We start from the raw sequence: 55,656 nt of genomic DNA, 5'->3' as shown, positions 1-55,656 counted from the left end.
GGGGGGGGGGGCTCGGCCGGGGCGGGTGGGGGGGTCACCAGTTGGTCGAGCCGGGGACCACCGGCCAGGGGCGGTCGGTCGGCTTGATCAGGTAGGCGATGCCGCCCGAGCCGCCGGCCACCGTGCCGTCGGCCCGGTGCCGCTTGGTCCGTAGCCAGATCTGCTCGAACTGGTCGCGTCGGTAGACGTTGCGTACCTCGGCGTTGGACGCGGACGCCGGGTCGTTGACGATCACGTCGCCGTCGGCGGTGAAACCGACGATCACGAACAGGTGCCCGGAGGTGCCGTAGTTCGACCCGTCCAGTTCGGTGTCGAGGAAGGACTGTGAGGTGACCACGGGGATGCCGGCGCGGATGAAGCGTTCCACCTCGTCGAGCGAGTGCAGCCGGGTCACCCGGGCCTCGATGCCGGGGAAGCTGGCGGCGTACGCGGTGTTGAACGGCCAGTTGCCCGCGCCCTCGTACTCGTTGTCCCAGGTCATCCGGGCGGCCTGGACGACCTGCGGGTCGGGGTGGCCGGGGTCGATCCAGGACAGGTCGGCCGCCGACGGGAGCCTGCCGTAGTACTCCAGCACCATCGTGGTGGACGTCGGGCTGCACCAGACCTGGCCGCCGCCGCCCCATTCGGGGTAGCTGCCCCGGTGGATCATCTGGGAGCGGGCCGGCACCGGCAGTTCGGTGCCCCAGGCGATGCCGCCCCGGCTCGGCGTGACCGTGAACCGGTCCGGCACGTGGGAACTCATCGCGCCGAGCATCCGGACCCGGGGTGCGGCGGCCTGGCCGGGCGCGCGGTAGAGGGTCAACCGGAGCTGGTACGACCGCAGCAGCACCCCGGCGTCGGCGTCGTCGATGGCGAACGTGTCGGTCCACACGCTGGACCAGGGGTCGCCCTGACCGTCCAGGGTGGCCCGGGCGATGTCCCCGTCGCCGGAGGCCCAGCGGGCCATGACGTACCACGGGGTGTTCTCGCCGGTGGAGTAGGTGCCCTGGAGTTCGACCTGGAGCCAGGTGCCGGCGGGGGTGTCGGCGTTCCAGGAGGCGACCAGTTCGGTGGCGTCGAAGCCGATCGGGGTGGGCGGCGAGGTCCAGGTGGCGTATTCCCAGGTGCGGGTGGTGCCGGTGTGTTCGTCGGTGAACTCGGTGGTGCCGGCGGGGCGGCCGATGGTGAGACCGGCGTCGTGGCCGGGTACGGCGTGGGTGCCCCGGTGGTTGCCGGCCCGCCAGTCGGGGTACCGGGACCACTCCTGGAAGGTGATCTGCTCGTCGTGCCCACCGGCGGGCGGGCGGTCCCCGGCGGGTGGACGGTCCCCGGCGGGCGGGCGGTCCCCGGCGGGTGGGTGTGTCCGGGTGGGTGACGGGCCGCCGGCCCGGACGGGTGCGGTGCTGGCGAGCAGGGTGAGGGTGGCGACGCCGACCAGGGCGACCGTGCGCAGGACTCTGCTGGACATGGCAACTCCGCAGGGTGGGGAATCGTTGCCGTTCACTGTCCCGCCTGGCAGGAAGTTTCGCCAGAGGTAGTCGCCAGGAAAACCATTGCCGGTATGACGATCCGGTCGGGATGGTGGGAGATAGTCACAGATATTGATATGACCATGTGACTGCTGGTGGAGTGGGCGCACAGCGGGATACCCCGTACCCCGAGGAGGACGTCCATGGCCTTCCGCACCTCCCCCTTCCGGCGTCGCCTGGCGCTGGCCGTCGTCGCCGGTCTCGGCCTCACCGCCGTCGCCACCGGGCCGGTCTCCGCCCGCCCGGCCCCGGAGCCCGAGCCCACCGCCGTCAGCTACCGCGTGCTCGGTCCGCGTACCCTCGCCGACCGCAACGCGGTCGCCCGCACCGGCGCGGCCATCGACTCCGCCGAGCACGGCGTGCTGTACGTCTCGGCCAACCGGTCCGAGGCCGCCGCCATCACCCGGCTCGGCTTCCGGTTGGAACGGGAGGTCGAGCCGGCCCCCGCCGAGGGCGCCCGCGCCAACGCCTTCCCGCCGGCCGACTCGAACTACCACGACTACGCCGAGCTGACCACCGTGGTCAACCAGGTGGTCGCCGACCACCCGGCGATCGCCCGCAAGATCAGCATCGGTCGGTCGTACGAGGGCCGCGACCTGATGGCGGTGAAGATCTCGGACAACGTCGGCACCGACGAGGCCGAACCGGAGATCCTGTTCAACTCCCAGCAGCACGCCCGCGAGCACCTGACCGTCGAGATGGCGATCTACCTGCTGAACCTGTTCACCGACAACTACGGCAGCGACTCGCGGATCACCAGCATCGTCAACTCCCGGGAGATCTGGATCGTCCCCACGGTCAACCCGGACGGCAGCGAGTACGACATCGCCACCGGCTCCTACCGGTCCTGGCGCAAGAACCGGCAGCCCAACAGTGGTGCGGCGGCGGTCGGCACCGACCTGAACCGCAACTGGGGCTACAACTGGGGCTGCTGCGGCGGCTCGTCCGGCGCGCCGTCGTCGAGCACCTACCGTGGGCCGTCCGCGTTCTCCGCGCCGGAGACCAAGGCGCTGCGGGACTTCGTCAACAGCCGGGTCGTCGGCGGGGTGCAGCAGATCAAGGCCAACATCGACTGGCACACCTACTCGCAGCTGGTGCTCTGGCCGTTCGGCTACACCACGGCGAACACCCCCAGCGGGATGACCGCCGACCAGTACAACACCTTCGCCACCCTCGGGCAGCGGATGGCGGCCACCAACGGCTACACCCCCGAGCAGTCCAGCGACCTCTACATCACCGACGGCGACAGCCTCGACTGGATGTGGGCGACCCACAAGATCTGGGCGTACACCTTCGAGATGTACCCCGGGGAGTCCGGGGCCGGCGGCGGCTTCTACCCGCCCGACGAGGTGATCCCCGCCCAGACCTCCCGCAACAAGGAGGCGGCGCTGCTCCTGGCCGAGTACGCCGACTGCCCCTACCGGGTCATCAACAAGCAGAGCACCTACTGCTGACCCCGCTGACCTGACTCCGGGTGGGGTCCCGTAAGCCCCCGACGGGGCCCCACCCACCCCTCCCGTCCGGACGATCTTCGCTGGTCGTGCGCTACCGTGGCACCCGATCGACCGCAGCGAAGCCGGTGCGAAACCGGCGCTGTCCCGCAACTGTGATGACCCACCGAGGCTCCCCGCCCTGCGCCGGAGCCGCCGCGACGCCCGGCCCGACGTGGCCGGCGTCGCCGTGTGTGGGGACGAGCCAGGTCGCCTGCGGTCGGTCGCGACACGCGCTCTCGAGGAAGGGCGCCTCGCGGACGGGCACGCACCGCGCTCCCTGTCGGCGAAGCACCACGCTCCTCGACCGACAGGAGGCCAGATGTCCCGACGTACCCCCCGGTTGTTCGCCGCGACCCTCGCGGTGGCCGCCCTCGCCCTCGGCGCGTGCGCCGAGAAGACCTCCTCCGACACCCCTGCCGCCGGCAGTAGCAGCTCCGGTGCGGCGGCCTTCCCGGCCACGGTGGGCAACCTCACCCTGGACAAGCGGCCCGAGAAGATCGTCTCGTTGTCGCCCACGGCGACCGAGATGCTCTTCGCCATCGGCGCAGGCAAGCAGGTCACCGCCGTCGACGACCAGTCGAACTACCCGGCCGACGCGCCCAGGAGCGAGCTGTCCGGCTTCCAGCCCAACGCCGAGGCGATCGCCGGCAAGAACCCCGACCTGGTGGTCCTCGCCAACGACACCAACAAGATCATCGCGCAGCTCACCGCGCTGAAGGTCCCGGTGCTGCTCACCCCGGCGGCGACCACCCTCGACGACACTTACCGGCAGCTCACCGACCTGGGCACGCTCACCGGCCACCCGACCGAGGCGGCCGACGTCACCGCCCGGATGAAGGACGAGATCGGCAAGCTCACCAAGGACCTGCCGCAGCGGTCGACGAAGCTGACCTACTACCACGAGCTGGGGCCGGAGCTGTACAGCGCGACCAGCAAGACCTTCATCGGCTCGATCTACGCGCTGGCCGGCCTGGAGAACATCGCCGACGCCTCCGACGCCGACGGCAAGAACGGCGGATACCCGCAGCTCTCCCAGGAGGTCATCGTCAAGGCGAACCCCGACTTCGTCTTCCTCGCCGACGTCAAGTGCTGCCAGCAGAGCGCCGACACGGTCAAGGCCCGCAGCGGCTGGGCCGGCGTCACCGCCGTCAAGAACAACCAGGTCGTCGCCCTCGACGACGACGTCGCCTCGCGCTGGGGGCCGCGCGTGGTCGACCTGCTCCGGTCGATCGTCGACGCCACCGCCAAGGTGCCGGCGTGACGGTCAGGTGACCGTGCGGTCCACACCCGCACCGGCCGGGACGCGCGACGCGTCCCGGCCGGCCCGCGTCACCGGTACGCCCCGACCGGCCGGCCTGCGCAAGCGCTGGCTCGCCGCCGGGGTGCTCGCCGTGCTGGTGGCACTGGTCGCCGGGGTGTCCCTCGGGCCGGTCAGCCTGCCGCCCGGCAGTGTCGCCGCCGAACTGCTCAACCTGCTGCCCGGGGTACGCCTGGACAGCGGGCTCACCGAACGCGAGATCGCCATCGTCACCGAGCTGCGGCTGCCCCGGGTCGTGCTCGGCCTGCTCGTCGGCGGCATGCTCGCCCTGGCCGGTGGCTGCTACCAGGGGGTGTTCCGCAACCCGTTGGCCGACCCGTACCTGCTGGGGGTGGCGGCCGGCGCGGGATTCGCGGTGACCGCGGTGATCACGCTGGGCGGCGTCGGGGCGGGCGGCGCGCTGACCGGGATGCCGGTCACCATCCCGCTCGCCGCGTTCGTCGGCTCGCTCGGTGCGGTCGCCCTGACGTACCTGCTCGGGGCGGCCGGCGGGCGGGACCGTTCCCCGGCCACCCTGATCCTGGCCGGGGTCGCGGTGTCCGCGTTCCTCGCCGCCGGGCAGACGTACCTGCTGCAACGGCACTCCGACAGCATCCAGCAGGTCTACTCCTGGCTGCTCGGCCGGCTGGGCACCGCCGGCTGGGGTGACGTGCGGCTGATCCTGCCGTACTTCGTGCTGACCACCGTGGTGGTGCTGCTGCACCGGCGGGAACTCGACGTGCTCTCCGTCGGCGACGACGAGGCGAGCGGTCTCGGGCTGCACCCGCAACGCTCCCGCTACCTGCTGATCGCCGCCGCCTCGCTGGGCACCGCCGCCGCCGTCTCCGCCTCGGGGCTGATCGGCTTCGTCGGGATCATCGTGCCGCACACCGTACGGCTGCTGGCCGGGTCGAGCCACCGGGTGATCCTGCCGCTGTCGCTGCTCTTCGGGGCGGCGTTCCTGGCGCTGACCGACGTGGTCGCCCGGACCGCCGCCGCCCCCGCCGAGATCCCGATCGGCGTGGTCACCGCCCTGCTCGGCGGCCCGTTCTTCGTCCTGGTCCTGCGCACCGCCCGCCGGGTGTTCCCGTGAGCAGTCCCGTGAGGGTGCCGGCGGTGCAGGTGCGAGGGCTGCACGTACGGCTCGGTGGGGCGGTGATCCTGGCCGGCGTCGACCTGACGGTCGCCCCGGGCGAGTGGGTCACCGTGATCGGGCCGAACGGCGCCGGCAAGTCGACCCTGCTGCGCGCCGTCGGCGGCCTGCTGCCCGCCCCGGGCGCGGTCTCCCTCTTCGGTACGCCGTCCGGCGCGCTGCGTCGCCGGGAGCGGGCCCGGGTGGTGGCGACGGTGGCGCAGTCCCCGGTGGTGCCGGCGGGCATGTCGGTGTTCGACTACGTCCTGCTGGGACGCACCCCGTACATCGCGCCGCTGGGCCGGGAGTCGGCGGCCGACCTGGCCGTCGTGCACGACGTCCTCGACCGGCTGGACCTGACCGGGTTCCACGGGCGGGAGCTGGCCACCCTCTCCGGCGGGGAACGGCAGCGGGTGTTCCTGGCCCGCGCCCTCGCCCAGGGTGCCACCCTGCTGCTGCTGGACGAGCCGACCAGTGCGCTGGACATCGGCCACCAGCAGGAGGTGCTGGAGCTGGTCGACCAGCTCCGCCGGACGCACGGCCTCACCGTGCTCGCCACCATGCACGACCTCTCCGTCGCCGGCGAGTACGCCGACCGGATGGTGCTGCTCGCCGACGGCCGGGTCGTCGCGGCGGGCCCGCCCGACCAGGTGCTCACCGAGGAGTTGCTGTCCCGCCACTACCGGGCCCGGGTCCGGGTCGTCCCCGGCGACCACGGTCCGCTGGTGGTGCCCAGCCGACCCGGCCCGCCGCGCCACTGACCTGCGGCGTCACCGTAGTCAGGCGGGGTCGGCGACGGGGCGCAGCAGGGAGAACCGGGCGCCCCCGGGGTCGCGCAGGGTGCTCCGGCGGCCGAGCAGGGTGTCCCGGGGCGGGGTGAGGATGGTGCCGCCGAGGGTGGTGGCGCGGGCGGCGGTCGCGTCGACGTCGGCGACCGCGAAGAACACCGACCAGTACGCCGGCCGCGCGGGGTCGGGGGTGGGCAGCATCCCGGCCACGATCCGGGCCCCGCACCGCCAGCCGGTGTAGCCGGGCCCTCCGGCGGGCTGCTCCTCCGGGTGCCAGCCGAAGACCAGCTCGTAGAAGACCTTCGCGCCCTCCGGGTCGGGGCTGACCAGCTCGTTCCAGCACATCGCCCCGGGGGCGTCGAGCAGTTCCGCGCCGGGCATCCGCATCTGCTGCCAGACGCTGAACACCGCGCCGGCCGGGTCGGCGAAGACCGCCATCCGGCCGGCGTCGAGAACGTCGAACGGGGCGACCAGCACCTGCCCGCCGGCCGCCTCGACCCGGGTGGTGACCAGGTCGGCGTCGTCGGTCGCCACGTACGTCGACCAGACCGGCTCCCGGCCCGGGTCGGCCGGTGGGCCGACGCCCGCCACCGCCCGGCCGTCCCTGCGGAAGGTGGTGTAGCCGGCCACTTCGGGTTCGGGCGCGATCCGGCCGGTCCAGCCGAACAGCTCCGGGTAGAACCGCCGGGCGGCGTCCAGGTCGGGGGTCGCCAGGTCGGTCCAGCAGGGCGTTCCCGCGGCGACGGTGCGCACCTCGGCCCCTCTCGGCTGGGGGCGTACGGGTCGACGCCCTGCCGGCATCGTGGCACCGGGCGGCGGCCGCCGGGCCGAACCGGCGTACAGGTCAACTGAACCGGCGACCCTCGTCCCGCCGGTACGCCCAGCCGGAGACCGTGGCGAGCAGCACGATCCAGACCCCGAGCATGGCCAGGGCGAGCGGGTCGGGCCGCCAGTCGCCGACCGCCGCCCACATCAGTTCGACCGCGCCCCGGGTGGGCAGGAAGGGGGCGATTACCTGGATGAAGCCGGGCGCGTCACCCGGCGCGGAGAGCAGGCCGCCGCCGAAGGCCAGCGGGAAGAAGATGACCTGCGCGACGACGATCGCCGCCTTGCTCGGCAGCGAGTAGCCGATGGCGAGCCCCAGCAGGGTGAACGGCACCGACACCACGGCCACGGTGGCCGCGCCGAGCAGCAGCCCGACCGGGGTGACCCGGGCGGCCGTGGCGACCGCCGCGATGACCACGACGGGCAGCATCGACAGGTACGTCAGCACCAGCCCGGCGAGGATCCGCCCGGCCAGTCGGGGGCCGGGCCCGGCCGGCAGGGTCCGGGTGTACGGGTTCCACGGCTGGTCGCGGTCCTCGGCGACGCCGACGCCGTACTGGAAGATGTTGGCGCTCATCACCGCGAAGGTGACCATCGCGGCGGTGGCGTAGGTCGCGCCGGTCGGGTCGTCCCCGGCGAACGGGACGACGAAGAAGAGCATCGCGGCGGCGGGGAAGAACGCGCTGCCGACCACGGCGACGGGGATGCGGATGGTCTCCAGGAGCTGGTAGCGGGCGTGGACCAGGGTGAGCGGCACGGCGTCGACTCCTCAGGCGGTGGGTCGGGCGGCGACGGCGGCGCCGGTGGCGGTGGTCGGGTCGGCGGTGATGGCGAGGAACGCCTCCTCCAGCGAGGTGGGGCGTACCTCCAGCTCGCGGAACGTCACCCCGGCGGTGACCAGGTCGCGGACCAGCTGGTCGGCGTCGGTGGTGAGCAGGTGGGTACGCCCCTCGGTGTGTTCGGTGGCGACCACCCCGGGCAGCGTGGGCAGGTCGTCGGCGACGAGGCTGACCCGGCGGACGCCGACGATGCCCCTGATCGCGTCGGTGCTGTCGTCGGCGAGCACCCGGCCCTGCCCGAGCACCACGACCCGCTGCGCCAGCGCCTCCACCTCCTCGAGGTAGTGGCTGCTGAGCAGCACCGTCCCGCCGTCGGCGTGGAACGACCGGATGGCCTCCCACAGGGTGTGCCGGGCCTCGACGTCCAGCCCGGTGGTCGGCTCGTCGAGGACGACGAGCCGGGGCCGGCCGACGAAGGCCAGCGCGACGGCGAGCCGCCGCCGCTGCCCGCCGGAGAGCCCGCCGGTCTGCCGTCGTGCCTGGTCGGTGAGGCCGAACCGGTCGAGCAGTTCGCCCCGGGGCACCGGGTCGGGGTAGTGCGCGGAGACGAAGTCGACCACCTCGCCGACCCGGAGGGTGCCGGGCAGGCCGGTCTCCTGCGGGGTGACCCCGAGTTGCCGCCGGGACGCCGGCCGGCGGGGGTCGCCGCCGAGGAGTTCGACCCGGCCGGCGGTGGGGCGGCGCAGCCCGACCAGCAGGTTGATCAGGGTGCTCTTGCCGGCGCCGTTCGGCCCGAGCAGGCCGACGAGTTCGCCGGTGGAGACGGTCAGGTCGGCCCGGTCGAGGGCGAGGACGTCGCCGTACCGGCGGGTGGCCTGGTCGGCGTGGGCGAGGATCATCGGGGCTCCCGGGGGTCGGCGGGGTCGAGCAGGGCGCGGATGTTCTCGGTGTACTCCTCGAACGCCCGCCGCCCGCGCCGGCTGAGCCGGACCAGGGTGGTCGGGGTGCGTCCGCGGTGGGTCTTGTCGATCTCGACGTAGCCGGCGTCCTCCAGCTTGCGCAGGTGGACGGAGAGGTTGCCGGCGGTCATCGCGAGCAGTTCCTGCAGGCGGGGGAAGGTGATCCGGTCGCCGTCGGCGAGGGTGGCCAGGGTGACCACCACCCGCAGCCTGGCCTGGGCGTGGATGACCGGGTCGAGTTCGCTCATCCGTGCCGCCGCCGGGCGAGCGCGCCGGCCACCAGCAGTCCGCCGCCGCCGGCCACCGACACCACCAGGGCGTGCCAGCCGGGGCCGGCGATGACGCCGACGATGTTGACGGCGGTGAGCCAGACGCCGAGGCGGTACAGGGTGCGGTCGAGCCAGATCGCGCCGCCGGCCATGTGCAGGGCACCGGTGAGCCCGACCGACAGCGCCGACCAGAGCAGCCCGGCGAGCTCGGGCGGCAGGCTGTCGGTGACCCGGCCGATGACCACGGACAGGCCGAAGAACCCGAGGCCCCACGCCGTGCCGTACCACCTGCCGCGCCGGGCCGACTCGCCGGCGACGTGCCGGTAGGCGCGGGCGCTGCCCACCCCGAAGACCACTGCGGCGGCGACGAGCAGCACGAAGAGCACGGTCAGCGGCAGCCAGGCGGGCATCGCGACGATGGTGCGGCCGTCGGGGGAGAACCGCAGGAAGTAGACCCCGAAGCCGATCAGCCAGGCGAATCCCCATGGCCAGTAGTGCACCCGGGGGTCGGGTTCCAGCCCGCGCACGGTGCTGGCCTGTTGCTCGTGGATCAGCCGCATCGCGGCGGCGGCGTCGATCGGGGCGTCGTCTTCGGGGGTCATGCAAACTACTTTAAAACACAAAGTCGAGCCGTCGGCCGTCCGGGTCGGCCACCGGACAGCGGGGCTCGGGCCAGCGGCGTGCGGTGGGGCGGCCGGCGGCGTGCGGTGGGCCGGCCGGCGGTCAGGTGCGGTCAGGCCGTCGGGCCGTCCGCCGGATCGGCCAGCGGGGCGGGCAGCGGGGCGGTGTGCAGCACCGACAACCGGGACACCGCCCGGGTCAACGCCACGTAGAGGCGGTGCAGGCCACGCGGCTCGGCGGCCACGATCGCGGCCGGCTCGACCACCACCACCTGGTCGTACTCCAGCCCCTTGACCAGGGTCGCGGGGACCACGGTGACCCGCGCCGAGGCCGCCACGTCGTCGGCGGTCGCGGTCGGCACCCCGGCGTCGGCCAGCGCCGCCCGCAGCCCCTCCACCGCGTCGTCGGCGGCGATCACCCCGACCGAACCGTCGTGCCCGAGCGCCGCGCGCACCTCGGCCACCGTCGCCGCCGTCAGGTCGGTCACGGTACGCACGTCGAGCGCGCCGTCGCGGCGCAGCGACACCGCCGGCGGTACGTCGACCGCCAGCGCCGGCAGCAGCCGGTTGGCGAACGCGACCACCGCGGCGGGCACCCGGAACCCGACGCTCAACGGCACCACCACCGCCTCCGGCTTGCCCAGGTGGGCCAGGGACTCGCGCCAGTCACTCGCCGCCCACGGCGCGGTGCCCTGGGCCAGGTCGCCGAGCAGGGTGATCGAACCGTGCTCGCTGCGCCTGGCGATGGCCCGGCACTGCATCGGCGACAGATCCTGCGCCTCGTCCACGACGACGTGCCCGAAGCCGGCGGGCCGTTCGATCAGCCCGGCCGCCTCGTCGATCAGCACCGTGTCGGCGGCCGTCCACCGGGTCGCCTTCGGCGTCCGGCCGAGCTTCGTGCCCGCCGCGCCCGACCGGCTCCTCACCGGCCCGGTGCCGGTCGGGCCGGCGGGGGTCGCCTCGCCGCGCAGCAGGGCCTGCTCGTCGGCGGTGAGCAGGCCGTCGGCGGCGGCGGCCAGGACGGCCGGGTCGCCCAGCACCGCGTGCACCAGGCCCTCCGGGGTGAGCGCCGGCCAGGCCGCGTCGAGGAAGGCGATCACCGGGCGGGCCCTGCCCATCCGGCGCAGCCAGGCGTCGCCCGGCGACTCGGCCCGGCGGGCCTCGGCCTGCCGTTGCAGCAACCCGACCACCCGGGCCCGGACCCGCTCCCGCCCGGTGTCGTACGGCAGGCCCTCCCGCCGGGTCTCCTCGATCACCCGGTGCAGCGGGTCCAGCCCGATCCGCCAGCGGAACGACCCGTCCGACACCATGATCGGCTCGGTCGGCGCGGTGATCAGCTGGTCCGCCGCCCGCCGCAGCACCCCGGCCATCCGGGGATCGTGCTTGAGGGCGGCGACCGCCGGATCGTCGACCGCGCGGACGGGCACCCGGGCGACCAGGTCCTCCACGGTGGCCTGGGCCACCTCGACCTCGCCGAGGGCGGGCAGCACCGCCGCGATGTACGACAGGAACGCCCGGTTCGGGCCGACGATCAGCACCCCGGCCCGGCGCAGCCGTTCCCGGTGCAGATAGAGCAGGTACGCGGCGCGGTGCAGCCCGACCGCCGTCTTGCCGGTGCCCGGCGCGCCCTGGACGCAGATCGAGTCGGCCAGGTCCGCCCGGACCAGCTCGTCCTGCTCGGGCTGGATGGTGGCGACGATGTCCCGCATCGGCCCGACCCGGGGGCGTTCGATCTCGGCGGTGAGGATGCGGCTGGCCGTGCCCAGTTCCTCACCCCGGTCCAGGTGCTCGTCCTCGAAGCTGGTCAGCGCCCCGGCGTTGAACCCGAACCGCCGTCGTACCGCGATGCCCTGCGGGTCCCGGGCGCTGGCCCGGTAGAACGAGCGGGAGACCGGGGCCCGCCAGTCCAGCACCAGCGGCTCGCCCCGGTCGTCGGTGACGTGCCGCCGGCCGACGTGGTAGCCCCGGCCGGCGTGCTCCGGGTCGGTGGGGCCGAAGTCCAGGCGGCCGAAGAAGAGCGCGGTGGTGGGGTCGTCGGCCAGCTCGGCGACCCGCCGGGCCAGGTGCCGGCCGAGCTGCTCGGCGGTGTACGCGTCCCCGGCGACCTTGTCACCGGTGGCGAAGAGCGACTCGGCGCGGTCGCGCATCCGTCGTAGCGCCTGCCGGGAGGTTGCCAGGTCGGCCCGCTCGGCGGCGAGCTCGTCGTCCAGGGACTGTTCGGGGGCGTGCAGGGTCATCCTCGTACTCCTCGACACGGGAAGAACACTGCCGCTCGCGTTTCCGACCCGTGGTCGGCGCGGGGACGTCCGCTACGGTGCTACACACCTCGGCCGTCGGGCGGGACAAAGTAGCCTACTACCGCCGGCCGGCCCGGCAACCGAATTACCGCTGGGTCCGGCTGCCCTGCCGGGCCGGAGTGCGGCGGTGCGGGGTTGGCCACTGTCCGGGCCTCCCGGTGAGCCGGTACGGGCCGGCGGGGATACGGTCGGGGCATGGTTGAGCGCGTGGCACGTCCCCGGGTCGGGCACATCCAGTTCCTGAACTGCCTGCCGATCTACTGGGGCCTGATGCGTTCCGGCGCGCTGCTCGACGTCGACCTGCACAAGGACTCGCCGGACCGGCTCAGCGCGGCGTTGGTCGCCGGTGACCTGGACATCGGCCCGATCTCCCAGGTGGAGTACCTGCGGCACGCCGACGAGCTGCTGCTCCTGCCGGACCTGGCGGTGGGCAGCGACGGCCCGGTGCTCTCGGTCAACGTGGTCTCCACCCGGCCGCTGGCCGAGCTGGACGGCCGCCGGGTCGCGCTCGGCTCGACGTCGCGGACCGGGGTGCTGCTGGCGCAGCTCCTACTCGCCGACCGGTACGGCGTCCACCCGGAGTACTTCCGCTGCCCGCCGGATCTGACCCAGATGCTGCTGGAGGCCGACGCCGGGGTGCTGATCGGGGACGTGGCGCTGCGCGCCCTCTACGAGGCGCCGGGTCGGGGGCTGGCGGTGACCGACCTGGGCCAGGCGTGGCGGGAGTGGACCGGGCTGCCGATGGTGTTCGCCGTCTGGGCGGTCCGCCGGGACTTCGCCGCCGCGCACCCGGGCCTGGTCAAAGAGGTGCACGAGGCGTTCCTGCGCTCCCGTGACCTGTGCCTGGCCGAGCTGGACCAGGTGGCTGCGGCGGCGGCCCGCTGGGAGCCGTTCGACGCGGCGACCCTGGCCACGTACTTCCGCGCCCTCGACTTCTCGCTGGGCGGGCGGCAGGTCGCCGGCCTGCGCGAGTTCGCCAGGCGGGCGGCGGCGACCGGCGAGGCCCCCGCCCTGCCCGAGGGCGGCCCGGAGTTCTTCGCCGGCTGACCCGCCGGCCCGGCTCCGGACCGGCCCGGTCAGGTGGTGGGGCCGATGAGGGCTTCGGTGATCTTCTGGCAGTTCTTCATGCCGTACTCGTAGCCCAGGTTGATCGGGTAGCGGACCATCACGCCCATCGTCCAGGTGTCGCCGATGGCCAGGCAGTTGATGTGCATCTCCTGCTCGCGGGTCCGGTCGATCCAGCCGTTCTTGATGGCGATCTTCTTCTGCTGGGCCGCCGGGAACGCCTTGCGGATGCCGAAGTCACCCGATCCCCGGACCAGCCTCATCTCGTTGAGCAGCCACTTGGTCCACTTGGGGCCGGCGGCGCGACCGTCGGCGATGCAGTTGCCGAGCCGGGCGGCGTCGCGGGGGGAGAGGTTGGTCCGGCTCCAGCCACCGTCGGCGGCCACGCTGCTGTCGGTGAGCTTGCACAGCGAGATCAGCCGCTTGATCGAGGCGGACCGGCCGACCCCGTTGTAGAACTGCTCGGCCCGGGTGTTGTCGCTGTCCCGGATGATCCGGGTGGCGTCGGCGAGCTTGGCGTCGCTCGGGGTCTGCCCGTCCTCGGCCGCCCGGCGCAGGTAGTCGGCGACGATCCACGACTTGATCAGCGAGGCGGTGGTGCTGGTCTCGGCCATGTTGTCCGAGCCGATGATCGCGCCGGTGCGGCGGTCCAGGACGCTCCAGGCGTACCAGCCCTTGATGTCGAGGTCGAGGTCCCGGTCCGCGAAGGGCAGCGGGGTGAGCGAGGGGGTCGGCGACGGTGCCGGGGTCGGCCGGCTGCGGCGGTCGACCGCCGACCCGGTGGACCGGGACTCGGTGGACGCGTCACCCCAGCGTGAGGCGGCGGTGGACTCCATCGGTGAGCCGGGGAGCAGCCGCAGCGAGACGAGCACGAGACCGGTGAGCACCGCGGCGACCGCGACGATCTGCAACGGGCGGTGGTCCCGTCGGGCGGAGCGGCCGGGCCGCCGGCTGCCCGGCATCAGAGCTTCCCGAGCGGCTGCGGCACCTTGAGCGCGGCGCCGGGCTGCGGGGAGACCAGTTGGGTGGCGACGCTGGCGCACACCTTGGCACCGTAGGTCAACTGCTGGCGGACCGGGTAGCGCATCATCACGGCGAGGCTCCACTTGTCGGTGACGGCGAGGCAGCTGACGTGCCAGTTGCCGTCGTAGCTGAGGGGGGTCCAGCCGTTCTTCATCGAGACCGGGCCCTGCTTGATGATCTCGTCGGGCAGCCCGTCGATGATGCCCCACCGGCCGCCGCCGGCGCGGGCGAGCTGCTTGCTCACGCTGCCCCGGACCTGGGCCATCTCGTTGAGCACCCACTTGGTCCAGTGGGGGCCGGCGGCCTTGCCGTCGGCGATGCAGTCACCGAGCCGGACGGCGTCGCGGGGGGACATCCGGGTGAAGCTCCACCAGCCCTCGTAGCCGGGGACGTTGCCGGGCTTGGTGTCCTTGAGGCCGCAGATTTCGATCGCCCGCTTGAGCACCGGGCCGGGCTGGCCGTTGTCCAGCGCCCGGTACGAGCCGCCCGACTTCGCGTAGATCCGGTTGGTGGCGTCGTCGTTGCTGTCCCGGATGGCCAGGCTCGCGTTCTTCAACATCGCTGCCGGCGGTTTCTGGTCGCCGAGCTCGCGCAGGTAGTCGGAGACGATCCAGACCTTGAGCATCGATTCGGTGGAGCTGGTCGAGGTCATGTTCTTCGAGCCGGAGAGCTGACCGGTCTTGCGGTCCTGCAGGGCCCAGGCGAAGAACTCGCCCTTGAAGTTGACCGTGACCGTGCCGGCGGCCAGGGTGGGCGCCGGTGGCGCGGTGGGCGCGGGTGTCGGCACCTTCTCCGCCGTGCCGCCGCCGGAGCCGCCGGTCGGGTCGTCGCCGGCGAGCTTGGCGTAGGCGGTCGGCACCAGCAGGCCGGTGCCGAGCAGCACCGCCATGACGGCGAGCACCATGATCACGCGAGATCGCATGCGTGGGTGAGCTCCAGATGTCAGGGCCGGGGGGACCGGCCGCTTCCGCGGGTGTCGGCTCGACCGCCGAGGCCGGGGGAGTGGCCTGTGTCTCGGTGGCGATCGTCGGTAGCCGATCGGTGGTGACCGGGGAAGTCTACGTCCGGACAGCCGACTCGCCAGAATCCGACGCACGGCAAACTGCCGGTAAGTCGAGATAAAGGCACGGTTTGCGCCTCTTGTAGGTATTCATCTTTGATCAGTGACCCAAGTCATAGCCGACCAGGTCTCCTGGTGTCGACCGAGCGCATCCGCCTGGTAACGGAAGCCGCTACTCAAATCCTGTTACACCCTCTGGTGTCCTTGGAGGCGAGCTGTAACACTTGACGAATGTATGGCAACGACTTCGCCCCGGAGCAGGACGCGCCCGGTGGTGGCCTGCTCGGTCAGGTCGAGGCCGCCGAGGCGGCGCTGCGCGAGGCGGCGGCCCGCGCCCGGGAGGGTTCCCCCACGCCCGGCGCCGACCCGGCGGCGTACTTCGCCGACGTGATCGACGCCGACCAGAAGATCGAACCCCGCGACTGGATGCCCGACGCCTACCGTCGGACGCTGGTCCGGCAGATCGCCCAGCACGCCCACTCGGAGATCATCGGCATGCAGCCCGAGGGGAACTGGATCAGCCGGGCCCCCTCGCTCAAGCGCAAGGCCATCCTGCTGGCCAAGGTGCAGGACGAGGCCGGCCACGGCCTCTACCTCTACGCCGCCGCCGAGACCCTCGGCGTCAGCCGCGACGAACTTGTCGAACTGCTGCTCGACGGTCGGCAGAAGTACAGCTCGATCTTCAACTACCCCACCCTCACCTGGGCCGACGTGGGCGCGATCGGTTGGCTGGTGGACGGCGCGGCGATCGTCAACCAGGTCCCGCTGTGCCGCTGCTCCTACGGGCCGTACGCGCGGGCGATGATCCGGGTCTGCAAGGAGGAGTCGTTCCACCAGCGGCAGGGCTACGAGATCCTGCACACCCTGGCGCACGGCACCCCGGCCCAGCAGGCGATGGCGCAGGACGCGCTCGACCGCTGGTGGTACCCGTCACTGGCGATGTTCGGGCCGCCGGACGGTGACTCCACCCACTCCGCGCAGTCGATGGCCTGGAAGATCAAGCGGTTCTCCAACGACGAGCTGCGGCAGCGCTTCGTCGACATGTGCGTGCAACAGGCGGAGGTCCTCGGGCTCCGCATCCCCGACCCCGACCTGCGCTGGAACGACGAGCGGCAGGCGTACGACTTCACCCAGCCCGACTACGACGAGCTGATGCGGGTGATCTCCGGTGAGGGCCCCTGCAACCGGCAACGGATGGAACACCGGCGACGGGCCCACGCCGACGGTGCCTGGGTCCGCGAGGCCGCCACGGCGTACGCCGCGAAGCGGGCCGGGCGGACCCGGGCCGCCGACCAGCGGGAGAAGGTGGCCGCGTGAGCGAGCAGAACGAACCGCCCCGGACGCCGGCGACCTCGCCGCTGTGGGAGGTCTTCGTCCGGGCCCGACGGGGGCTGTCGCACACCCACGTCGGCAGCCTGCACGCCCCCGACGCCGAGCTGGCCCTGCGCAACGCCCGGGACCTCTACACCCGCCGGCAGGAGGGCGTCTCCATCTGGGTGGTGCCGGCCGGTGCGATCACCGCGTCCAGCCCCGACGAGAAGGACGCCTTCTTCGACCCGGCCGCCGACAAGGTCTACCGCCACCCCACCTTCTACGAGGTGCCGGACGGGGTGGCCCACCTGTGAACGGCCCCTTCGACTTCACCCTCGCCCTCGGCGACGACGCGCTGGTGGCCGCCCAGCGGCTCGGCGAGTGGGCCACCCGCGCGCCCGAGATGGAAGAGGACATCGCGCTGGCCAACATCGCCCTCGACCAGCTCGGCGCGGCCCGCCTGCTGCTGTCGTACGCGGGGGAGCTGGAGGGCGCCGGCCGGGACGAGGACGCGCTGGCGTACCTGCGCGACGACCGGGAGTTCCGCAACTGTCTGCTGGTCGAGCTGCCCAACGGCGACTTCGCGGTGACCATGGTGAAGCTGCTGCTGCTCTCGGCCTACCAGGTGCCGCTCTACACCGCGCTGGCCGGCTGCCCCGACGAGCGGCTCGCCGCGATCGGCGCGAAGGCGCGCAAGGAGTCCGCCTACCACCTGGACCACTCCGCGCTGTGGGTGAAGCGGCTCGGCGACGGCACCGACGAGTCGCACCGCCGGGCCCAGGCCGCGCTGGACCAGCTCTGGCCGTACCACCACGAGCTGTTCGCGGCGGACCCGGCGGCACCTGTCGACCCGGCCACCCTGCGCGCCGGCTTCGACGCCGTGGTGCAGCCGGTGCTGGCCGAGGCCACCCTGACCCGGCCGGAGACCGGCTGGACGCCGGGCGGCGGCCGTGACGGCGTACACACCGAGCACCTGTCCTTCCTGCTGGCCGAGATGCAGGTGCTGCACCGCGCCCACCCCGGGGCCCGGTGGTGAGCGGGTCGGGCCGGGGACGGCGGCGGTGACCGACCCCAGGACGGCCGTCGCGGCGGTGGTGGACCCGGAGATCCGGGTGATCACCATCGACGAGCTGGGCATCCTGCGGGCGGTCGACGAGGACCCGGCCACCGGTCGGGTGGTCGTCACGATCACTCCCACCTACACCGGCTGCCCGGCGATGGACGTGATCCGGACGGACATCCGGCGGGCCCTGACGGTCGCCGGGCATCCCGACGCCGAGGTGCGCACCGTCTACACCCCGGCCTGGAGCACCGACTGGATCTCCGCCGCCGGGCGGGCCAAGCTCGCCGCCGCCGGGATCGCCCCGCCCGGCCCGCGCGGCGACGGCACGGCGGTGCCGGTGACCCTGGCCGTGCGCTGCCCACGTTGCGGTTCGCCGGAGACCGAGCAGGTCAGCCGGTTCGGCTCCACCGCATGCAAGGCGCTCTGGCGCTGCCGTTCCTGCTCCGAACCCTTCGACCACCTGAAGGCGCTGTGACTGTCACGATCTCCCGCCCGGTCCGTCGTCGGCCGGCCTTCCACCCGCTTCCGGTCGCCGCCGTCGACCGGCTCACCGACGACGCCGTGGCGATCACCTTCGCGGTGCCCGAGGAGCTGCGGGAGACCTTCGCGTTCTCCGCCGGCCAGCACCTGACCGTACGGCTGCCGGCGGCGTCGTCGGACGCGGCCGGCACCGGCGGCGGGCCCGGGGCCGGGGCGGACGTGCGGCGGTCGTACTCGATCTGCTCGACGCCTGACGACCTGGCCCGGCACGGCCGGCTGCGGATCGGGGTGCGGGAGATCCCCGGCGGCGCGTTCTCCAGCTACGCCTGCGGCGCGCTGCGGCACGGCGACACCGTCGAGGTGCTGCCCCCGCTGGGGCACTTCACCACGGCGTTCGCGCCGGACCGGGTGCGGCACTACGGCGCGGTGGTCGCCGGTTCCGGGATCACCCCGGTGCTCGCGCTGGTCGCGACCGCCCTGACCGTCGAGCCGGCCAGCACCTTCACCCTGGTGTACGGCAACCGCACGGCGAACACGGTGATGTTCGCCGAGGAGCTGGCCGACCTGAAGGACCGTCACCCGACCCGGCTGCACCTGGTGCACGTGCTCTCCCGGGAGCCGGGCGAGTCGCCGTTGCTCTCCGGCCGGATCGACGCCGACCGGCTGGGCCGGCTGCTGGACACCATCGTGCCCGGCGACGCCATCGCCGAGTGGTTCCTCTGCGGCCCGTACCAGCTCGTGCTGGACGCGAAGGCGGTGCTGACCGGCCGGGGCCTGCCCGAGTCGGCGGTGCACACCGAGCTGTTCCACGTCGACGCCCCACCGGAGCCGGTACGCCGCAGCGGGGAGCCGACAGGCGGCGCGGAGGTGACGATCGTGCTGGACGGCCGGTCGTCGCGGTTCACCATGGGCCGGGACGAGCGGGTGCTGGACGCGGCGCTGAAGGTGCGCGGCGAACTGCCGTACGCGTGCAAGGGCGGGGTCTGCTCGACCTGCCGGGCGAAGGTCGTCTCGGGCGAGGTGACGATGGCCCGCAACTATGCGCTGGAGCCGGACGAGGTGGCCGCCGGGTACGTGCTGACCTGCCAGTCCAGCCCTCTCACCGACACCCTCACGGTCGACTACGACGGATAGCGTCGTCGGCCGCGTCCCGCCCCGGCCGGCGGGTCTGGGCGGGTGAGGGGTGGGGATGCGTGATCACATTGCTGTCTCGCGCATCTTCGTCGGCGTGTCTTCTCCCTTTTCGCAATTGGATCTTGAGTTGTGTCGGTGCGGGACGCGTCACGGTCGACGCACCACCGGAGGGTGGGACGGCGGTCCGGCGTACGCTCGGTGGTGTGACGAGTAGCCGGGAGATCGACGACATCCTGCAGCGCGGCGCGGACGGCGGGCGGATCACGCCCGAGGAGGCGCTGCTGCTCTACACCGAGGCGCCCTTCCACGCGTTGGGCGAGGCGGCGGACGCGGTACGCCGGCGGCGCTACCCGGACAACATCGTCACCTACCTGATCGACCGCAACATCAACTACACGAACGTCTGCGTGACGGCGTGCAAGTTCTGCGCCTTCTACCGGGCCCCCCGGCACGCCGAGGGCTGGACCCACCCGACCGAGGAGATCCTGCGCCGCTGCGGCGAGGCGGTCGAGCTGGGCGCGACCCAGGTCATGCTCCAGGGCGGCCACCACCCGGACTACGGGGTGGAGTACTACGAGGAGCTGTTCTCCTCGGTCAAGACGGCGTACCCGCAGCTCGCGATCCACTCGATCGGGCCGAGCGAGATCCTGCACATGGCGAAGGTCTCCGGCGTCAGCCTGGACGAGGCCATCGCCCGGATCAAGGCCGCCGGGCTGGACTCGATCGCCGGCGCCGGGGCGGAGATGCTGCCGGACCGGCCGCGCAGGGCGATCGCCCCGCTGAAGGAGTCCGGCGCGCGCTGGCTGGAGGTCATGGAACTGGCCCACCGGCAGGGCCTGGAGTCGACCGCCACGATGATGATGGGCACCGGCGAGACCAACGCCGAACGGATCGAGCACCTGCGGATGATCCGCGACGTGCAGGACCGCACCCGGGGGTTCCGGGCGTTCATCCCGTGGACGTACCAGCCGGAGAACAACCACCTCAAGGGTCGCACCCAGGCCACCACGCTGGAGTACCTGCGCCTGGTGGCGGTGGCCCGGCTGTTCTTCGAGACCGTGCCGCACCTGCAGGCGTCCTGGCTGACCACCGGCAAGGACGTCGGCCAGCTCGCGCTGCACATGGGTGTCGACGACCTCGGTTCGATCATGCTGGAGGAGAACGTCATCTCCTCGGCCGGCGCGCGGCACCGCTCCAACCTGCACGAGCTGATCGGCATGATCCGGTCGGCCGACCGGATCCCCGCCCAGCGGGACACCCTCTACCGCCGGCTGGCGGTGCACCACACCCCCGCCGACGACCCGACCGACGACCGGGTGGTGTCGCACTTCTCCTCGATCGCCATGCCCGGCGGTGGCGCCGGCCGTACGCTGCCGCTCGTCGAGGCCCGCTGAGCCACCCCGGCCGTCACGGTGGGTGACTGATCAGGCCGGTGTGGTGACTGGCTGAACGGGTCCGGGTGTCGGCCCGGGGGATATTCGTGGTCGCCGTTCGGCCGAGGCGGCGCGGGACCAGCCCCCACAAGACGCGGCAATTGGGGCGGCCTGCGGCACGCTGGGCGGATATCCCGCTCCCGGCGCTTCGGCGCGGGGGTTGGCGTGGCGCGGCGGTGCCCGCTAACGTGCGCCCGACGTACCTCCGCCCACCGCCCGCGGCGAGCGGATGACGAGTGTCGTACGTCCTCCATCGGCCCGGGAGGGCCGTTCATATAAAACGGGGGCGGGACGGGTGACCGTCCCGCCCCCGCTCCTCCTCCGTTCGGCCCCGTCTCGGACGAAATCGCACGTCACGGCTGGCGTACCGACGTCGATCTCGGATAACGTCCGCTCGGTTCGCCACATCAGTCACACCTTTCCCAGCAGTCCCTAGCCCCCCGGGGGATCGATGACTCTGTTCCACCGCTCGGCCCTGGCCCGCGTCGGCGCCGTGGCCCTGCTCGCCGTCGGTGGCCTGGCCACCGTGGCCGCCCCGGCCAGCGCCGCCGACCAGGCGCAGCTCGACCTCGTCCCGCTCAGCTCCCAGCTGGCCCTGGGCGTCAAGGAGGCCAAGGCCAAGCCGTTCAAGTTCTCCGTGCAGAACGTCCGCGGCACGGTCGACGCCAAGGACGTGAAGGTCACCGTCGAGACCGCGGGCCTGAAGCCCAACAAGGTCGGGGTGCTCGTGCCGGACGGCTGCGCCATCAGCGGCACCGCCTTCACCTGCTCCCTGTCCGACCTGGGCGGCACCACCGACGGCATCGCCGCCGGCACCACCGAGGAGTTCGGCATCCCGCTGTTCGGCACCGACACGCGCGGCAAGGGTGGCGTGCTGAAGGTGACCGTGAGCGGGTCCAACACCACCTCGGACTCGGTCGACCACGACATCATGGTCGTCAAGCCCGGCTACGACCTGACCACCTGGGTGCAGGACGTCTACGCCGACGTGGTGGTCGACGGCGACGAGGCCGGCGAGAGCGGACTGACCGGTGTCAAGCCCGGCGGGACCGCCCCGCTGGACTGGGCGGTCTACAACGGCGGCAGCCGCCGGGCCACCGGCGTCTTCTACGGCATCGCCCTGCCGGACGGGGCCAGCTTCGTCGACCTGCCGGAGAGCTGCGTCACGCAGGACCTGGGTGGCGTGGTGGCGTACTGCGAGGACGCCGGCGCGGTGCTGCGGCCGGGCGAGTTCTACACCGCCGACGTACGGGTGAAGGTCGGCGCGGGCGTCACCGAGAAGGTGCTCACCCCGGGCGTCCTGTTCGCCGCCGGGCTGACCGAGGCCGAGGGCACGCCGGAGGAGGAGCCGCAGGTCGCCAGCAAGGCGCAGCGCAAGGTCTTCACCGAGACCGACGACGGCGACAACACGTCGCTGTTCGACGTGTTCGTGGACCTGAGCACCGGCCCGAGCCCCAGCCCGAGCCCGACCGGGGAGCCGAGCCCGAGCACCAGCGGTCAGCCGAGCCCGAGCACCAGCGTCAGCCCGACCACCGGTGGTGGCACCGGTGGCGGCGACGGCGGTCTGCCGGTGACCGGCGCGCAGGCCACGCTGATCGGTGGCATCGGTGCCGTCGTGCTGCTCGCGGGCGGCGCGCTGCTGATGCTCGCCCGTCGGCGTCGGCTCGTGCTGGTGACCCCGGGTGACGAGAAGCCGCGGAGCTGACCTTCGACAGGTCCGCGCACCACGGCAGGACAACCGGCGGGCGGGGTGGTCATCCACCCCGCCCGCCGCGTGTCCGTGGGGAGCGCCACCCCACGCCGGGCGGGCGGGGGGTGGCTGGCAGAGTGGAGGGGTGAGTCGTACCCCGCAGGGCCAGCGCGCCGGCCTGGACAAGTCGCCACCCGAGGTCGCCGCGATGTTCGACGGGGTGGCCGCCCGTTACGACCTGACCAACACGGTCCTGTCCTTCGGGCAGGACCGGTCGTGGCGACGGGCCACCCGGGCGGCGCTCGGGCTGCTCCCCGGTGAGCGGGTGCTGGACGTGGGCGCCGGCACCGGGGTGTCGACGCAGGAGTTGGCCCGCTCCGGGGCGTACGCGGTGGGCGTGGACCTGTCGCAGGGCATGCTGCGGGCCGGCCGGCGGGTCCGGCCGGAGGTGCCGCTGCTGGCCGGGGACGCGCTGCGGCTGCCCTTCGCCGACGCCTCCTTCGACGCGGTGACGATCTCCTTCGCCCTGCGCAACGTCAACGACCCCGATGCGGCGCTGCGGGAGCTGGCCCGGGTGACCCGGCCGGGGGGCCGGCTGGTGGTCTGCGAGTTCAGCACGCCGGTGAACCAGGCATTCCGGACGGTCTACCTGTCGTACCTGATGCGGTCGTTGCCCACGGTGGCCCGGACGGTGTCCAGCAACCCCGACGCGTACGTCTACCTGGCCGAGTCGATCCGGGCCTGGCCGGACCAGGCGGCCCTGGCGGCGCGGGTCGGCGCGGCCGGTTGGGGCCGGGTGGCGTGGCGCAACCTGACCGGCGGGGTGGTGGCCCTGCACCGGGCCGTCCGGGCGTGACCGAGGGTGAACGCCCTCTTTCCCTGATGTCCGCCTTTGGTGGTTTTTGCGGGGTAAGCTCCCCGGCATGACCGGAGTAGTGCCCACCGACCCGACGGCCCCCACCGACGACGACGCCGCCGAGCTGGTCGCCCAGCTCAGGGAGCTGGCCGGCGCGGACCCGGCCGAGGTCCGTCAGGTGGTCGCCGAGGTGCTGGGTGCCCTCGACCGGGCGGCCGGTGGAGCGCTGCGTGACCACCTGCCGGCGGCGGTCCGGGCCGACGACGGGCTCGACATCGCCCGGAACTGAGGGACGAACCCACCCCGACCGGCATGTTTCCAGGAAGTTAGGTACCCCTCACCCGGCAGCTGTGTAACCACGGTCATAGACTCCAACCCGATCGGCTTGTGAAGCATTTCACGAGCGTGCGGGAGGAGGCGCAGATGACATCGGTGGAGAACGACGCCGACGTGATCGTGGTGGGCGCCGGTCCCGGTGGATCGGCGACGGCGTACCACCTGGCGCGGCACGGCGTACGCGTGCTGCTGCTGGAGAAGACCGAGTTCCCCCGCGAGAAGGTGTGCGGAGACGGGCTCACCCCCCGGGCGACCCGGCAGCTCATCCGGATGGGCGTGGACACCTCGCCCGAGGCCGGCTGGCTGCACAACAAGGGCCTGCGGGTGATCGGCGGCGGGGTACGCCTCGAACTGGACTGGCCCGACCTGGCCAGCTTCCCCAACTACGGCCTGGTCCGCACCCGGCTGGACTTCGACGACCTGCTCGCCCAGCGGGCCGTCGCCGCCGGTGCCGAGCTGCGCACCAACGTCAACGTCATCGGCCCGGTGCTCGACGGCGACGACCGGGTGGTCGGGGTGACCGCCGAGGTCGGCCCCGGCCGGGAGCCGGCCACCTTCCACGCCCCGCTGGTGGTCGCCGCGGACGGCGTCTCCGGCCGGTTCCCGCTCGCCCTAGGCCTGGCCAAGCGGGAGGACCGGCCGATCGGGGTGGCCGTCCGGCGCTACTACCACTCGCCGGCCAAGCACGACGACGACTACCTGGAGTCCTGGCTGGAGCTGCGCAGCAAGGACAGCGACGCGCTGCTGCCCGGCTACGGCTGGATCTTCGGCCTCGGCGACGGCCGGGTCAACGTCGGCCTCGGCGTGCTCAACTCCTCCTCCGCGTTCGGCAAGACGAACTACCGGCGGCTGCTCACCGACTGGCTGGCCAACACCCCGACGGACTGGGGGATGACCGACGAGGCGAACGCCGACGGCCCGATCCTCGGCGCGGCACTGCCGATGGGCTTCAACCGGGTGCCGCACTACACCCGGGGGGTCCTGCTGGTCGGCGACTCCGGCGGCATGGTCAACCCGTTCAACGGCGAGGGCATCGCGTACGCCATGGAGTCCGGCGAGCTGGCCGCCGAGGTCATCGTGCAGGCGCTGGCCCGACCGGCCGGCCCCGAGCGGGAGCGGGCGCTGACCGCGTACCCGCAGGAGTTGAAGGCCCGGTTCGGTGGCTATTACCGGCTCGGCGGGATCTTCGTCAAGCTGATCGGCCGGCCCGAGGTGATGCGGATGGCGACCAAGCACGGCATGCCGCACCCGATGCTGATGCGCTTCGTGCTCAAGCTGCTGGCCAACCTGACCGACCCGCGCGGCGGGGACGCGATGGACCGGGTCATCAACGCGATGACGAAGGCGGCCCCGGCCGTGTGAGGCGTGACCGGGCCAGGGCCAACGGCGGCACCGGCACGGACAGGGATCGACCCCCGCTGACGGCAGTCACGAGGGACGTGAATAGTGTGAAATTTGTCAAGCACCTGGGGCAGGGGAAGGACGAGCAGGAGAAAAGATGTCGCTCTCGCCTTACGCACCGATCATCGGGCTGTTCGCCCTCGCCGCGGCGTTCTCGCTGTTCTCCGTGGCCGCCGCCCGCTTCGCCGGTCCCCGGCGCTACAACAAGGCCAAGCTCGAGGCATACGAGTGTGGGATCGAGCCCAGCCCGCAGCCGGTGGGCGGGGGACGGTTCCCGATCAAGTTCTACCTGACGGCGATGCTCTTCATCGTCTTCGACATCGAGATCATCTTCCTCTACCCCTGGGCGGTCTCCTTCGACGCCCTGCCGATCTTCGGCTTCGTGGAGATGGTCCTGTTCATCGTCGCGGTCTTCGTCGCGTACGCCTATGTGTGGCGGCGCGGCGGCCTGGACTGGGACTGAGGGAGGAACGTCAGATGGGCATCGAGGAGAAACTCCCCGCCGGCGTCCTGCTCACCTCCGTGGAGAAGCTGGTCAACTGGTCGCGGAAGTCGTCCGTCTGGGGCGCCACCTTCGGCCTGGCCTGCTGCGCCATCGAGATGATGGCGGCCGGTGGCCCGCACTACGACATGGGCCGCTGGGGCATGGAGGTCTTCCGCGCCTCGCCGCGCCAGGCCGACCTGATGATCGTGGCCGGCCGGGTGAGCCAGAAGATGGCCCCGGTCCTGCGCCAGATCTACGACCAGATGGCCGAGCCCCGCTGGGTGCTCTCCATGGGCGTCTGCGCCAGCAGCGGCGGCATGTTCAACAACTACGCGATCGTCCAGGGCGTCGACCACGTCGTCCCGGTCGACATGTACCTGCCGGGCTGCCCGCCCCGCCCCGAGATGCTCATCGACGCGATCCTCAAGCTCCGCGAGAAGATCATGTACGAGCCGCTGGGCCCGAACGGCCGCAAGATGCAGGCGGCCCGCCTGGAGCGCGGCGACGTGCCCGTGGTGCCGTACGGCTCGATGCCGTCGTCGTACCGCAACGACAAGGCCCGCCGCGCCGAGTGGACGAAGGCGGTCCGCGAGGGGCGCGAGGAGCAGTTGCGGATCGAGAACTGGATGAACGCCCAGAACCACCTCCAGTCGCAGAGGGGCCCGAAGTGACCGACGACCGCACCAACGACGGCGGGGTGCCGGTACCGGTCACCCCGGCCGGTGCGACCAGCGGTGCCCCCGCCGAGCTGCCGCCGTCCAGCCCCGCCGGGCGCGGCATGTTCGGCATGCAGGGCACCGGCGACGTGTCCGGCTACGGCGGCCTGGTCCGCCAGCGCACCCCGATCGAGGAGGCACCCCGGCCGTACGGGGGCTACTTCGACGAGGTGCGCGACGCGCTGGAGGAGGCGTACCCGCAGTTCGGCGACGCGATCGAGAAGGTCGTCGTCGACCGGGGCGAGCTGACCCTGCACGTGCGCCCGGAGCGGATCGCCGAGGTGTGCCAGGTGATGCGGGACGACCTCGCGCTGCGCTTCGAGCTGTGCTCCTCGGTGTCCGGGGTGGACTACCTCGGTGCCGACGAGCGCCGGCTGCACGTGGTCTACCAGCTCACCTCGATGACCTACCGGCGGCGGGTCCGGCTGGAGGCGGCCGTCTCCGCCGAGCACCCGCACCTGCCCAGCGTCACCGCCGTCTACCCGACGGCCGACTGGCAGGAGCGCGAGGCGTACGACATGTTCGGGGTCATCTTCGACGGCCACCCCAACCTGACCCGGGTCCTGATGCCCGACGACTGGGAGGGCCACCCGCAGCGCAAGGACTACCCGCTCGGCGGCGTCCCGGTGGAGTACAAGGGCGCCGAGATTCCGCCGCCGGACCGCAGGAGGTCGTACCAGTGACCACGTCCAACTACGCGACCGAGCGGGAGACCACCGAGGGTCGGGTCTTCACCGTCACCGGTGGGGACTGGGACCAGGTCGTCTCCGGCACCGACCCGATCAACGACGAGCGGATCGTCGTGAACATGGGTCCGCAGCACCCGTCGACGCACGGCGTGCTCCGGCTGATCCTGGAGCTGGAGGGCGAGACGGTCCGCGAGGCCCGCTCGGTCGTCGGCTACCTGCACACCGGCATCGAGAAGAACCTCGAGTACCGCAACTGGGTGCAGGGTTCGACGTTCGTGACCCGGATGGACTACCTCGCCCCGATCTTCAACGAGACGGCGTACAGCCTCGCGGTGGAGAAGCTGCTCGGCATCACCGACGACATCACCGAGCGGGCCACCACGATCCGGGTCCTGATGATGGAGCTGAACCGGATCTCCTCGCACCTGGTCTGGCTGGCCACCACCGGCATGGAGCTGGGCGCGATCTCGATCATGCTGTACGGCTTCCGCGAGCGGGAGTACATCCTCGACATCTTCGAGACCATCACCGGCCTGCGGATGAACCACGCGTACGTCCGGCCGGGCGGGGTGGCGCAGGACGTCCCGGACGCCGCGATCGTCAAGATCCGCGAGTTCCTCAAGATGATGCCGAAGAAGCTCAAGGAGTACGAGGACCTCCTCTCCGGCCAGCCGATCTGGACCGAGCGCACCCAGGGCGTCGCGGTGCTCGACGTGACCGCCTGTGTCGCGCTCGGCGTCACCGGCCCGGTGCTGCGCTCCGCCGGCCTCGCCTGGGACCTGCGCAAGACCATGCCGTACTGCGGCTACGAGAGCTACGAGTTCGACGTGCCGACCCACCCGGACGGCGACGTCTGGGGCCGCTACCTGGTCCGGGTGGCCGAGATCCGGGAGTCGCTCAAGCTGGTCGAGCAGGCGCTGGACCGGCTGAAGCCGGGCCCGGTGATGGTGGCCGACCGCAAGATCGCCTGGCCGGCGCAGCTCGCCATCGGCGTGGACGGCATGGGCAACTCGCTGGAACACGTCGCCAAGATCATGGGTCAGTCGATGGAGTCGCTGATCCACCACTTCAAGCTGGTCACCGAGGGCTTCCGGGTCCCGCCGGGCCAGGTGTACGTCGGCATCGAGTCGCCCCGGGGCGAGTTGGGCGTGCACGCGGTCTCCGACGGCGGCACCCGGCCGTACCGGGTGCACTACCGGGAGCCGAGCTTCGTCAACCTCCAGGCCCTTCCGGCGATGGCCGAGGGCGGCCTGATCGCCGACGTGATCGCCGGTGGCGCCTCGCTGGACCCCGTGATGGGTGGTTGTGACCGGTGAGCGCGAGGAGTGCAGCGAAGCGGAGCCCCGCAGTCGCGAACGGAAGGCGACTCTGATGAGTGTTTTCACTGAAGAGACCCGGGTCCGGGCGCGGGAGATCATCGCCCGGTACCCGGCCGACCGGTCCCGCTCGGCGCTGCTGCCGCTGCTGCACCTGGTGCAGGCCGAGGAGGGCTACGTCTCCCCGGCCGGGGTGGCGTTCTGCGCCGAGGTGCTGGGGCTGAACAAGGCCCAGGTCGGCGCGGTGGCCACCTTCTACACCATGTACAAGCGCCGGCCCACCGGTGACTACCTGGTCAGCGTCTGCACCAACACGATGTGCAACGTGCTGGGCGGGCAGGAGGTCTACGACACGCTCGCCGAGCACCTGGGCGTCGGGCACGACGAGACCACCGCCGACGGGAAGATCACCCTGGAGCACGCCGAGTGTCTCGCGGCGTGCGACTACGGCCCGGTGATGACCGTCAACTACGACTTCTTCGACGGCGTCGACCCGCAGGGGGCCCTCGGCGTGGTGGACGAGCTGCGTGCCGGTGGCCGGCCGATGCCGACCCGGGGCGCCCGGCTCTGCACCCTCAAGGAGATGGCCGTCCAGCTCGCCGGCTTCGCCGACGAGCGCGAGGGCGCGGTCGCCGACGGCGGTCCGGGCGAGGCCACCCTGCGTGGCCTGCGCCTGGCCGAGCAGCACGGCATCGCGGCACCGGGCTACGACCCGAAGACCCCGATCCGCAGCAAGGCCGAGGCCGACCGGGCCGCCGCCGAGGCCAAGGCGAAGGCCGAGGCCGCCAAGGCCCCCGCGCCGGCCACCCCGGCGGCGAAGCCGGAGCAGGTGACCGGCAGCACCGCGCCGGACGTGAAGGCCCCGGACGACAAGTCGCCGCAGGTGCGTACCGCCGAGACCCGGCAGCCCGACGCGGCCACCGCCGTGCCGGACGCCCCCGGCACCCGGGTCCCGACCGACGGCGCCCCACCGGCCCCCCGCGACGCGCAGGCGGCGCAGGCGGCCGGGGTGGCCGCGAACGCCCCCGCCGGTGACGGCAAGCCCGCCGGCGACGAGGCCGGCGCGCAGGAGCGCAACCTCAAGGAAGCCGAGGCGGAAACGGGCGCTGCCGGCGCGGGCTCCGCCGTCGCGAGCGAGACGGGGGCCCAGAAGTGACCACTCCCCGGCCGGAGACCCTGGCCAAGCTGACCCCGGTGCTGACCCGCCGCTGGCTCTCCCCGGACGCCTGGCGGATCGGCACCTACGAGAACCTCGACGGCTACGCCGCGCTGCGCAAGGCCCTCAAGGCCCACCCGGACGACCTGATCCAGCTGATCAAGGACTCCGGGCTGCGCGGGCGGGGTGGCGCGGGCTTCCCCACCGGCCTCAAGTGGGGCTTCATCCCGCAGGGCGACGGCAAGCCGCACTACCTGGTGGTCAACGCCGACGAGGGCGAGCCGGGCACCTGCAAGGACCTGCCGCTGATGACCCACGACCCGCACTCGCTGGTCGAGGGGGTCATCATCGCCTCGTACGCGATCCGGGCCAGCCGGGCCTACATCTACATCCGGGGCGAGGCGGTGCACGCCGCCCGCCGGCTGCGCAACGCGGTGGCCGAGGCGCAGGCCAAGGGCTACCTCGGGCGCAACATCCTGGGCACCGGGTTCGACCTGGAACTGGTGGTGCACTCCGGTGCCGGGGCGTACATCTGCGGCGAGGAGACGGCGCTGCTGGACTCGCTGGAGGGGTTCCGGGGCCAGCCCCGGCTCCGCCCGCCGTTCCCGGCCACCCACGGCCTGTACGCCAGCCCGACGGTGGTCAACAACGTCGGCACCATCGCCAGCGTGCCGTACATCGTGCTGGGCGGTGCGGACTGGTGGAAGTCCATGGGCACCGAGAAGTCGTCCGGCCCGATGATCTACTCGCTCTCCGGCCGGATCGCCAACCCGGGCCAGTTCGAGTGCGGCCTGGGCGTCACCCTGCGCGAGCTGATCGAGCTGGCCGGCGGGATGCAGCCCGGTCACCAGCTCCGGTTCTGGACGCCCGGTGGGTCGTCGACCCCGCTGCTCACCGCCGAGCACCTGGACGTGCCGCTGGACTTCGAGGGGGTGGCGGCGGCCGGCTCGATCCTGGGCACCACGGCCACCCAGATCTTCTCCGACCAGGACTGCCCGGTCTACGCGACCTACCGGTGGCTGGAGTTCTACCACCACGAGTCGTGCGGCAAGTGCACCCCGTGCCGGGAGGGCAACTACTGGATGGTCCGGGTCTACCGGCGCATCCTCGCCGGCCAGGGCACCAGCGAGGACCTGGACACCCTGCTCGACACCTGCGACAACATCCTCGGCCGCTCGTTCTGCGGTCTGGGTGACGGCGCGACCAGCTCGGTGACCTCGTCGTTGCAGTACTTCAAGCAGGACTACCTCGACTACATCGAGGGGCGTACCGCGCCGAAGCTCTCCGACAAGCAGCTGGTTGGAGCCCACTGATGACTGACGTGGCGAAGGCCGCCGAGACCGTAACGCTCACCATCGACGGCGTCGAGGTCACCGCCCCCAAGGGGGCGCTGCTGATCCGGGTCGCCGAGCAGCTGGGCACCGAGATCCCCCGGTTCTGCGACCACCCGCTGCTGGCCCCGGCCGGCGCCTGCCGGCAGTGTCTGGTCGAGGTGGAGGGGCAGCGTAAGCCGGTCGCCTCCTGCACCCAGACCGTCGCCGAGGGCATGGTGGTCCGCACCCAGCTCACCTCCCCGGTCGCCAAGAAGGCGCAGGAGGGGGTGATGGAGCTGCTGCTGGTCAACCACCCGCTGGACTGCCCGATGTGTGACAAGGGTGGTGAGTGCCCGCTGCAGAACCAGGCGATGTCCACCGGCCGCACCGACTCCCGCTTCCACGAGCACAAGCGGGAGTACGAGAAGCCGATGGAGATCAGCACCCAGGTGCTGCTCGACCGGGAGCGCTGCGTGCTCTGCCAGCGCTGCACCCGGTTCTCCGAGGAGATCGCCGGCGACAAGTTCATCGACCTGATGGGCCGGTCGTCCGCCGAGGAGATCAACATCTACCGGGACGACGCGTACGGCGCGGAGGGCGACTCCGGCGACGTCCCGTTCAACTCGTACTTCTCCGGCAACACCGTGCAGATCTGCCCGGTCGGTGCGCTCACCGGGGCGCAGTACCGGTTCCGGGCCCGCCCGTTCGACCTGGTCTCCAGCCCGAGCGTCTGCGAGCACTGCTCGGCCGGCTGCGCGCAGCGCACCGACTGGCGGCGGGGCAAGGTGCTGCGCCGCCTCGCCGGGGACGACCCGCAGGTCAACGAGGAGTGGAACTGCGACAAGGGGCGGTGGGGCTTCCAGTACACCCGCGCCTTCGACCGGCTCACCACCCCGCTGGTCCGCGACGAGAAGTCCGGTGAGCTGCGGGAGGCGTCCTGGAGCGAGGCGCTGACCCGGGCCGCCGACGGGCTGCGGGCCGCCCGCGACGAGGGTCGCGGCACGGCGGTGCTGACCGGCGGCCGGCTGACCGTCGAGGACGCCTACGCGTACGCGAAGTTCGCCCGGGTCGCCCTGAACACCAACGACATCGACTTCCGGGCCCGGCCGGTCTCCCGCGAGGAGTCCGACTTCCTGGCCAGCACCGTCGCCGGGGTCACCGACGTGACCTACGCCGACGTGGAGAAGGCGTCCACGGTGGTGCTGGTCGGGCTGGAGCCGGAGGAGGAGTGCCCGATCCTCTTCCTGCGGCTGCGCAAGGCGTACCTGAAGAAGAAGCTGACGGTCTACGCGATCGCCCCGTTCGCCACCCGGGGCCTGGAGAAGCTCGGGGCCAAGCTGGCCCGGGTGGTGCCGGGCGAGGAGGCGAGCGTGCTCGCCGAGCACGACACGGTGGCCGAGGCGCTGAGCGCCGAGGGCGCGATCCTGTTCGTCGGCGAGCGGCTGGCCGGCGTGCCCGGTGGCCTCTCCGCCGCCGCGGACGTCGCCAGGCGTACCGGTGCGAAGCTGGCCTGGGTGCCGCGGCGCGCGGGCGACCGGGGTGCGGTCGACGCGGGCTGCCTGCCCAACCTGCTGCCCGGTGGACGTCCGGTGACCGAGCCGTCGGCCCGTGCCGAACTGGGTGAGGCGTGGGACATCCCGGCCGGGGTGATCCCCAGCCAGGCCGGTCGGGACACCGACCAGATCCTGGCCGCCGCCGCGAACGGCCAGCTCGGCGCCCTGGTGGTGGCCGGCGTGGACCCGGCCGACCTGGCCGACCCGAGGCTGGCCGAGCAGGCGCTCGACGCGGTGCCCTTCCTGGTCAGCCTGGAGCTGCGTAACTCGGCGGTGGCCCGCCGGGCCGACGTGGTGCTGCCGGTGGCCCCGGTGGTCGAGAAGGCCGGCAGCTTCCTCGACTGGGAGGGCCGGCTGCGCACCTTCGAGGCGGTGCTGCACACGGCCGCGATGACCGACGCCCGGGTGCTGGACGCGATCGCCGCACAGCTCGACGTCCGGCTCGGCACCGGCGACGTGTCGAGCATCCGCCGGGAGCTGGGCGCGCTGCCGCCGACCCGGGCGGACCGGCCGGTCAGCCCGTCGGTCGCCCCGGCGACCGTGCCCCAGCCGGGTGCGGGCGAGGCGGTGCTGGCGACCTGGCACCAGCTCATCGACCTGGGCAGCCTCACCGACGGCGACGAGCACCTCGCCGGCACCGCCCGCCCGCCGGTGGTCCGGCTGGGCAAGGGCACCGCCGAGACGCTCGGCGTGGCCGACGGCGACCCGGTCACGGTGGGCACCGACCGGGGTGCGGTCACCCTGCCGGCGGCCATCACCGAGATGCCCGACGGCGTCGTCTGGCTGCCGACCAACTCGCCCGGTTCGACCGTACGGCGCAGCCTCGGCGTCGCGTCCGGCACGGTGGTACGGATCTCCGGAGGTGCACAGTGAACACCCTCCTGGCGCAGGACCCGACACTTGCGGACTTCGGCAGGGACCCGTGGTGGCTGGTCCTGATCAAGATCGTCTTCGCCTTCGTCTTCGGTCTGCTCGCCACCCTGCTCGGCGTCTGGTTCGAGCGGCGGGTCGTCGGCTACATGCAGGTCCGGCCCGGCCCCAACCAGGTCGGCCCGTTCGGCCTGCTGCAGACCCTCGCCGACGGCCTCAAGATGGCCTTCAAGGAGGACATCCTCCCCAAGGCCGCCGACAAGGTGGTCTACTTCTTCGCCCCGGTCATCTCGGTGGTCTGCGCGGTCACCGCGCTGTCGGTGATCCCGTTCGGCCCGATGGTGAGCATCTTCGGCCACCGGACCCCGTTGCAGGTCACCGACGTGCCGGTGGCGGTGCTGGTGCTGCTGGCCTGCTCGTCGCTGGCCGTCTACGGCATCGTGCTCGGCGGCTGGGCCTCCGGCTCGACGTACCCGCTGCTCGGTGGCCTGCGCTCCAGCGCCCAGATGATCTCGTACGAGGTCGCGATGGGGCTGAGCATCGTGGCGGTGTTCATGACCGCCGGCACCATGTCCACCAGCGGGATCGTCGCCGCCCAGGGGGACGCCACCCGGCTCACCATCGGCGGCGTCGAGATCCCGGCACCGGGCTGGTACGCGATCCTGCTGCTGCCCAGCTTCATCATCTTCTTCATCGCCACCGTGGGTGAGACCAACCGGGCGCCGTTCGACCTGCCCGAGGCGGAGTCGGAGCTGGTCGCCGGCTTCATGACCGAGTACAGCTCGCTGAAGTTCGCGCTGTTCATGCTCTCCGAGTACGTCGCCATGGTGACCATGTCCGCGGTGACCACGACGCTGTTCCTCGGCGGCTGGCGGGCCCCCTGGCCGATCACCCTGTGGGGCGACGCCAACACCGGCTGGTGGCCGATGCTCTGGTTCTTCGGCAAGGTGCTGATGCTGGTCTTCGTCTTCGTCTGGCTCCGGGGCACCCTGCCCCGGCTGCGCTACGACCAGTTCATGCGCTTCGGCTGGAAGGTGCTGCTGCCGATCAACCTGGTCTGGATCCTCGTCCTTTCCGGGCTGCGCTCCATCGAGGACTGGCAGTCGCGGGACCGGCTGCTCGCCACCGCCATCGGCGCGGGCGTGCTGCTGCTGGCGACGCTGCTGTGGCCGAGCCGCAAGCCGGCCCCGAAGCCGACCCCGCAGGAACAGGCCGACAACCGGCCGTACGGCAGCTTCCCGCTGCCCCCGCTGGATCTACAGGTACCACCGAGCCCGCGCACCAAGCGCGTGGTCGCCGAGCGGGAGCCGGCCAACATCGCCACCGGCTCGGACTCCAGGGAGGTGTGACGTGGGCGCGATCACCGGAACGTTCAAGGGCTTCGGGGTCACCTTCTCGCACATGTTCAGGAAGGTCGTCACCACCGACTACCCGTTCAAGCCGCCGGTTTCGGCGCCGCGCTACCACGGGCGGCACATCCTCAACCGGCACCCGGACGGCCTGGAGAAGTGCATCGGCTGCGAGCTGTGCGCCTGGGCCTGCCCGGCGGACGCGATCTACGTCGAGGGTGGCGACAACACCGACGAGCAGCGGTTCTCGCCGGGTGAGCGGTACGCCAGCGTCTACCAGATCAACTACGCCCGGTGCATCTTCTGCGGGCTCTGCATCGAGGCCTGCCCGACCCGTTCGCTGACCATGAGCAACGAGTACGAGCTGGCCCGGGACAACCGGCAGGACCTGATCTTCACCAAGGAGCAGTTGCTCGCTCCGCTGCTCGAAGGCATGGAGCAGCCGCCGCACCCGATGCGGCTCGGTGACAGCGAGAAGGACTACTACGTCGGCGCGCTGACCAACCCGGGCACCTCGGCCGGTGCCGAGCAGTCGCCGATGGGGCCCGGCCGCTACCAGGTCGAGGAGCACCCCGGGGTGACCTTCCCGGGTGCCGAGCAGGCGGCCCAGCGGGCGGCGGGCAAGGGAGCCGGAGCATGAACACGTCCACGGTGCTCGCCGCGGCGGGCCAGGTGTCCGGGGGTGAGGAGGTCACCTTCTGGATCCTCGCCCCGCTGGCGCTGATCGGCGCGATCGGCATGGTCTGGGCGCGCAACGCCGTGCACTCGGCGCTGTTCCTGGTGCTCACCATGCTCTGCCTGGGCGTGTTCTACGTGCTCCAGGCCGGGCCGTTCATCGGCATGGTGCAGATCATCGTCTACACCGGCGCGATCATGATGCTGTTCCTGTTCGTGCTGATGCTGGTCGGCCGGGACGCCTCCGACTCGCTGATCGAGACGCTGCGCGGCCAGCGGGTCGCCGCCGTGGTGCTCGGGCTCGGCTTCGCCGGGCTGGTCGGCACCGGCCTGTACCGGGCGCTGAACGGGGTCACCGCGGTCGGCCTGGACCAGGCCAACGCGGAGGGCAACGTGCAGGGCATCGCCCGGCTGCTGTTCACCAAGTACGTCCTCGCCTTCGAGTTGACCTCCGCGCTGCTGATCACGGCGGCGATCGGGGCGATGGTGCTGGCGCACATCGAGCGGCGCAAGGAAGACAAGATGGACCAGGTCGCCACGATGAAGGCCCGGTTCCGCCCCGGCAACTACCCGGGCCCGAAGCCCGGTCCGGGCGTCTTCGCCACCTCCTCCTCGGTGGCCACCCCGGCCCGGCTGCCCGACGGCCGGCTGACCGACCGCAGCACCCCGGCGATCCTGCCGCAGCGGGAGCTGACCGCCGAGGAAACCACCCTGAAGGGGACGGAACGGTGAGCGCGAGGAGTGCAGCGAAGCGGAGCCCCGCAGTCGCGAACGAAAGGTCGGTCCGGTGACCCCCGACTACTACCTGATCCTGGCCGCGGTGCTGTTCACCGTCGGCGCGGTCGGCGTGCTGGTGCGGCGTAACGCGATCGTGCTGTTCATGTGCGTCGAGCTGATGCTCAACGCGGCCAACCTGACGCTGGTCACCTTCAGCCGGATCAACGGTGACCTCAACGGACAGATCATGGCGTTCTTCGTGATGGTGGTGGCGGCGGCCGAGGTCGTGGTCGGGCTCGCGATCATCATGTCGATCTTCCGGACCCGGCGCTCCGCGAGCGTCGACGACGCCAACCTGCTGAAGTACTAAAGGGGCCCTGCGGTGGATGAGATTCTGACGTACGCCCAGGCAGAGCCGGCCGGCACCGTCACCTACGCGGCGGCGGACGGCCTGCTGAGCAGCGTCTGGCTGCTGGTGGCGATCCCGTTGGCCAGCGCGGCGATCCTGCTGCTGCTCGGCCGGCGGGCCGACCGCTGGGGGCACTGGCTGGGCGTGGCCGCGATCGGCGCCGCGTTCGTGCTGGGGCTCACCTCGTTCTTCCAGCTGCGCGGGCTGGAGAACAAGTCCGTCGAGCTGAGCCTCTGGGACTTCATCACGGTCGGCGACCTGCGGGTGGACTTCGGTCTGCTCTTCGACCCGCTGGCCGCGGTCTTCGTCCTGCTGATCACCGGGGTGGGCTTCCTGATCCACCTCTACGCGGTCGAGTACATGGCGCACGACGAGGGCCGGCGACGGTTCTTCGCGTACTTCAACCTATTCGTCGCCGCGATGCTGCTGCTGGTGCTCGGCAACAACTACGTGATGCTCTACTTCGGCTGGGAGGGCGTCGGTCTGGCGTCGTACCTGCTGATCTCCTTCTGGTACGGGCGGCCGAGCGCGGCCACCGCCGGTAAGAAGGCGTTCCTGATGAACCGGGTCGGCGACGCCGGCCTGGCGATCGGCATCTTCATCCTGTTCGCCACCCTCGGCACCACCCAGTACGACGAGGTCTTCTCCTCCGTCGGCGGGCTGGCCAGCGGCACGGTGCTGGTGCTGGGCCTGCTGCTGCTGCTCGGCGCGGCCGGCAAGTCGGGTCAGTTCCCGCTCCAGGCGTGGCTGCCGGACGCGATGGAGGGCCCGACCCCGGTGTCGGCGCTCATCCACGCCGCCACCATGGTCACCGCGGGCGTCTACCTGATCGCCCGGTCCAACCCGATCTTCTCGGCCAACGAGACCCTCCAGCTCGTGGTGGTCAGCGTCGGCGCGCTGACCCTGCTGATGGGCTGCGTCATCGGCGCGGCCAAGGACGACATCAAGCGGGTGCTGGCCTGGTCGACGGTCAGCCAGATCGGCTACATGTTCCTCGGCGTGGGCCTCGGCGGCGCGGCGTACGCGCTGGCCATCGTGCACCTGCTGGCGCACGGCTTCTTCAAGGCCAACATGTTCCTCGGTGCCGGCTCGGTGATGCACGGCATGAACGACCAGGTGGACATCCGCCGCTTCGGCGGGCTGTCGAAGTACATGAAGATCACCTGGATCACCTTCATGATGGGCTGGCTCGCCATCATCGGCATGTTCCCGTTCTCCGGCTTCTTCTCCAAGGAGCCGATCATCGTGGCCGCGTTCGAGCGGGAGGGCTGGACGGCCTGGCTGTTCGGCGGGGCGGCGCTGCTCGGCGCGGGGCTGACCGCCTTCTACATGACCCGGTTGTTCGTGCTGACCTTCCACGGCCCGAAGCGGTGGACCGAGGACATCGAGCACCCGCACGAGTCGCCGAAGCTGATGACCATCCCGCTGATCCTGCTGGCGATCGGCTCGGTCGGTGCCGGTTTCCTGCTCGCCACCTCCGTACCGGACTGGCTGACCGCCACCGCCGGGCTGGGCGGCGAGCACGCCGAGCACGCGGCGGTGCTGCCGCACTGGCTGCTGACCACGCTGTCGCTGGTGGTGACGGTGCTCGGCGCCGGTCTGGCCTGGGCGCTGTTCCGCAACGGCACGGCCACCGCGCCGCAGCCCGCCGGGGTGCTGGTCACCGCCGCCCGGCGCAACCTCTACACGGACGCCTTCAACGAGGTGGTCTTCGAGAAGCCGGGCATCTTCCTCACCCGGGCGCTGGTCTTCCTCGACAACCGGGGCGTCGACGGGCTGGTCAACGGCCTGGCCGCCGGGGTCGGGGGCGGTTCGGGTCGGCTCCGGCGGTGGCAGACCGGCTTCGTCCGGTCGTACGCCACCTCGATCCTGACCGGCGCGCTGCTCGTGGTGGCGGCGTTCCTGGCGGTGCAGGCGGGGTGGCTGGCGTGATCGACCTCAATGCGACCGCCCCCGCCGGCGGGCCCCGCATCCACGACGGAGGTAAGGCCGCATAATGTCCAACTTCCCGTTCCTCTCGGTGCTGACCGTGGCACCGCTGGTCGGCGCCCTGGTCGTGGCCTTCCTGCCGCGTCGCCGGCCCGACCTGGCCAAGCAGGTGGCGTTCGGCTGGTCGCTGCTGGTGCTGGCGCTGTCGGTGGTGATGTGGGTCTCCTTCTCCGCCGACGGTGACCGGCTCCAGTTCCGCGAGTCGTACCCGTGGATCCCCACCTGGGACGTCAACTTCACCTTCGCCGTCGACGGCATCGCGCTGGTCATGCTGATGCTGATCGCGGTGCTGGTGCCGCTGGTGATCCTGGCCTCCTGGCACGACGCCGACGCCTCGAAGCGGTCGGTGCCTGCCTACTTCGCCCTGCTGCTCGTCCTCGAATCCACGATGATCGGCGTCTTCGCCGCCGCCGACGTCTTCCTGTTCTACGTGTTCTTCGAGGTCATGCTGGTGCCGATGTACTTCCTGATCGGCAGCTACGGCGGCCACCAGCGGCAGTACGCGGCGGTGAAGTTCTTCCTCTACTCGCTGGTCGGCGGGCTGTTCATGCTGGCCGCCGTGATCGGCCTGTGGGTGGTCGGCGGCAAGACCTTCGACTGGCAGGCGCTGACCCAGGTGGACATCTCCACCGGCACCGAGCGCTGGCTGTTCCTCGGCTTCTTCCTCGCCTTCGCGATCAAGGCGCCGTTCTTCCCGTTCCACACCTGGCTTCCGGACGCCGGTCGGGCCGCCCCGGCGGGTGCCGCCGCGCTGCTGGTCGGCGTGCTGGACAAGGTCGGCACGTTCGGCATCCTGCGGTACTGCCTGCCGCTGTTCCCGGAGGCGTCGAAGTGGTTCGCCCCGTGGGCGCTGGCGCTGGGCCTGATCGGCATCCTGTACGCCGCGTTGCTGGCCGTCGGCCAGTCCGACCTGAAGCGGCTGGTGTCGTACACCTCGATCGCGCACTTCGGGTTCATCGGGGTCGGCATCTTCGCCTTCACCACGCAGGCGGGCACCGGCGCGGTGCTCTACATGCTCAACCACGGGCTCGCCACCGGCCTGCTGTTCCTGGTCGTCGGGATGCTCATCGCCCGCCGGGGATCGTCGCTGATCTCCGACTTCGGCGGGGCGGGCAAGCTGGTCCCGCTGCTGGCCGGGGTGCTCTTCTTCGCCGGTCTGGCCTCGCTGGCGCTGCCCGGCACCGCGCCGTTCGTATCCGAGTTCCTGGTGCTGATCGGCACCTTCACGGTGAACAAGCCGGTCGCGGTGATCGCCACGCTGGGCATCGTCCTGGCCGCCGCGTACGTGCTGTGGATGGTGCAGCGCACCACCCAGGGCACGCTCAACCCGGAGTTGACCGAGGTCAAGGCGATGCACCGCGACCTCACCCTGCGCGAGAAGGCCGTGGTCGCCCCGCTGATCGCCCTGATCGTGCTGCTCGGCTTCTACCCCAAGCCGGTCACCGATGTGATCAACCCCGCCGTCCAGGCGACCATGCAGGACGTCGGCAAGACCGATCCCGCCCCTGAGGTCGGCAGCGTCCAGGAGGCTGCGCAGTGAGCCCCGCAGTCGCGAACGAAAGGCGGCATCCGCAGTGACCGAACTCAAGTTGCCGTCGATCGACTACGCGGCGATCGCCCCGATCCTGATCATGCTGGGGGTGGCCCTGCTCGGCGTCCTGGTGGAGGCGTTCGTGCCGCGTCGCCGCCGGCACCTGGTGCAGCTCTCGCTGTCCCTGCTGGCGGTGCTCGCCGCGCTGGTGATGGTGGTGCTCAGCGCCGACGCCCGGCTGGTCACGGCGGGTGGGGCGCTGGCGGTGGACGGCCCCACCCTCTTCCTCCAGGGCACCATCCTGGTGCTCGCCGCGATGGCGCTGCTGCTGATCGGTGAGCGGTCGGTGGAGCGCGGCGGTGCGTTCGTCGCCCAGGCGGCGGTGACCGCCGAGTCGGCCGACGACCGGCAGCAGGCCGAGGGACGCAACGGGGCGACCGAGGTCTACCCGCTGACCAGCTTCGCGATCGGCGGCATGCTGATCTTCGTGGCGGCGAACGACCTGCTGACCATGTTCATCGCGCTGGAGGTCTTCTCCCTGCCGCTCTACCTGCTCTGCGCGCTGGCCCGTCGCCGGCGGCTGCTGAGCCAGGAGGCGGCGATGAAGTACTTCCTGCTCGGCGCGTACGCCTCGGCGTTCTTCCTGTTCGGCGTGGCCCTGGTGTACGGCTTCACCGCCGGCATCCCGGGCCGTTCGGCAGGCGTCGACTTCGCCACCGTGCACGCCGCGGTGAACGAGTCCCCGTCCAGCGAGGTGCTGCTGTTCGCCGGGATGGCGCTGATCGCCATCGGCCTGCTGTTCAAGGCCGCCGCCGCCCCGTTCCACGTCTGGACCCCGGACGTCTACCAGGGTGCGCCCACCCCGGTCACCGGCTTCATGGCGGCCTGCACGAAGGTGGCCGCGTTCGGTGCCCTGCTGCGGGTCTTCCACGTGGCGTTCGACCAGGCGGCCTGGGACTTCACCCCGGTCCTCGGGGTGGTGGCGGTGCTCACCATGCTGATCGGCGCGGTGCTGGCGGTCACCCAGACGGACATCAAGCGGCTGCTGGCGTACTCGTCGATCGCCAACGCCGGGTACCTGCTCGTCGGGGTGCTCGCCCCGACCGGCGCGGGCGTCTCCGGCACGATGTTCTACCTGGCCGCGTACGGCTTCTCGGTGCTCGCCGCGTTCGCCGTGGTGACCCTGGTCCGGGACGCCGACGGGGAGGCCACCCACCTGTCCCGCTGGGCCGGGCTGGGCCGCCGCTCGCCGTTCTACGCCGGGGTGTTCACCTTCATCCTGCTGGCCTTCGCCGGTATCCCGTTGACCAGCGGCTTCATGAGCAAGTTCGCGGTCTTCGGCCCGGCGCTGGAGAGCGGGCACGCCTGGCTGGTGGTGGCGGGTGTGCTGACCAGCATGGTGCTGGCCTTCCCGTACCTGCGGGTCGTGGTGATGATGTGGCTCTCCGAGCCGGGTGAGACCACCCCGACCGTCGCGGTGCCCGGTGGGCTGACCGCCACCGCGCTGATGATCGGGGTGGCCGCCACCCTGATCCTCGGCGTGCTGCCGGCGCCGCTGCTCGACCTGGCGACGGATGCCGCAGCATTCGTCAGGTGATCCGTTCCGTACGGCCGTGGGGCCGGCGCGCGCAGGCGTGCCGGCCCCACGGCCGTATCCCCCGGCCGGAGCAGGTCGAACGGGTGTGGCATGGTTGATGGCGTGGTGATTCCGACGGGGGAGCGTTCAGGTGCCGTCGGCTCCGGTGGTCGTCGGGGCCGGGCGGGCACGGGTCAGGTCGGCGCACTCGGCGTGCACCTGGCCGATCCGCGGGTCGAGGCGTCCGTGCTGGGCCTGCTGGACGACGTCGAGGTGGAACTGCGGGCCAGCGTGTCCAGCGCCGACCCGCTCGTCACCGAGGCGGCCCGGCACCTGGTCGAGGCGGGCGGCAAGCGGTTCCGGCCGTTGCTGGTGGCGCTGGGCGCCCAGTTCGGCGACCCGGCGGGCCCGCAGGTGGTGCCGGCGGCCGTGGTGATGGAACTCACCCACCTCGCCACCCTCTACCACGACGACGTGATGGACGAGGCCGCCGTGCGGCGGGGCGCCCCAAGCGCGAACTCCCGCTGGACCAACTCGGTGGCCATCCTGGTCGGCGACTACCTCTTCGCGCGGGCCGCCGACATCGCCGCCGACCTCGGTCCGGAGGCGGTACGGCTCCAGGCGCGCACCTTCGCCCGGCTCGTGCACGGGCAGATCGCCGAGACCGTCGGCCCCCGCACGGAGGACCCGGTCGACCACTACCTGCGGGTGATCGCCGACAAGACGGGCTCGCTGATCGCCACCTCGGCCCGGTTCGGCGGCATGTTCGGTGGGGCGACCGGGGAGCACACCGAGGCCCTCGCCGGCTACGGCGAGACCATCGGGGTGGCCTTCCAGCTCTCCGACGACCTGCTCGACATCGCCTCCGAGTCGGTGCAGTCGGGTAAGACACCCGGCACCGACCTGCGGGAGGGGGTGCCGACCCTGCCGGTGCTCTACGCGCTGGCCGGCGACGACTCCGACGCGGCCTCGGTGCGGCTGCGGGAGATCCTGGCCACCGGCCCGCTGGTCGACGACGCGCTGCACGCCGAGGCGCTCGGGCTGCTGCGGGAGTCCCCGGCGCTCAAGCGGGCCCGGGAGACCGTCCGCAGCTACGCCGAGGACGCCCGCGCCCAGTTGACGCCGCTGCCGCGGATTCCGGCCCGGCAGGCGCTGGAATCGCTCTGCGACTACATCGCCGACCGCACCGGCTGAACCCCGGGCCGCCCGGGTGCGGCCCGTTCAGGGCGCGGCGGAGCGGCGCAGCAGCCGGCTGCCGGTGAGCATGAGGACGGCGGCGAGGAGCATGGCGACCCCGGCGGTCAGCCACATCACCGGGTAGCCGCCGGCCCCGGCGAGCGCACCGAGACCGAGCGGGCCGAGGCAACCGCCGGCGTACACCCCGGTCTGGGTGATCGAGGTGGCGGCGGCCGGGGCCTGCGGGTGCAGCCGGACCACCGCGAAGTTCAGCAGGCCGGGCCACGCCCAGCCCAACCCGAAGCCGAGCACCACCCCGACGGTCAGCGGCACCGCCCCGGCCACCGCCAGCAACCCCAACCCGACGGCCCCGACCACCAGCATCGCGGCGATCAGCGCGACGTGACCGGTGTCCCGCCGGTCGGCCAGCCAGCCGACGCCGATCCGGGCCGCCACGCAGACCGCGCCGCCCAGGGTGAGCACCAGTCCGGCCGGGCCGGGGGCGAGCCCCCGGTGCACCGACGAGTCGACCACGAAGGTGCCCAGCGCGTTGGCGGCCCCCGCCGCGAGGGTGGCCGCCACGCCGACCACCACCAGCGCCGTGGTGGCCCCGCCGCCGCGTTCCGCCGCGCGCTCCCGCACCGGTCCGGCCGGCTGCGGAGGTACGGCCGGCAGCGCGGCCAGCGCGGCCCCGGCGGCGGCCACGAACGCCCAGCGCCAGCCGGCGGTGAGGGCGATCGCCGGTACCGCCGCCCCGGCCAGCAGGGTGGAGGCGGGGATGGCGGCCTGCTTCACCCCGAACGACAGGCCCTGCCGCCGGGCGGGCACGTGCCGGGCCAGTGCGGCGTTGCTGGCGAGTTGGCCGAGCGCGTTGGCGGCGGCGCTGAGCGCGAGCAGGCCGACCAGCACCGGGTACGAGCGGGCCAGGCCGGCGATGGCGAGCAGGCAGCCGGCGGCGAGCAGCACGGCGGCGCGGGCCACCACGGCCGGGCCGACCCGCTCCACCAGCCGGCCCGACGGCACCGAGGCGAGCGCGCTGACGCCGAAGTAGACCGACACGGCCAGGCCCAACCCGGCGGGGGAGAAGCCCAGGTCGTCGCCCATCTGCACGGCGAGCCCGCCGACCAGGAAGACCGGCAGGACGCTGGCGATGGTGGTGGCGACCGCCCCGCCGCCGGCCCGCAGGGGGCGAACGGTCGGCCGGCCCGGCGTACGGCTGAGGGCGGTGTCGGTCATCGTGGCCCAACCTACGCGAGTCGTGTTCCTGACAACGCTCGGCGTGTCGCCCGGGAACCCGCCGTATACCGCCTGATCTGGCATCCTCCACCCGAACGGGCGTTCCGTCTCGGCCGGGTTTTTCATATGGTGTAAGTCCCCGGCTGCGGAGGTGGTTGTGCGTGACCCCCTGGCGGAACCTTCGGATCTGATCCGAAGTGTGTCCCGCGCGCTACGCGTGCTCGAGTCGGTCGGTCGTGCCCCGAAGGGACTGACCGTCAAGCAGATCGCCCGGCGGTGCGAGCTGACCGTCGCCACCACGTACCACCTGGTCCGCACCCTGGCCTACGAGGGCTACGTGATCCGGCGGGAGGACGGCACCTACATCGTCGGCCTGGAGATCGCCGACCGGTACCGGGAACTGGTCACCGCGTTCCGGGGCCCGGCCGCGGTCGGCGAGTCGCTGCGGCGGGCCGCCGTCGACACCGGGTGGAGCCACTACCTGGGCCGGTTCGTCGGCGGCCAGGTGGCGGTCACCGCCGTCGCCGAGGGGGCCCGCTCGCCGTACCTGGAGGACATGGTCCCCGGCTTCGACGAGGGCGCGCACGCCACCGCCCTGGGCAAGGCGCTGCTGGCCACCCTCACCACCGAGCAACGCCTGCGCTACCTGCGCGACTACGGCATGCGGCCGTTCACCACCGCCACCCTGACCAGCCCCGAGGCGTTCGAGGCGGATCTGGCCGCCGGCGACCGGCGGGGCATGCAGCTGGAACTGGGGCAGTTCCGGCAGGGGGTGGCGTGCGCCGCCGTCCTGGTCACCCCGGACAAGGACATGGAACGGCGGGTGGTGCTGGCCTGCGCCCTGCCGGCCAGCGAGATGATGACCTCCGCCCGGGTGGTCCGCGCCAAGCTGCTCACCGCCGCCCGCGCGGTCGCCGACGGCATCGCCGCCGACCTCTGATCCCACCCGACGCACGGGGAAGGCCCCCTCCCGGACCGAAGCGGGAGAGGGCCTTCGCGGCCGGCCCGGCGGGGCCGACCCGGGACGGGCGCGTCAGCTGCCGATCGGGCCGCCGTCGAGCCGCCAGGTGACCACCACGCCCGGCTTGGCGTAGTCGCCGTCCGGCCAGGTCGACGCCGGCTTCTCCACCGACGCGCCGGTGATCTCACCCGGGTGCTGCACGGCCACGAACACCGACCGGTTGTCGCCGGTGATGAACGGCCCGCAGGTCTCCGCACCCAGCGGCACGGTCAGGAACTGCTTCAGGTGCCCCCGCTCCGGCCCCTCGACGGCGGTGGCGAACAGGCCGTCGTTGCTGCCCAACGCGTTGCCGTCGGTGGAGATCCAGAGGTTGCCGGTGGCGTCGAAGGCGACGTTGTCCGGGCAGGAGATCGGCGAGACCTTCGTCTTGTCGTACCCGGCGAAGTAGGTCGACGGGTCGGTCGGGTCACCGGCGACGATCGGCAGCGACCAGGTGAAGGACTCCGCCGTGTTGTCGCCCCGGTCCTCGACCAGCTCCAGGATCTGCCCGTGCTTGTTGAGGTTGCGCGGGTTGATCTCGTCGGCGGCCGGCTTGCCGGCCTTGCCCCGGTCGGTGTTGTTGGTCAGCGCCACGTACACCTTGCCGGTGAGCAGGCTCGGCTCGACGTCCTCCGGCCGGTCCATCTTCGTCGCGCCGACCTTGTCCCCGGCGAGCCGGGTGAAGGTGAGCACGTCGGCGGCGGTCATCCCGTCGACGTACGAGCGGTTGCCGCTGACCAGCCTGATCCACCGTCCGGTGCCGTTGAACGCGCCGTCGGTGGGCAGCCTGCCCGAACCGTCGATCTCGGCGGCGCTGGTCTGGCCGAACTGCGCCACGTAGAGGGTGCCCGACTCCAGCAGGGTCAGGTTGTTCTTGCGGGCCACCCAGGAGTCACCGGGCATGAACTTCTTGTCGGAGACGAACTTGTAGAGGTAGTCGAAGCGCTCGTCGTCGCCCATGTACGCGACCACCCGCTTGTCGCGGGCCACGATCACGTTGGCGCCCTCGTGCTTGAACCGGCCCAGCGCGGTGTGCTTACGCGGGCGGCTCTCCGGGTCGAACGGGTCGATCTCGACGATCCACCCGAACCGGTGCGCCTCGTTGGGGTGCTTCGCCAGGTCGAACCGCTCGTCGGCCCGCTCCCACTTACGGCTGCCGCTGGGGTAGCGGGCGGTGGTGGTGATGCCGTACCTGTCGAACTTCGGCTTCAGCTCGGCGGGCGCGGCGTCGGCGCCGACGAAGTACTGGTTGAAGTTCTCCTCGCCGGAGAGCACCGTCCCCCACGGGGTGACCCCACCGGCGCAGTTGTTCAGGGTGCCGACCACCGTGCGGCCCTTCGGGTCGGCGGCGGTACGCAGCCACGCCGAGCCGGCGGCCGGGCCGGTCAGCTCGAACTTCGTGGCCAGCGCGGTGACCCGCCGGTTGTACGGCCGGCGGCCCTGGCCCACCGCCCGCCACTGCCCGGTGCCGTCGACCCGCTCCAGCTCCACCACGGACATGCCGTGCGCGGCCATCGCCGTGCGCACCTGCTCGACGGTGAGGTTGTCCAGGCCGGTGAAGCCGGGGAACATCAGGTCCTCGTTGGTGTACTCGTGGTTGACCACGAGCAGCGCCCGCCTGCCCCGCCGGTCCAGCGGCAGCACCCCGACGAAGTCGTTGTTGTAGCCGAACTGCTTGGCCTGGGCGGCGGCGGTCTGCCCGTGCAGGTCGAACCGGGGCGCGCCGGGCAGCACCGGGTCACCCCAGCGGATGACCACGTGGTGGTCGTACCCGTTCGGGACGACCAGGGTGTCGAGCTGGTTCGGCGGGATCGGCTTGAAGGTCAGCGCGCCGTTGCCGACGCCGCGCTGCGGCGCGGTCGGGTCGCCGACCTCCGGCAGCACCGGGGTGGCCGGCGCGGCGGCGGCGGGGGCGGCCCCGGCCAGCGCGCCGGCGGCGGCACCGCCGAAGCCGAGCACCAGCGCGCCCACCGCACCCGCCCGGACCACGCCCCGCCGGGTCACCTCACCCTCGACCAGGTCGCCGAAGTAGGTGTTGTCGGAGGTATTGGGTACCGGATGGTCGCAGGCGTTGCCGCAGCGGTACAGGCAGGTCATCGCATCGCGGCTGCCGTGCCGGGTGGTGCCGAGCAGCGGGAGCAGCCGGGGACGGTCGCTCATGGAAAGGAGCCTCCTGGAAGCAGGTCGGTGGCACGCCGTTGTCACCTGCGCGACGTGCGTACCGGCCGGACGCTGCCAGGACGGGGTGAGCGGCCCCCGGACTCGGTGTGAACCGGATGTGAACAGCAGTCACCGCTGAACCGATCGGGGTCACGGCGCGTAATAACCGGCGGACACGTTCGCCGGACCTGTCGGGCGGGAAGCGAGGGGATCACCATCAGCGACCACGACGCCCAACTGCTGCGCGCCCTGCACGACGAGCACGCCGAGGCGCTCTACGCGCACGCGCTGCGGCTGGTCAACGGGGACCGCACCCGGGCCGAGGACCTGGTGCAGGAGACCCTGCTGCGGGCCTGGCGGCACCCCGAGTCGCTGGACCCACGTCGCGGCTCGGTCCGCGCGTGGCTCTTCACGACCGCCCGCAACCTGGCGATCGACGCCTGGCGGCGACGGTCGACCCGGGTCGGCGAGGTGTTCACCGACGACCTGCCCGAGCCACCCGAGACGGTGGACGAAGCGGAGCGCGCGGTGGAGGCCTGGACCATCGCCGAGGCGCTGAGCCGGCTCAGCCCCACCCACCGGGAGGTGCTGGTCGAATGCTTCTACCAGGGCCGTTCGGTGGCCGAGGCGGCAGCCCGGCTGGGGGTGCCACCGGGGACGGTCAAGTCCCGCACCCACTACGCTCTGCGTTCACTACGGTTGGCCCTGGCCGAGATGGGGGTGACCGGATGACCCGCTGCGAGTTCGCACACGACGACGGCGCGTACGTGCTGGGCGCGCTCGCCCCCGCCGACCGGGCCGCCTACGAGCGGCACCTGGCCGGGTGCGCGGCGTGCCGGGACGCGGTGGCCGAGATCGCCGTGCTGCCCGGCCTGCTGGGCCGGCTCGACCCGACCACGCTGGAGGAGTTCCTCCCGCCGCCGCCCGAGGTCAGCCGGGTGCCCGACCTGATCGCCACCGCCCGGGACCGCCGCCGCCGGGAGCGGACCCGCAACCGCCGACGGTACGCGCTGACCGCCCTCGTCGCCGCCGGGTTCGCCCTGGTGCTGGGCGTCGCCGGGGCGTCCGCCCTGCGCCCGGCCCCGACGCCCGCGCCGACCACCCAGGCGGTCCGGATGGTGTCGATGGCGCCGGTGGCGGCCAAGACCCCGGCGGTGCACGCCGAGATCGGGCTGAGCGGCACCAAGTGGGGCACCGAGGTCACCATGCACTGCGGGTACGACGCGACGGCCGGCTACGGCAAGGCGTACACGTTCCGGCTGGTGGCCCGGGGCCCGGACGACGCGACGGAGCAGATCGCCTCCTGGCTGGCCGCTCCCGGCGACGACGTGAACCTGCGCGGGGCGACCCGGTTCACCGACGCCGAACTGGTCCGCCTCGAACTGCTGCGCGCCGACGGGACGCTGGTGCTCAGCTACGACGTCCGCTGAGCCCCGGGGGCCGCGCGGCGGCCGGGAGGCTCAGTGGGCGGTGGCGGGTAGCGGCGCGGCGGCGCGGGCGGCGGCCCGGGTGCGTCGGCCGTTGCGCAGCGCGTCCAGACTGAAGATCACCAGGGCCAGCCAGACCAGGGCGAAACCGGCCAGCCGGGCCGGCGGCATCGGCTCGTGGAAGATCAGCACGCCGCAGCCGAGCTGGAGGACCGGGGCCACGTACTGGAGCATGCCGAGCGCGGTCAGCGGCAGCCGGTTGGCCGCGCCCGCGAACAGCAGCAGCGGGACGGCCGTCACCGCCCCGGCCGCCACCAGCAGCGCGGTGTGCCCGGCCGAGACCCCGCCGAACGTCGACCCGCCCCGGCTCGCCAACCAGCCCAGGTAGCCCAGGGCGGGCAGCGCCAGCACCGCCGACTCGACGAACAGCCCCTCCGCCGCCGGCAGCCCGAGCCGCTTCTTGGCCAACCCGTAGCCGGCGAAGCTGGCCGCCAGGATCAACGCCAGGTAGGGCAGCCGGCCGTAGTCGACGGTGAGCACCGCGACCGCCGCCGCGCCCACCCCGAGCGCCACCCACTGCGCCGGGCGCAGCCGCTCCCGCAGCACCAGCACCCCGAGCAGCACCGACACCAGCGGGTTGATGAAGTAGCCGAGGGCGGTCTCCACCACCCGGGCGGAGTTCACCCCGTAGATGTAGGTGCCCCAGTTCACCGCGATCAGCGCCGCCGCGACGACGATCCCGGCCAGCGTCCGGGGGCGGCGGGCCAGCGACCGCAGGAAGCCGACGTTGCGCAGGGCGGCGAGCAGCAGCGCGACGAACACCACCGACCAGATGATCCGGTGGGCGAGGATCTCCATCGGCCCGGCCGGCTGGAGCAACTTCAGGTAGATCGGGATGAAACCCCAGATCAGGTACGCACCAAAGCCGTAGAGGTAGCCGAGCCGCAGCGGAGTCACGATCCCACCGTAAGGGGTAAGGCCGGATCAGGCTCCTTTCCGGTGAGCGGGGTCACCGCTGGTCCGCCCACTCCATCCACCGGTCCGGGGACGCCTGGGTGAAACCCAGCTTCGCGTACACCCCGTGCGCGTCGGCGGTCGCCAACGCGATCCGGCGTACGCCGTACCCGGCGAGATGGTCGCGGATCGATCCGGCCAGCCAGGTGCCCAGGCCGCGCCCGCGCGCCTCCCGGGCGACGTAGAGGTCGCAGAGCCAGCCGAAGGTGGCCCGGTCGGTGACCACCCGGGCCACCGCGACCTGTGCGCCGTCCTGCGGCCGGTAGACGCCGTACGGGGTCGAGCCGGCAAGGGCCCGCTCCGTCGTCTCCCGGCTGCGCCCCAGCGCCCAGTAGGCGTCGGTGGAGAGCCAGTGGTGCACCCGGTCCCGGTCGATGCGCTCCGGGTCGGTGTCGAGCTGCCAGCCGTCGGGGTGGGTCAACGAGAACACCCCGCCACGCTAGCCCCACCCGGCGGCCGTCCCGCCAGCCAATTCCCGTCCGGTGGCCGTCCCGCCAGCCAGCTTTCCGTCCGGCGGTGCGACGCCGGCCGGCCACCGCCCCGCTGGAGCGGTGGCCGGCGACCGGGTCAGTCGCGGTCGAGGACGGCCCCGAGGATCCAGGTCACGATGCCGACCAGGAGCGCGCCCAGCACCGCCTCGGGCCAGAACCCGTCCACGTGGAACGGCAGGTCCGCCTGCCCGGCGATCCAACTGGTGAGCAGGAACAGCAACCCGTTGACGACCAGGGCGATCAGCCCGAGGGTGAGCAGGTAGAAGCCGCAGCCGACGGTTTTGATGATCGGCTGGAGCACCGCGTTGACCACGCCGAAGATCACCGACACCAGCACCAGGGTGACGATCGCCTCGCCGGCCGAACCGGTGTCGAGCGAGATGCCAGGGATGAGCAGCGTCGCCAGCCAGAAGGCCACCACCGTGGAGCCCAACCGGATCAGAAGACCCTTCAGAAAATCCATGGCCGGGATCGTGCCACGTACGGTCCAGCCAGGGAAACCACCGCAACCCGTGCGGTCAGCGCCGGCCGGGCCGACCGACCAGTTGCGACTCGATCGGGGTGGGTGACAGCAGCGCCCAGCGCAGCGCCCGCCGGTTGACCACCGCGACCATGTCGTCCCGGATGCGGGTCAACCACTCCGCCGCACCGCCCAGCCCCAGCGCGGTGCCCGCCAGGGCGGCCTCCGGCGGGTCGAGGGGTTGCAGCACCGCCAGGTCGGCCCGGCCGAGGGTGTCGACGTCCGCCGGGGTCAACTCGTCCCGCACCACCAGGGTGGACACCCACTCCGCCCCGGGCGGCGGTTCGCCGGCCGCCGTACCCGCGTCGGCCACCACCAGCAGCGGACGCAGCGGGGAACCGGTGACGCCGACCGCCCGCCCGGTGGGGACCACCACCACCCCGCCCTGCTGCCCGCCGACCCCGCGGACGAACGGCTCCCAGGCCCGTGGCCGACCGGTCTGCACCAGCACCCCGGCCCCCAGCGCCAACGCCCGCAACACCAGCAGTTGAGCCGCCGCCAGCCCGCCGACCAGCACCAGCCGGGTGCCCTCGGCACGGAACAGCCGGACGGTCACCGCACCGCCGTGCCGGTTCGCCCCCACCATCAACCCCGCCCCGCCGAGGGTCAGCTCCGGCGGCTCGACCCCCGGCACGGCCACCCCGGGCACCGCCAACGGCAACGTGGCGGCCAGGCCGGGCAACTGCGCGCCGTCGAGTCGACACAGCTCGCCACCGGCGTCGGCGACGAGCCGGCACAACCCCTCGGCGGCGTGTTCCAGCGCGACCGGCGTGGCGGCGGCCAGCCGTACCGTCAGGCAGGTCGGTGCCGCGGTGTCGCCGACGCGCGGGCCGGCCCCGAGCGCGACGGTGGTGGCGGTCGCCGGCAGGGCCAGCAGGCGGGACACCAACCGGCGGCCCGGACCGACCCGGGCGTCCGGCCAGCGGACCAGCCGGAAGGTGGCCTGGTGCTGGTCGCCGGTGCACAGCGTCGACCAGTTCTCGCGCACCGGCCGGCCGGGATCGTGGTGGGCGAGTTCGGCCAGCACCCGCAGCGCGGCGTGCCCGCCCAGCGGACGGGCCGGCAGCGGCCCCACCCGGCGGACGATCCGCCGCACCGTGCCGGCCAGCGCCCGGCGCAGGTCCGCGTCCGACCAGCCGGGTGCCCGCAACACCCGGACGGCGAGCAGGGCCCGCTCCTGACCCGGCAGCCGCCCCTCGGTCAACTGCCGGTACGACGTGCCGGCCGCGCCACCGCCCGCCGCCGGGGCCGGCACGGCGTGCAGCAGCACCTGCACCCGCACCGGCGGCTGCTGCGGCCCGGCCGGCGGCAGCAGCGTGCCGGGTGCCGGCAGCGGGTGGGACCGGTCGCCGAGCAGGTCGCCCGGGTCACCCAGGTCGAGCAGGACGGCCAGCCCGGTGGCGTCGTCGACCACCCCCGCCGGCCCGTCGGCCAACTCCACCCCGGCCAACGCGGCATCGGGGAGCAGCAGGTCCAGCAGGGCCTCCGGGGCGGTGTCGGCGGGCAGGCCGTGCCGGCGGGTGAGGAACCCGGCGGCGGTGCCCCACCATTCGAACAGCCACCGCCCGCGCCAGCGCCCCCAGCCGAGACCGGCCAGGACCACCGCACCGGCCGCGGCCAGCACCGCCGGCACCGGCCCGCGACCGTACGCGGCCACCGGCAGCGCCAGCGCGACCTGCGTGGCGACGACCTGACCGGGGTGTACGGCGGTGCGGGGCCGGGGCGGGCCCTCGGTGGCCCGCCGGAGCGGTCGGTCGGTCGTGCTCGCCGTCACCGCATCTCCTCCGTGTGCCCGTCCGGCACCGACCGCCGGGGTGCCCCACCGCGAACCTCCGGCCGGGACCGGAAAGCGACGGGATTGTGACCCATCGTAGTGGGCTGGCCGGTCCGGTGGGGGTCCTGCCGGCCGGCGTCGGGCGGGTTGTCCACAGGGGAGGCGGGCGGGGTAGCACAACGGCGACGGTGCGACTACCGTCAGCGACTGATTCGCCGACCAGGTCCGTCCGGCCCGTGCCGACGGACGGCGCGCGTCCGCAGTGGACGGCCGGCGGTCGGCCCGACCGGGGAGACGAGGTGACGTCCGGGTGTCCCAGACCCAGGCAGAAGCGGCGGTGATGCAGCACACCGCCACCAGGTTCGAGCAGGTGGACCAGTCGTTGCAGGCCATGCTGACCGGCCTGATGGCCGAGCTGGAGGTGTTGCAGCAGGCCTGGCGGGGCGCCGGCGGGCGCTCCTTCGAGCAGGTCAAGCAGCAGTGGGGGCGGGACCAGGCCGCGCTGCAACGGGCGCTGCGGGAGACCGCGGCGGCCATCCGCACCGCCGGCCGCCAGTACGACGCCTCGGACACCGAGGCCGCCGGCCGGGTCGCCGGCACCAGTCGCGGCATCCAACTGCCGCTCTAACCAGATCCCCGGGGAGGAACGATCCGATGGACCACGGTGTGCTGGTCGTCAACTTCGCCGCGCTGCACCAGGCCGGCGCGGACATCCAGAAGGCTCTGAACACCCTCGACGCGCAGCTCGGCCAGCTCGAACGGGACGCCGCCCCGCTGGTCGCCGGCTGGGACGGCGAGGCCCGCCGGGCGTACGAGCAGCGGCAGGCGCGGTGGCGCTCAGCATCGCAGGATCTCCAGGCGATGCTGCGGGACATCAAACTCGCCGTGGACGACTCCGCCGCCGACTACCTCGACACCGAGAAACGCAACACCGGCCTGTTCCAGTGACCAGGCCACCGGGCGGCCCTCCGGCTGCTCCGGCGACCCGGGCGGCTCGGGCGGCTCGGGCGGCTCCGCGAGGGTGACGCTGCCGACGGTTCTCCGGCGGCGACGGTCGGCCGGTCGACGGTCGGCCGTCGCCGTCAGGCCGGGCCGGCCGGATGCCGCCGTCAGGCCGGGCCGGCCGGATGCCGCCGTCAGGCCGGGCCGGCCGGGTGCCAGCGGCGGCGGACGCCCCGGGGGAGCACCACGGCCAGCAGCACCGCCACCACCACCGTCCCGCCGACGGCCGTGGCGACCAGCAATGCCCGCTGCCGGGCCGCCGCCCGCCGGTGCCCCTGCGCCAGCACCGCCGGGTCGGCCTGCGGCACCGGCAGGGCCGTCGTCGGGCGGCTGACCGGCCGGGGCGCACCACCGGTCTCCACCACCGCCCGGTACGGGTTGAGCACGCCGGCACCGTAACCACCCTCCCGCCCACCCGGTGCCGGATCGGTGGTGCCGACGATCCGGCGGGCCACCTCGGCGGCGTCGAGTTCCGGCCGGTACTGCCGCAGCAGGGCGGCGGTGCCCGCCACGAAGGGGGCGGCGTAACTGGTGCCCTCGGCCCGCCGGTGACCCTGCCCCGGCGCGGCCATCAGCACGTCACCGCCCGGCGCGACCAGATCGACGTACGGGCCGACCTGGGAGAACGGGGCGCGCACGCCGGTCGGGGTGACCGCACCGACACCGAGCACCCCGTCGTACGCCGCCGGATAGGGCAGCGGGTCCCCGCCGTCGTGCAGGTTGCCGGCGGCGGCCACCACGACCACGTCCCGCCGCAGCGCGTAGTCGATCGCCTCGCGGACGGCCGGGTTGTCGGCGTACAGGACGACGGAGAGGTTGAGCACGTCGGCGTCGTGGTCCACCGCCCACCGCACGGCTTGGGCGAAACCGGCGGCGCTGACCGTACGCCCCGCCTCCCGCCCCTCGACGACCTGCTGTTCGCTGACCCGTACCGGCAGGATGCGGGCACCGGGTGCGAGCCCCCGGAAGGCCACCCCGGAGCCCTCCCCGGCGGCGATGATGCTGGCCACCCCGGTGCCGTGACCGGCGCAGTCCCGGGTGCCGTCGCCGCCCGGGTCGAGAAAGTCCGCGCCGTCGAGCACCCGCCCCCGGAGTTGGGGGTGCTGCCGGTCGACGCCCGAGTCGACCACCGCCACGGTGACGCCGGCACCGGTGGCCAGCGGGGTGAGCCGCTGCGGGGCGTACCGTCGCTGGGGCCACGGGGCGGCGGCGACGGGGCGGGCCGGCGCTGGCGGCGTGGCGCAGGCGGGGACGGCGCGGGCCGGGGTGACCGACGCCACGACGGCCGTCGGCGGCACGGCGAGCAGGGCCGCTGCCAGGGTGACGAACGTTCGTCGGCTGCCGGATCGGGGCATCGACCGCCTCCGTATCGTGTCGACTCCGCAACGGGATGTTAGCGCCCGGTCCGTTACCAGGCCGACCGGCCGGTGACCGACTTATCGTGATCTTGTTTTCACCTTGTAGGTTGTACGCGACGCCTGTGGCCTGATCCGGGAGGAGAGGTGGCCGTGACCGACTGGGAGCCGGCTACCGAGGCCGAGACGGCGATGCGCGACGCGCTGCACTCCGGTGACCAGGAGCTCTACTTCCGCATTCTGGCCGGTTCGGAGCTCTTCCTCCCGGTCTCCGGCCAGGCCCTCGCCGGTGCCACGCCGATGGGCTGGGGCACCTGGACCACCGGTGGGCGCACCCACGTCCTGGCCTTCACCTCGGCCGCCGCGATGCACTCCTGTCTCGGCTCCTCCGCCGGCCCCTACCGGCGCAGCCGCTACGCCGACCTGGCCGTCGAGTGGCCCAACCACGAGTGGTGGCTGGCGGTGAACCCCGGCCTGCCGATCGAGGGCTACCTGCCCGCCTGGTTCGTCTCGCAGCTCTCCCGGGGCGACGTCCGGCTGCCCGGTCGCGCCCCGGCGGCGCGGTCCCGGGGGGAGGCCGACCAGACGCCGGTGCGGAGCACGCCCGGCGGGCCGGCCGACGTCGAGCCGACCGCCGACCTCTCCGCCGGCTGGGCCCAGCCCCGGCCGGCGTCGTCCGCCACCGCTCCACCCGCCGGGGGCGGCAGCCGCCCGACGTCTGGCGCGTCGGTGACCGACGAGCGGGGGCGTCCGGTCGCCCCGTCCGGTGGCGGCCCGCGCACCACTACCGCCGGTCCGTCCGACCAGGGCCGACCCGCCTTCCCCGAGCCCCCCGCCGTGCCGGGGACGACCAATGCCGGCTGGCCGGCGGTCCCCCGCCGTCGGCTGCTGGGTGAGGAATCCACCGGCCCGGCCAACGGGCATACCTCGTTCTTCGAGCCGTCCAGTGCCCGGGGTGCCACCCGGTCGCCCCGGGACAACCCGCTGCGCTCGGGTGAGCGGGCGACCCCACCGACCCGGCCCGGGATGGGCGGTCAACCCTTCCCGCGACGCCGCCCCGCACCCACCCAACCGGGCGAGGACGAGGCCGCCCGCGCGTTCCGGGTGACCGATCCGCCGGCCCGCCCCGGCCCCGGCAACGGCGCGTCCCCGGCCGGCCGTTCCCCGGACCCGCTGGCCGAGGAGCCGACCCGGGCCTTCCGGGTGGACCCGCCAGGCGGGGAACCCACCCGGGCCTTCTCCGTCGGCCCGGCGGCGCAGGAGGCGACCCGGGCCTTCCGTACGCCACCGCCGGCGGCGGACGCCACCCAGGCGTTGCCCCGCCGGCAGCCCACCCCGG

The 55,656-nt window shown here is 72.7% G+C and carries 51 protein-coding genes and 1 pseudogene; 36 read left to right on the top strand and 16 right to left on the bottom strand.

Features of this window, described 5'->3' with window-relative positions; all coding sequences use genetic code 11:
* Positions 1 to 34: 34 nt before the first annotated feature.
* Positions 35 to 1,447: a C39 family peptidase gene (locus tag B5D80_RS34890; protein ID WP_088646181.1), complete on the bottom strand. Its 1,413-nt coding sequence runs from the start codon at positions 1,445 to 1,447 to the stop codon at positions 35 to 37.
* 204 nt (positions 1,448 to 1,651) lie between these two features.
* Here B5D80_RS34890 and B5D80_RS23930 point away from each other — a divergent pair.
* From B5D80_RS23930 to B5D80_RS23915, 4 genes and pseudogenes are all read left to right on the top strand, one after another.
* A pseudogene (locus B5D80_RS23930) lies at positions 1,652 to 2,959 on the top strand (M14 family metallopeptidase); the annotation flags it as partial.
* Between the two features lie 361 nt (positions 2,960 to 3,320).
* Positions 3,321 to 4,262 carry an ABC transporter substrate-binding protein gene (locus B5D80_RS23925; protein WP_088646179.1) on the top strand — a complete coding sequence of 314 codons (942 nt, stop codon included), beginning with the start codon at positions 3,321 to 3,323 and terminating at the stop codon, positions 4,260 to 4,262.
* A 94-nt stretch (positions 4,263 to 4,356) separates the two neighbouring features.
* The gene (locus B5D80_RS23920) at positions 4,357 to 5,391 is read left to right on the top strand and encodes a FecCD family ABC transporter permease (RefSeq protein ID WP_211291625.1); all 1,035 of its coding nucleotides are present in this window, start codon (positions 4,357 to 4,359) and stop codon (positions 5,389 to 5,391) included.
* Positions 5,392 to 5,399: 8 nt separating this feature from the next.
* The gene (locus tag B5D80_RS23915; protein WP_088646182.1) at positions 5,400 to 6,191 is read left to right on the top strand and encodes an ABC transporter ATP-binding protein; all 792 of its coding nucleotides are present in this window, start codon (positions 5,400 to 5,402) and stop codon (positions 6,189 to 6,191) included.
* A gap of 18 nt (positions 6,192 to 6,209) precedes the next feature.
* On the opposite strand, the gene B5D80_RS23910 is transcribed toward B5D80_RS23915, so the two are convergent.
* The 6 genes from B5D80_RS23910 to B5D80_RS23885 form a co-directional block, all read right to left on the bottom strand.
* A complete protein-coding gene (locus B5D80_RS23910; RefSeq protein ID WP_088646177.1) occupies positions 6,210 to 7,019 on the bottom strand; it encodes a VOC family protein in 810 nt (269 codons plus the stop codon).
* Positions 7,020 to 7,062: 43 nt separating this feature from the next.
* Positions 7,063 to 7,800 carry an ABC transporter permease gene (locus B5D80_RS23905; RefSeq protein WP_088646176.1) on the bottom strand — a complete coding sequence of 246 codons (738 nt, stop codon included), beginning with the start codon at positions 7,798 to 7,800 and terminating at the stop codon, positions 7,063 to 7,065.
* Positions 7,801 to 7,812: 12 nt separating this feature from the next.
* On the bottom strand, positions 7,813 to 8,721 hold the full coding sequence (locus tag B5D80_RS23900) for an ABC transporter ATP-binding protein (protein WP_088646175.1): 909 nt from the start codon (positions 8,719 to 8,721) through the stop codon (positions 7,813 to 7,815).
* Entirely contained in the window at positions 8,718 to 9,029 is a 312-nt protein-coding gene (locus B5D80_RS23895) for a winged helix-turn-helix domain-containing protein (RefSeq protein WP_088646174.1), read from the bottom strand. Before B5D80_RS23895 ends, B5D80_RS23900 begins: the two co-directional genes overlap by 4 nt.
* The gene (locus tag B5D80_RS23890; RefSeq protein WP_088646173.1) at positions 9,026 to 9,652 is read right to left on the bottom strand and encodes a transporter; all 627 of its coding nucleotides are present in this window, start codon (positions 9,650 to 9,652) and stop codon (positions 9,026 to 9,028) included. The genes B5D80_RS23895 and B5D80_RS23890 overlap by 4 nt, the downstream gene beginning before the upstream one ends.
* Positions 9,653 to 9,783: 131 nt before the next feature.
* Complete coding sequence (locus B5D80_RS23885) at positions 9,784 to 11,907, bottom strand: HelD family protein (protein WP_088646172.1); 2,124 nt, start codon at positions 11,905 to 11,907, stop codon at positions 9,784 to 9,786.
* A 255-nt stretch (positions 11,908 to 12,162) separates the two neighbouring features.
* On the opposite strand from B5D80_RS23885, the gene B5D80_RS23880 reads away from it, so the two are divergent.
* Complete coding sequence (locus B5D80_RS23880) at positions 12,163 to 13,014, top strand: menaquinone biosynthetic enzyme MqnA/MqnD family protein (RefSeq protein ID WP_088646171.1); 852 nt, start codon at positions 12,163 to 12,165, stop codon at positions 13,012 to 13,014.
* A gap of 29 nt (positions 13,015 to 13,043) precedes the next feature.
* Here the strand turns inward: B5D80_RS23880 and B5D80_RS23875 are convergent, their stop codons facing one another.
* Together B5D80_RS23875 and B5D80_RS23870 are read right to left on the bottom strand one after the other, a co-directional pair.
* The gene (locus B5D80_RS23875) at positions 13,044 to 13,994 is read right to left on the bottom strand and encodes a hypothetical protein (protein ID WP_088646170.1); all 951 of its coding nucleotides are present in this window, start codon (positions 13,992 to 13,994) and stop codon (positions 13,044 to 13,046) included.
* Positions 13,994 to 14,977: a hypothetical protein gene (locus B5D80_RS23870; RefSeq protein WP_088646169.1), complete on the bottom strand. Its 984-nt coding sequence runs from the start codon at positions 14,975 to 14,977 to the stop codon at positions 13,994 to 13,996. Before B5D80_RS23870 ends, B5D80_RS23875 begins: the two co-directional genes overlap by 1 nt.
* Positions 14,978 to 15,346: 369 nt before the next feature.
* On the opposite strand from B5D80_RS23870, the gene paaA reads away from it, so the two are divergent.
* The 25 genes from paaA (at position 15,347) to B5D80_RS23745 (ending at position 42,356) form a co-directional block, all read left to right on the top strand.
* The gene (paaA, locus tag B5D80_RS23865; RefSeq protein WP_088646168.1) at positions 15,347 to 16,432 is read left to right on the top strand and encodes a 1,2-phenylacetyl-CoA epoxidase subunit PaaA; all 1,086 of its coding nucleotides are present in this window, start codon (positions 15,347 to 15,349) and stop codon (positions 16,430 to 16,432) included.
* Positions 16,429 to 16,740: a 1,2-phenylacetyl-CoA epoxidase subunit PaaB gene (gene paaB / locus B5D80_RS23860; RefSeq protein WP_088646167.1), complete on the top strand. Its 312-nt coding sequence runs from the start codon at positions 16,429 to 16,431 to the stop codon at positions 16,738 to 16,740. The genes paaA and paaB overlap by 4 nt, the downstream gene beginning before the upstream one ends.
* Entirely contained in the window at positions 16,737 to 17,462 is a 726-nt protein-coding gene (gene paaC, locus B5D80_RS23855; RefSeq protein ID WP_088646166.1) for a 1,2-phenylacetyl-CoA epoxidase subunit PaaC, read from the top strand. Before paaB ends, paaC begins: the two co-directional genes overlap by 4 nt.
* Before the next feature lie 25 nt (positions 17,463 to 17,487).
* The gene (paaD, locus tag B5D80_RS23850) at positions 17,488 to 17,964 is read left to right on the top strand and encodes a 1,2-phenylacetyl-CoA epoxidase subunit PaaD (RefSeq protein WP_088646165.1); all 477 of its coding nucleotides are present in this window, start codon (positions 17,488 to 17,490) and stop codon (positions 17,962 to 17,964) included.
* Positions 17,961 to 19,103, top strand: coding sequence for a 1,2-phenylacetyl-CoA epoxidase subunit PaaE (gene paaE, locus B5D80_RS23845; protein WP_088646164.1), 1,143 nt, complete (start codon positions 17,961 to 17,963; stop codon positions 19,101 to 19,103). The genes paaD and paaE overlap by 4 nt, the downstream gene beginning before the upstream one ends.
* A 203-nt stretch (positions 19,104 to 19,306) precedes the next feature.
* Positions 19,307 to 20,497 carry a cyclic dehypoxanthinyl futalosine synthase gene (gene mqnC, locus B5D80_RS23840; RefSeq protein WP_088646163.1) on the top strand — a complete coding sequence of 397 codons (1,191 nt, stop codon included), beginning with the start codon at positions 19,307 to 19,309 and terminating at the stop codon, positions 20,495 to 20,497.
* A gap of 490 nt (positions 20,498 to 20,987) precedes the next feature.
* Positions 20,988 to 22,241 carry an LPXTG cell wall anchor domain-containing protein gene (locus B5D80_RS23835; RefSeq protein ID WP_088646162.1) on the top strand — a complete coding sequence of 418 codons (1,254 nt, stop codon included), beginning with the start codon at positions 20,988 to 20,990 and terminating at the stop codon, positions 22,239 to 22,241.
* A 130-nt stretch (positions 22,242 to 22,371) separates the two neighbouring features.
* Positions 22,372 to 23,082 carry a demethylmenaquinone methyltransferase gene (locus B5D80_RS23830; protein ID WP_088646161.1) on the top strand — a complete coding sequence of 237 codons (711 nt, stop codon included), beginning with the start codon at positions 22,372 to 22,374 and terminating at the stop codon, positions 23,080 to 23,082.
* A gap of 67 nt (positions 23,083 to 23,149) precedes the next feature.
* Entirely contained in the window at positions 23,150 to 23,371 is a 222-nt protein-coding gene (locus B5D80_RS23825; RefSeq protein ID WP_088646160.1) for a hypothetical protein, read from the top strand.
* A gap of 134 nt (positions 23,372 to 23,505) precedes the next feature.
* Positions 23,506 to 24,780, top strand: coding sequence for a geranylgeranyl reductase family protein (locus B5D80_RS23820; protein ID WP_088646159.1), 1,275 nt, complete (start codon positions 23,506 to 23,508; stop codon positions 24,778 to 24,780).
* Between the two features lie 136 nt (positions 24,781 to 24,916).
* Positions 24,917 to 25,282 (top strand): NADH-quinone oxidoreductase subunit A, encoded by a 366-nt coding sequence (locus tag B5D80_RS23815; RefSeq protein WP_067300536.1) that lies wholly within the window; start codon positions 24,917 to 24,919, stop codon positions 25,280 to 25,282.
* A 14-nt stretch (positions 25,283 to 25,296) separates the two neighbouring features.
* On the top strand, positions 25,297 to 25,974 hold the full coding sequence (locus B5D80_RS23810) for a NuoB/complex I 20 kDa subunit family protein (RefSeq protein WP_088646158.1): 678 nt from the start codon (positions 25,297 to 25,299) through the stop codon (positions 25,972 to 25,974).
* Positions 25,971 to 26,702, top strand: a complete 732-nt coding sequence (locus B5D80_RS23805) for an NADH-quinone oxidoreductase subunit C (protein ID WP_088646157.1) — start codon at positions 25,971 to 25,973, stop codon at positions 26,700 to 26,702. Before B5D80_RS23810 ends, B5D80_RS23805 begins: the two co-directional genes overlap by 4 nt.
* Positions 26,699 to 28,024, top strand: a complete 1,326-nt coding sequence (locus B5D80_RS23800) for an NADH-quinone oxidoreductase subunit D (RefSeq protein WP_088646156.1) — start codon at positions 26,699 to 26,701, stop codon at positions 28,022 to 28,024. Before B5D80_RS23805 ends, B5D80_RS23800 begins: the two co-directional genes overlap by 4 nt.
* Positions 28,025 to 28,079: 55 nt before the next feature.
* Positions 28,080 to 29,180 (top strand): NADH-quinone oxidoreductase subunit NuoE, encoded by a 1,101-nt coding sequence (nuoE, locus tag B5D80_RS23795; protein WP_088646155.1) that lies wholly within the window; start codon positions 28,080 to 28,082, stop codon positions 29,178 to 29,180.
* The gene (nuoF, locus tag B5D80_RS23790) at positions 29,177 to 30,493 is read left to right on the top strand and encodes an NADH-quinone oxidoreductase subunit NuoF (protein ID WP_088646154.1); all 1,317 of its coding nucleotides are present in this window, start codon (positions 29,177 to 29,179) and stop codon (positions 30,491 to 30,493) included. Before nuoE ends, nuoF begins: the two co-directional genes overlap by 4 nt.
* On the top strand, positions 30,493 to 32,919 hold the full coding sequence (locus B5D80_RS23785) for an NADH-quinone oxidoreductase subunit G (RefSeq protein WP_088646153.1): 2,427 nt from the start codon (positions 30,493 to 30,495) through the stop codon (positions 32,917 to 32,919). Before nuoF ends, B5D80_RS23785 begins: the two co-directional genes overlap by 1 nt.
* Positions 32,916 to 34,265 (top strand): NADH-quinone oxidoreductase subunit NuoH, encoded by a 1,350-nt coding sequence (nuoH, locus tag B5D80_RS23780; RefSeq protein ID WP_088646152.1) that lies wholly within the window; start codon positions 32,916 to 32,918, stop codon positions 34,263 to 34,265. Before B5D80_RS23785 ends, nuoH begins: the two co-directional genes overlap by 4 nt.
* A 1-nt stretch (position 34,266) precedes the next feature.
* Entirely contained in the window at positions 34,267 to 34,905 is a 639-nt protein-coding gene (gene nuoI / locus B5D80_RS23775) for an NADH-quinone oxidoreductase subunit NuoI (RefSeq protein WP_088646151.1), read from the top strand.
* Positions 34,902 to 35,672: an NADH-quinone oxidoreductase subunit J gene (locus tag B5D80_RS23770; protein WP_088646150.1), complete on the top strand. Its 771-nt coding sequence runs from the start codon at positions 34,902 to 34,904 to the stop codon at positions 35,670 to 35,672. Before nuoI ends, B5D80_RS23770 begins: the two co-directional genes overlap by 4 nt.
* Before the next feature lie 55 nt (positions 35,673 to 35,727).
* Positions 35,728 to 36,027, top strand: a complete 300-nt coding sequence (nuoK, locus tag B5D80_RS23765; RefSeq protein ID WP_067300503.1) for an NADH-quinone oxidoreductase subunit NuoK — start codon at positions 35,728 to 35,730, stop codon at positions 36,025 to 36,027.
* A gap of 12 nt (positions 36,028 to 36,039) precedes the next feature.
* A complete protein-coding gene (nuoL, locus tag B5D80_RS23760) occupies positions 36,040 to 37,998 on the top strand; it encodes an NADH-quinone oxidoreductase subunit L (protein WP_088646149.1) in 1,959 nt (652 codons plus the stop codon).
* Positions 37,999 to 38,062: 64 nt separating this feature from the next.
* Positions 38,063 to 39,595, top strand: coding sequence for an NADH-quinone oxidoreductase subunit M (locus B5D80_RS23755; RefSeq protein WP_088646148.1), 1,533 nt, complete (start codon positions 38,063 to 38,065; stop codon positions 39,593 to 39,595).
* 34 nt (positions 39,596 to 39,629) lie between these two features.
* A complete protein-coding gene (nuoN, locus tag B5D80_RS23750) occupies positions 39,630 to 41,183 on the top strand; it encodes an NADH-quinone oxidoreductase subunit NuoN (RefSeq protein ID WP_088646147.1) in 1,554 nt (517 codons plus the stop codon).
* A 90-nt stretch (positions 41,184 to 41,273) separates the two neighbouring features.
* Positions 41,274 to 42,356 carry a polyprenyl synthetase family protein gene (locus B5D80_RS23745; protein WP_088646146.1) on the top strand — a complete coding sequence of 361 codons (1,083 nt, stop codon included), beginning with the start codon at positions 41,274 to 41,276 and terminating at the stop codon, positions 42,354 to 42,356.
* A 27-nt stretch (positions 42,357 to 42,383) separates the two neighbouring features.
* Here the strand turns inward: B5D80_RS23745 and B5D80_RS23740 are convergent, their stop codons facing one another.
* Positions 42,384 to 43,574 (bottom strand): MFS transporter, encoded by a 1,191-nt coding sequence (locus B5D80_RS23740; RefSeq protein ID WP_088646145.1) that lies wholly within the window; start codon positions 43,572 to 43,574, stop codon positions 42,384 to 42,386.
* A gap of 157 nt (positions 43,575 to 43,731) precedes the next feature.
* On the opposite strand from B5D80_RS23740, the gene B5D80_RS23735 reads away from it, so the two are divergent.
* Positions 43,732 to 44,514, top strand: a complete 783-nt coding sequence (locus B5D80_RS23735) for an IclR family transcriptional regulator (RefSeq protein ID WP_088646144.1) — start codon at positions 43,732 to 43,734, stop codon at positions 44,512 to 44,514.
* 93 nt (positions 44,515 to 44,607) lie between these two features.
* Here the strand turns inward: B5D80_RS23735 and B5D80_RS23730 are convergent, their stop codons facing one another.
* Positions 44,608 to 46,734 (bottom strand): PhoX family protein, encoded by a 2,127-nt coding sequence (locus B5D80_RS23730; protein WP_088646143.1) that lies wholly within the window; start codon positions 46,732 to 46,734, stop codon positions 44,608 to 44,610.
* 237 nt (positions 46,735 to 46,971) lie between these two features.
* Here B5D80_RS23730 and B5D80_RS23725 point away from each other — a divergent pair, with 237 nt between their 5' ends.
* Both B5D80_RS23725 and B5D80_RS23720 read left to right on the top strand, forming a co-directional pair.
* The gene (locus B5D80_RS23725) at positions 46,972 to 47,466 is read left to right on the top strand and encodes a sigma-70 family RNA polymerase sigma factor (RefSeq protein ID WP_245854939.1); all 495 of its coding nucleotides are present in this window, start codon (positions 46,972 to 46,974) and stop codon (positions 47,464 to 47,466) included.
* Positions 47,463 to 48,164, top strand: a complete 702-nt coding sequence (locus B5D80_RS23720) for an anti-sigma factor family protein (protein ID WP_088646141.1) — start codon at positions 47,463 to 47,465, stop codon at positions 48,162 to 48,164. Before B5D80_RS23725 ends, B5D80_RS23720 begins: the two co-directional genes overlap by 4 nt.
* A 30-nt stretch (positions 48,165 to 48,194) precedes the next feature.
* On the opposite strand, the gene rarD is transcribed toward B5D80_RS23720, so the two are convergent.
* The 4 genes from rarD to eccE form a co-directional block, all read right to left on the bottom strand.
* Positions 48,195 to 49,118 carry an EamA family transporter RarD gene (rarD, locus tag B5D80_RS23715; protein ID WP_088646140.1) on the bottom strand — a complete coding sequence of 308 codons (924 nt, stop codon included), beginning with the start codon at positions 49,116 to 49,118 and terminating at the stop codon, positions 48,195 to 48,197.
* Positions 49,119 to 49,170: 52 nt separating this feature from the next.
* Positions 49,171 to 49,605 (bottom strand): GNAT family N-acetyltransferase, encoded by a 435-nt coding sequence (locus B5D80_RS23710; protein ID WP_088646139.1) that lies wholly within the window; start codon positions 49,603 to 49,605, stop codon positions 49,171 to 49,173.
* 137 nt (positions 49,606 to 49,742) lie between these two features.
* On the bottom strand, positions 49,743 to 50,129 hold the full coding sequence (locus B5D80_RS23705) for a phage holin family protein (RefSeq protein ID WP_088646138.1): 387 nt from the start codon (positions 50,127 to 50,129) through the stop codon (positions 49,743 to 49,745).
* A gap of 55 nt (positions 50,130 to 50,184) precedes the next feature.
* The gene (eccE, locus tag B5D80_RS23700; protein WP_245854938.1) at positions 50,185 to 51,960 is read right to left on the bottom strand and encodes a type VII secretion protein EccE; all 1,776 of its coding nucleotides are present in this window, start codon (positions 51,958 to 51,960) and stop codon (positions 50,185 to 50,187) included.
* A gap of 310 nt (positions 51,961 to 52,270) precedes the next feature.
* Between eccE and B5D80_RS23695 the strand changes: the two genes are divergently transcribed.
* Both B5D80_RS23695 and B5D80_RS23690 read left to right on the top strand, forming a co-directional pair.
* Positions 52,271 to 52,588 (top strand): WXG100 family type VII secretion target, encoded by a 318-nt coding sequence (locus B5D80_RS23695; protein WP_088646136.1) that lies wholly within the window; start codon positions 52,271 to 52,273, stop codon positions 52,586 to 52,588.
* Between the two features lie 26 nt (positions 52,589 to 52,614).
* Positions 52,615 to 52,908 (top strand): WXG100 family type VII secretion target, encoded by a 294-nt coding sequence (locus B5D80_RS23690; RefSeq protein ID WP_088646135.1) that lies wholly within the window; start codon positions 52,615 to 52,617, stop codon positions 52,906 to 52,908.
* Positions 52,909 to 53,096: 188 nt separating this feature from the next.
* Here the strand turns inward: B5D80_RS23690 and mycP are convergent, their stop codons facing one another.
* Positions 53,097 to 54,317 (bottom strand): type VII secretion-associated serine protease mycosin, encoded by a 1,221-nt coding sequence (gene mycP / locus B5D80_RS23685; RefSeq protein ID WP_088646134.1) that lies wholly within the window; start codon positions 54,315 to 54,317, stop codon positions 53,097 to 53,099.
* Between the two features lie 153 nt (positions 54,318 to 54,470).
* On the opposite strand from mycP, the gene B5D80_RS23680 reads away from it, so the two are divergent.
* Positions 54,471 to 55,656, top strand: a 1,186-nt coding sequence (locus tag B5D80_RS23680) for an SseB family protein (RefSeq protein WP_483869379.1), incomplete at its 3' end; no start/stop codon positions are given.

The organism is Micromonospora wenchangensis (assembly GCF_002210435.1).
Classification (GTDB): Bacteria; Actinomycetota; Actinomycetes; order Mycobacteriales; family Micromonosporaceae; genus Micromonospora; species Micromonospora wenchangensis.
Note: the sequence above shows the minus strand (reverse complement) of the source record. Positions and strands in the feature narration are given on the sequence as shown.

What these genes read in the sequence shown, in the direction of transcription:
- B5D80_RS23815 (WP_067300536.1), top strand. Translation starts at nt 24,917, where the DNA reads ATGTCGCTCTCGCCTTACGCACCGATCATCGGGCTGTTCGCCCTCGCC.
- B5D80_RS23720 (WP_088646141.1), top strand. Translation starts at nt 47,463, where the DNA reads ATGACCCGCTGCGAGTTCGCACACGACGACGGCGCGTACGTGCTGGGC.
- B5D80_RS23890 (WP_088646173.1), bottom strand. Translation starts at nt 9,652, where the DNA reads ATGACCCCCGAAGACGACGCCCCGATCGACGCCGCCGCCGCGATGCGG.
- B5D80_RS23875 (WP_088646170.1), bottom strand. Translation starts at nt 13,994, where the DNA reads ATGCCGGGCAGCCGGCGGCCCGGCCGCTCCGCCCGACGGGACCACCGC.
- B5D80_RS23835 (WP_088646162.1), top strand. Translation starts at nt 20,988, where the DNA reads ATGACTCTGTTCCACCGCTCGGCCCTGGCCCGCGTCGGCGCCGTGGCC.
- B5D80_RS23925 (WP_088646179.1), top strand. Translation starts at nt 3,321, where the DNA reads ATGTCCCGACGTACCCCCCGGTTGTTCGCCGCGACCCTCGCGGTGGCC.
- B5D80_RS23825 (WP_088646160.1), top strand. Translation starts at nt 23,150, where the DNA reads ATGACCGGAGTAGTGCCCACCGACCCGACGGCCCCCACCGACGACGAC.
- B5D80_RS23895 (WP_088646174.1), bottom strand. Translation starts at nt 9,029, where the DNA reads ATGAGCGAACTCGACCCGGTCATCCACGCCCAGGCCAGGCTGCGGGTG.
- B5D80_RS23745 (WP_088646146.1), top strand. Translation starts at nt 41,274, where the DNA reads ATGGTTGATGGCGTGGTGATTCCGACGGGGGAGCGTTCAGGTGCCGTC.
- B5D80_RS23820 (WP_088646159.1), top strand. Translation starts at nt 23,506, where the DNA reads ATGACATCGGTGGAGAACGACGCCGACGTGATCGTGGTGGGCGCCGGT.
- B5D80_RS23785 (WP_088646153.1), top strand. Translation starts at nt 30,493, where the DNA reads ATGACTGACGTGGCGAAGGCCGCCGAGACCGTAACGCTCACCATCGAC.
- B5D80_RS23810 (WP_088646158.1), top strand. Translation starts at nt 25,297, where the DNA reads ATGGGCATCGAGGAGAAACTCCCCGCCGGCGTCCTGCTCACCTCCGTG.
- B5D80_RS23910 (WP_088646177.1), bottom strand. Translation starts at nt 7,019, where the DNA reads ATGCCGGCAGGGCGTCGACCCGTACGCCCCCAGCCGAGAGGGGCCGAG.
- B5D80_RS23755 (WP_088646148.1), top strand. Translation starts at nt 38,063, where the DNA reads ATGTCCAACTTCCCGTTCCTCTCGGTGCTGACCGTGGCACCGCTGGTC.
- B5D80_RS23740 (WP_088646145.1), bottom strand. Translation starts at nt 43,574, where the DNA reads ATGACCGACACCGCCCTCAGCCGTACGCCGGGCCGGCCGACCGTTCGC.
- B5D80_RS23900 (WP_088646175.1), bottom strand. Translation starts at nt 8,721, where the DNA reads ATGATCCTCGCCCACGCCGACCAGGCCACCCGCCGGTACGGCGACGTC.
- nuoE (WP_088646155.1), top strand. Translation starts at nt 28,080, where the DNA reads ATGAGTGTTTTCACTGAAGAGACCCGGGTCCGGGCGCGGGAGATCATC.
- B5D80_RS34890 (WP_088646181.1), bottom strand. Translation starts at nt 1,447, where the DNA reads ATGTCCAGCAGAGTCCTGCGCACGGTCGCCCTGGTCGGCGTCGCCACC.
- B5D80_RS23870 (WP_088646169.1), bottom strand. Translation starts at nt 14,977, where the DNA reads ATGCGATCTCGCGTGATCATGGTGCTCGCCGTCATGGCGGTGCTGCTC.
- B5D80_RS23730 (WP_088646143.1), bottom strand. Translation starts at nt 46,734, where the DNA reads ATGAGCGACCGTCCCCGGCTGCTCCCGCTGCTCGGCACCACCCGGCAC.
- B5D80_RS23705 (WP_088646138.1), bottom strand. Translation starts at nt 50,129, where the DNA reads ATGGATTTTCTGAAGGGTCTTCTGATCCGGTTGGGCTCCACGGTGGTG.
- B5D80_RS23770 (WP_088646150.1), top strand. Translation starts at nt 34,902, where the DNA reads ATGAACACGTCCACGGTGCTCGCCGCGGCGGGCCAGGTGTCCGGGGGT.
- B5D80_RS23885 (WP_088646172.1), bottom strand. Translation starts at nt 11,907, where the DNA reads ATGACCCTGCACGCCCCCGAACAGTCCCTGGACGACGAGCTCGCCGCC.
- mycP (WP_088646134.1), bottom strand. Translation starts at nt 54,317, where the DNA reads ATGCCCCGATCCGGCAGCCGACGAACGTTCGTCACCCTGGCAGCGGCC.
- B5D80_RS23690 (WP_088646135.1), top strand. Translation starts at nt 52,615, where the DNA reads ATGGACCACGGTGTGCTGGTCGTCAACTTCGCCGCGCTGCACCAGGCC.
- paaA (WP_088646168.1), top strand. Translation starts at nt 15,347, where the DNA reads ATGTATGGCAACGACTTCGCCCCGGAGCAGGACGCGCCCGGTGGTGGC.
- B5D80_RS23880 (WP_088646171.1), top strand. Translation starts at nt 12,163, where the DNA reads ATGGTTGAGCGCGTGGCACGTCCCCGGGTCGGGCACATCCAGTTCCTG.